Below are 57,671 nucleotides of genomic sequence, written 5' to 3'. Positions count from 1 at the left end.
TGGCATACCTGTTGACATACCGCCTTCTAAGCCACCAAGTCGATTTGTTGCACGTGTATACCCTTCTTCTTCTGACCAAATAATTTCGTCATGGACTTCTGAACCTTTGCGACGAGCCATTTCAAAACCAATACCAAATTCAACACCTTTAAAGGCATTAATTGATAACATAGCTGCCGCTAATTTCGCATCAAGCTTGCGATCGTAATGCACATAAGAGCCAATACCAGCTGGCATGCCCTCAACAATTACTTCAACAACACCACCGATAGAGTCACCTGCTTTTTTCGCTTCATCGATTGCCTCCACCATTTTTGCAGAAGCCACAGGGTCTACACAGTAACATGGATCTGCTTCAACAATCGTACGAATTTCTGCTACTGATTTCCCTTCAATTACAGAAGTGTCTGCCTTAATGCCTACGATTTCTGTAACATGTGACACAATTGATATACCAAGCTCATTTAATAATGCTTTAGCAACGGCACCAACAGCTACGCGGACAGTTGTTTCACGCGCAGAAGAACGCTCTAAAACATTGCGTAAATCGCGATGCCCATATTTCATGCCGCCTACTAAATCTGCATGACCCGGACGCGGACGTGAAATCTGACGTTTTATATCTTCTGGATTAATATCCTCTGCTAATGGTTCGGCCCCCATAATTTTTGTCCAATGCTTCCAGTCATCATTTGTGACAACAAGCGCAACAGGAGAACCAAGCGTTTGTCCGTGGCGCACACCACCTACTATTTCTACTGTATCCGTCTCAATTTGCATACGGCGACCGCGGCCATGTCCTCCTTGACGACGTTTTAAATCATGATTAATTTTCTCTGCTGTAATTGGTAAAAGTGACGGTAAACCCTCAATTATCGTTGTTAATTGCGGTCCGTGTGATTCACCTGCTGTTAAGTAACGCATAAACGCTTTCTCCCTTCAACTCGCTAAAGTATGTATTTTTCACTATAACATATATTCTCTAAAAAAACAGTCCTTTTACAAATGTCATACCACCTTGCCATTAATACGTTCAAATAGATAGCACAGTATTATATGCGAATATTCTGAACGATTCATTTAAAAAAAGAAGGTTTTCTAGTAACACATCCAACTATTCTAACGCAACACATTCTACTGGAAATTATCGGCAGCGAAATGGTGAACTTAATAAAAAAATACGCTTTTTGCTTATGACAAGCGAAAAGCGTACGATCATCTATGTCTAGTGTCTTGGCAATTTTATGTACGTGACAGTCATCTTGTTCACTGTACGAATGCTTTTCATCATATAGTTTGCTATTTTTTTCGATAGAAGAATGTATCCTCTACCTCAAATTCATAACGCGAAGGATTAAATATTTGCTCCGTTGAGCCGACAAATAAAATGCCATCTTGTCGTAATGCTTTACTGAAGTTTGCATAGATTTGATCCTTTGCTTCTTCGGTAAAATAAATCATCACATTGCGGCACACGATCAGATCATAATTGGCATCATAATGATCGTTAAGCAAATTATGCTTTTTAAATGTCACACAACGTTTAATTTCATCTTTCACTCGGTAGAAGCTTCCCTCTTGCTCAAAATACTTCGCCTGAATATCTTTTGGAACCTCTGCTAAAGAACGCTCTGGATAGACGCCCAATTTAGCTTTTTGAATGACATTTTCATCTAAATCTGTGGCGATTATTTGAATTTGCGATAACGGTACTAATTGTGATAATACCATTGCTAATGAATAAGGTTCTTCCCCAGTAGAACAGGCAGCACTCCAAATTTTCAAACGCTTGTTGGATTGCAATAACTTTGGAAAAATTTTCTTTTGCAATACTTCCCAGCGCTTTCCATTTCGATAAAACTCCGAAACATTAATGGTCATTCGATCTAGAAATTCATTCATTAAATCGCGATCTTGTTCAAGAGCCTTTAAAAAATCAACAAAATTACGATATCCCTTTTTCTCATAGAGTGAAGTTAATCGTCTTTTCATTTGCGCTTCTTTATATAACGCTAAATCAATACCAGTTTTGCGCTTAATACCTTCTACAAATTGTTCATAATCTGACATACGGTCATCTTCCCCTCTAGCGTCGTATTTCCATTATAGCGGAAAAATGCCTTTACTGAAATAGTCTTTCCTGTGTATTCAAGGTTACCTCGTTGTATTTTTCTTCTCTTCTAATAGTAGCACTTTCGAATGTTCCAATTCTAGTCGCAGTTTTTCGGTTTCTTTTGTATATGATTCCAATCTTAGCTTCTCTAATTCCACTTCTTGTTCGATTGTCTTTAATTTAAGTTTTTGTCCCTTCGTACGCGCATCAGTAAATATCCCAGCCAAAGCGACCATAATGCCGCCAATAATAGCAACAATAGCAATTTCCATAATTTCTCTTCCCCCTATCTATAAAGATTATACGATATAACAAGAAAATAGTTTCTTTTTTTAAGTGTACTCCATCCATTTTCTAATTAATCAACAATGAAAAACTAATTCGAGGAACAACACACGCCTTTTGTTATAGACATAAACTTTTTCGCTCAACATAGCGTCCAATGCAATAAAAGGCATCAAAAGAGAAAAAGTGTTAGATTGACTGCAATCAATCTAACACTTTTTTGCTATGCCGTTGTTGTCCGCTACTGCGGTGCTTTCCTTGGGCACACTGTAAGCCGCAGGAGTCACCGCCTTCGCTACCAACAACTAGTGAACACTTCTAATTTTTTTATTACAAAAGCAAGAATAGTTAAGTTCTCCATATAGCAAAAAATTATGAACACCTTTCGTCTGTTTCTTAAATTTTTTGAGTTATGTCCCAGCTCCAGTCTATTACCATAGTAATATAACTGTTATATTTTCACACGATAATCTTTTAAATTTTCCCTTAACTTAGCTTTCATAAATTTGCCAACGGATGTTTTCGGCACTTCATCTAAAAAAACAACATCATCGGGAATCCACGTTTTATGGAACTGTGTACGCAAACTATCGAGCAGTTCCTCCTTCGTAATGGAATCTTTATATTCAGGCTTAGGAACGACACATGCCAGCGGACGTTCCAACCATTTCTCATGTGGAATGGCCACCACGGCCGCTTCAAACACTTTCGGATGTGTCATTAATGCATTTTCAAGCTCCACAGATGAAATCCATTCCCCACCACTCTTAATCAAGTCTTTTGTACGATCTGTAATTTTAATATAGCCATCAGGGGTCATCACCGCAATATCTCCAGTATATAGCCACCCATCTTTAAAAGCTTCTGCCGTGCGCTCATCTTTATAATATTCACTAGCAATCCAGGGGCCTCTTATTGTGATTTCTCCCATCGTCTTGCCGTCCCATGGTACCTCACCATGTTCATTAACGATTCGCATATCAAGAAGCGGCATCGTGATCCCTTGCGTTGTGCGAACGTGCATTTTTTCGTCTGCCGTATAGTTTTCCATATGTGATAAGTAGGTCGATAAGCTAACAAGTGGTGATGTCTCGGTCATACCGTAGCCCGTAAAATACGGAATTTTTTGTTCTTCTTCAAAACCGCGCACAAGACCGATGGGCGATGCAGAGCCACCACAAATAATCGAACGTAACGACGATAAATCACGTGGTTGTTGACGTTGCGCTTGTAACACACCAAGCCAAATCGTTGGAACGCCCGCTGTTAATGTTACTTTGTACTGTTCAATTAAATCGGCTAATAGCTGTGGTGTAAACATCGGTCCAGGTAGTACTTGAGTAGCCCCAAATAACACGCTAGCAAACGGTAAGCCCCAAGCATTGGCATGAAACATTGGGACGACCGGTAACACGACATCACGTTCACATATCGCGATGCTATCAGACAGCCCAGCTGTAATGCTATGAAGAACAATGCTTCGATGTGTATAGACAACACCCTTTGGCATACCTGTTGTTGCACTTGTATAGCACATGCCAGCAGGTGCATTCTCCTCTATATCGTCTGGAAATTCAAAATCACCACTTGCCTCTGCAAGTAGTTCTTCATAAGACAGCGCATTGGGTAATGGCGAGTTTTGCAATTCCACTGCATCCCCCATAACAATAAAATACTTCACTGTTTTAAGCTGGGACACGATTGGTGCAATGACAGGAACTAGATTTTCATCAATAAGTAAAATTTCATCTTCTGCATGATTTATCACATACACGATATGCTCAGGCGCCAAGCGAATATTAATCATATGCAGTACTGCACCAGCACACGGTACGGCAAAATATGCCTCTAAGTGACGATGATGATTCCAAGCAAAAGTACCCACTTTTATACCTCGGTCCATGCCAAGTGTTGTTAAAGCATCCGCTAATTTACGAGTACGAATAGCAAACTCTTTATAAGTAAACTCATGAATCGTTGTAGGGCTTGTACGCGAATAGATTTTCTTCGCATGAAAGAATCGTTCTGCCCGACTAAAAAAACTTGTCAGTAGTAAAGGTGTATCCATCATATGCATAACATCGCTCCCTTTCATTATCCTGACGTTTATCACGCCCTAATTAAACCGAAGCTGACCGCTGCTACAAAACATTCGTTTTTATCGACGACTATTCTTTTACATCATAAGTACTTAAATTTTATTATTTCGGTTGCATTCGTATCGCACCATCAAGGCGAATGACCTCGCCATTAAGCATAACATTATGAATAATACTTTCTACAAGCAATGCATATTCGGATGGTTTGCCAAGACGTTTTGGAAACGGTGTCATAGTTGCTAGTGCTGTTCGAGCTGGTTCAGCTAGCGATGCAAACATCGGCGTTTCAATTAGCCCAGGCGCGATAGTCATTACTCGTATTCCTAACTCTGCAAGCTCGCGCGCAATCGGCAATGTCATCGCCGCTACTCCACCCTTTGAGGCACTATAAGCCGCTTGTCCAATTTGACCATCAAATGCAGCCACAGATGCTGTATTAATCATAACGCCTCGCTGCCCATCTTCATCAGGCTTATTATGCTGCATTTGTTCGGCTGCAAGACGAATAACGTTAAATGTGCCAATTAAATTGACAGCTATCACTTTCGAAAATAACTCAAGTGCATGGACACCACGTTTTGAAATGACTTTACTCGCATCCGCAATCCCTGCACAGTTAACAGCTACATTAATCAGTCCAAATGTTGCTATCGCATGTTCAATGCCCGCTGCCACATCCGCTTCCTGTGTCACATCAACACGGACATAGCTGACATCTTCACCTAATTCTTGCACGAGTGTCTGCCCTCTCTCATCATTGACATCAAAAATAACAGCTTTGCCACCTTGTCCAACAATTTTCCGGACAGTTGCCTCCCCTAAACCTGATGCACCACCTGTTACAATGGCTACAACTTCATGACATTTCATCCCACACAACCCCTTTACATTTTTTCAATAATTGTGGCATTTGCCATACCCATACCCTCACATATAGCAATGAGGCCATAGCGTAAATTTTCACGTTGCATCCGATATAACATCGTCGTTAACAACTTTGTACCCGTTGCTCCTAATGGATGCCCTAAAGCAATAGCACCACCATCTGGATTTAGCTTTGCTGGGTCTGCACCGATGTCATGTAACCAAGCAAGTGGCACCGGAGCAAAGGCTTCGTTAACTTCATACGTATCTATCTCTTCAATTGTCAGTCCTGCACGTTTCAAGGCTTGTCTTGTAGCTTCAATTGGACCCGTAAGCATAAGCGTCGGATCGGAGCCTACCACAACGCGTGTAACAATTTTTGCAAGCGGTTGAATGCCAAGCTCTTGTGCTTTTTCTAACGACATCAGCACGACAGCCGATGCCCCATCACTCATTTGGCTTGCATTACCGGCTGTAATAACCCCTTGCTCTTGAAAGACGGTTTTTAAGTTATTTAATCGTTCCATAGTTGTATCTGCTCGAGGCCCTTCATCGACTTCAAATATGGTAACCGTTCCATCTTCTTGTGTTATATGGACAGGCATAATTTCCTGTTGAAAATGACCTGCCTCAATGGCTGCTAAAGCTCGTCTATGACTTTCATAAGCAAAATGATTTAAATGGTCTTTTGAAAATTGCCATTTTGCCGCCATTTTCTCAGCTGATAGCCCTTGATGAATAATCGTATAATTTTCTTGTAAGCGTTTGCCTTTATGAGCACTCTGCATATTTGAAAACATTGGCACCCTTGTCATACTTTCTACACCACCAGCAATGACAATATCCATATCACCTGCTAAGATAGCTTGTGCGCCAAAATGCACAGCTTGCTGGCTAGAACCGCATTGACGATCAATCGTGACGCCAGGAACTTTCTCAGGGAAGCCTGCCATTAATAACGCTGTGCGGGCAATATTTGCACCTTGCTCACCAGATTGCGTCACACAGCCGAAAATAACATCCTCCACTTGCCCTTTGTCAATCCCTGCACGGTTTACAACTTCTTGTAGTACATCTGCTGCTAAATCATCTGCACGTACATCCTTTAAAGCGCCTTTACTACGTCCAACTGCGGTACGCACAGCTGCTACTATTACTACTTCTCTCATATCACTACCCCTTTTCTAAAACGTTTCTGTCATTCCCCTTAATACATTACGTTTAAGTTTATTTGCTTGCTAGAAAATATATACCACTTTATGAAACTATTTACTAGCAACAAATTATCTGAATATTATAGCATTTATTTTACATGACTTAGAAGTTATGTACAATTTTTTATATAGGTAGATAGAAATTAGTGATATGTATCCCGTAGTTATTTCAACTTCTCGTTCAAGGGAATCTGCTATTGCCTATTTGACGAAAAGCTTTGCTGTTACTTTATGTCATGATCATTTGATGATTAATGTTTTAAGCAATAAAAAAAGCACCAACCAAACATCCTATTAAAATGACTCTGCTGTTCCCCTATCCCCCATAGACTGTTAAATGTAGATAGAATTATAATTACCGATTGAACAAATGCCAAAATAGTGTAAAATTATACCATCAGAGATACTTTAATGGATAAATTGAGCAAATAGTTAGTAGCTTCAATTTTACTCCGAATAATAGGGTATCTTCATTTTTCAATAAGCGAAACAAAGCCTATCATACATTAATCTAGGACGTGTGTATTATAACTGATTATTCTGTTATTAAAAAAAGGAAGAAACATTAAAGAGAGGTGACTACGATGAATAAACAAAAGATATTAACAACAATTAGTACCCTAATCGCTGTTATTGTCATTGCTATGCCAATAGGTTTAATATATGTACTAAATAACGGAAATCCATATACAAAATACATTGCTAATAAGTATGTTCCAAAATATTTAGAAGAGCAGGGATATACAGACGAAGAAATTGAAGAATCACATTTTGTTGAGCCCAAGCACTTAATAAATAAAGATTTTTATCACGGACATTATATGGTTATTTTTAAAGATGAACCTAATACAACCTATTATTATGGAATAACTAAAAAGGGAAAACAAGTTCAGCAATTTTGTGAAAAAGACAGACTTTCAAATGGTGTTACCGATATATTTGAAGGTGAGACAAAATATAGTGAAAAAGAATGTAAAAATTCTCTTGATAATAGAGATTAATTTGCTTTGGACATATAATGATAGTCCAAAGCAAACCATCTAAATAAAATTTTGAATAATTAGATAACCGGAACAATAACAATTATTGGTTTAGCCTTCCAGCTAAGGGACTTGCGTGTATGATTGAGTCCTAATAGATATGCAGTCCTTTTTATTCCCCCTTAACCTCTCCTGTCCTCTATATATAGCGTGACAGCTCCCTTTAGACAACTTCCTCTGCTTCACTTTCACCACATATAGACCCGTTAAACTCTCCTAAGACTTTACTAGTATTGTTCATGTAAACTAACCCAAAGATGATTTATAGTGTACCATATTTCCGAATATTGGTGCGTAGAAGTGCTAGATTATAAAGCAAATTATGATGGGATTGCGGTAGCATATCATTAAGTTGGTGTGCTTTTTCTATATGAATAAGATTAATGAATAAATATAAGAAGCGACAAAGCAAACACAAGCTCTTGGTTGTAATAAGGAGTGTGACAAAGTTCTATTCTTTCAACTTTGAGTCAGCCAGCTTACAACAACAATCAGAGAAGCTTACAGAGCCATTTAACGAGCTTGTAAGAGTTGATAGATTTTGCTTGGGCTTGTTTCAATGGACTTTAGGAAGCTTACCTATTTCAATAAAAAAGTAAAGATCCAACAATCACTATTTACAAACTTTTCACAGAATTAAAATTAAACAATATATGTTTGGCTATCATTTATTATTGGGTGATGTTAAATTAAGGAAGAAATGACTATTACCCCTATCTCAAATATTGGGTTTATGATAACATATATTTGAATCTTTTAACTTTAAATAATATGAAAGGAAGTGTAATAATCACATATGAAAAAGATATTGAAACCATTGATTAGTGTTATTGCCATTGGTACCCTCTCTCTATCTATCAACATAGATAAAAATGTATTAGCTAATAATATTGCAAATACATGTGCGTATGATTCGGCATCCAAAGTAAATCCTGATTATTCCACAATGAACTGTTTGTTAACCGAAACAGCACTGAATTATGATGTTCCTCCTGAAATTGTGAAGGCAATAGCGGAAGGTGAAAGTGGAAATTGGCGTCATTTTGATAAGAATGGTGAAGCAATTGTGACAGCTGATAATGGAATAGGCATTATGCAAATTACAAATCAAGCAGGCTACAATCAAGATAGACTAAAAAGTGATATTGTCTATAATATTCAAGCTGGTGTAGAGACTCTAGATAATATGTTTAAGCGAAAGGATTTACCTAGCATCAACGGTGGAGAAAGAGATGTACTGGAACATTGGTACTTCGCTATCATGGCTTATAACGGTACTAAGCCAGTAAATAGTCCAATTGTTCAAGCAACTGGTGAAAGAAATACCAATGCCTATCAAGAAAGAATTCTCCGTATTATTAATAAATTGGAATTAATAGACTTAACAGAGCTGCCTTTTTCACGTGAACATTTTCAATATGACACTAACAGCAGGGAAAATATTAAATTTTCAACGTTGCACTATGATTTTGATTTACCATTAACAAAATCTAAGTATTTTTTTGAAACAAATCAAAAAGTTAGTGCAATAACGAATGTAACAATTAGGACAAGACCTACTACGGATAGTCCTTCTTTGGGTACTTTACGTGAAGGTGAAATTGTTACCATTACAGGTCCTTTTGAATATGAAAAAGTATCAACGAAGAAAAACCATTTTGTGTGGTATCCTGTGAAAAGAAGTGACGGGACAGAGGGCTATGTAGCATCAAGTTATTTAAACTACTCAGCTTCAACATCAACGCCAACACCTCCAGTAACACCGCCCACAACGGGCAACGTTGATGTATCAAAGTTTGCTGATTACAATGCAAACCAATACTGGGCTGAGGATTTTAAGTGGGCAGTCAACATCGGTATCATCAGTGGATACCCAAACGTGAAAAACCCATCAACAGGTAAGTACGAAAACTTACTTAAACCGTACACGAACTTAACGGAAAACCAAATGTTATCTATCCTATTCCGTTACTTTAAACCATCAGAACTAGCTTCAACGAAAGCTAATACTTCATGGTATGGAGACGTAAACTACCAACTGGCTACAAAATACTCTCTACCAGTCCTAGGTGCAAACACAGCATCCAAACAAGCCATTGCAGGAAAGGATATCACACGAGGTAACTTCGCTCGTATCTTAGCTTCAATGCATTATGGTAAGACTGTATCTCAGTCAGAGGCTATTAAATTCCTTCGTGATAATGGTTTAACAACTACTAAAACAAATGAAGAGTTTAAACCAAATGATGCTCTAGCAAGAGCGCACACAGTGGCATTCTTCCACCGTTACGAACAAATATTCAATAACTAAATTGCTACTTACAAGTGAAAAGATGACTATAAAAGTCATCTTTTCTTTTTTATGTATAATAAATCCTTTCTTGACACTCCTCGAACCTTTCACAACTAAATTTCCACAAAGATGAATTTGTTGTATTTGCACGCCATGAAAATATGAAAGATGAATTGAGGGAATCTTTGTTCATATGTTTAAATACTGAAAAAATTATTTACCAGGTTGATAACGATAATAATGTTTTAATAAAAAAGATGTTGACCATGCAGTTACACGTTGTTCATAAAAATGGAGTAATGCTTTTCATATTCAACCCCCATGGTTGATTTACCCAAAGGCAATAACAATAATGCTAACTCTTTTTCTGTAGCAGCTTCCTTAACGCTTGTATTTACTTTTATTTTGATGTTTGTCCAAAACTTTGAGTTATTACCAGCCATTATCGTGACACTTGCTTAAAAGGGCTTTAAACGACCATATAAAGAAGTGTCCTTCACATATTCAAAACTTGATAAATATTGATAAATTTTTCATTATTAATTTTATGTAGATATTCAACTTCGGTAACCTCAACAAATCGCTTAAAAATATAGTTATAACTATCAATTGTCCTTAGTCTTAATCCGTTTAGTCGCCATTGTTGATTTAAAATTTGTATGGCGTGTTTAACAGTTATATTTCTGTTGTCCAATTCATCAAAAGTATCCATTTTAACTATTGAGTTATTGATTTTTTTCACCATTTTTCTTTGGTTGTTTTTCAGTTTTGCTAGTCAAAAAGCTTAAATCAATGTTTGCGTTCACTTTATTGAGCGATTTTGACAAACAAAAAACCCCCTAACATTTTTTGTTAGAAGGTAAAAGTCACATCGGAAAAATAGATGATTTTTTTATTGAGTTCTATTCGTAGTTTTTTTCGCTACGCTTCTTAGAAGTGCGAATTAAACTAAATCTTCACCGAAGAATAAACCGATTTCGCGCTCTGCAGATGCAAGAGAGTCAGAACCGTGGATGATGTTGTGAGATACAGTTGTAGCGTAGTCACCACGGATTGTACCTGGGTTAGATTCTTCTGGTTTCGTAGCACCCATCATTGTACGTGCAAGTTTAATTACGTTTTCGCCTTCCCATACCATAGCGAATACTGGACCAGAAGTGATGAAGTCTACTAATTCACCGAAGAATGGACGTTCAGCATGCTCAGCATAGTGTTTTTCAGCTAATTCTTGAGGAATTACCATTAATTTAGCGCCTTTTAATACAAAACCGCGACGTTCAAAACGGTCAACGATGTCACCTACTACTTGTCGTTCTACGCCATCAGGCTTAACCATTAAAAAAGTTTTTTCGATTGCCATGTTTAAAACACTCCTTAAATTCGTCTAACAGGTTTTACACCTACCGATAAATATTAACAAAAAATCAGCTTTAGCACAACAAAAAGCTAGAATTTACGCTTGCCCATAAACAAAGCGATGTCACGAAGCTTTTTCTTAATTGGATGTTTTGGTAAAGCATCTATTTCTTGTAAAGCTTTTTTCAAATACTTATCACTCATTTTATTAGCTTGTGTAATTGCGTCAGATTTACGCACATATTGCAGCATATTTTGGCGCTCAAGCTCCGTTAATGTCCCTGCAAACACCTTTGCTAAGTAAGGTTGCATTTGTGGATCATCTTTTAATAACAAAATCGGCAAGGTAATATTACCTTGCAATAAGTCACTACCTGCTGGCTTCCCTAATTCTTTATCTGTCGCCATAATATCTAATACATCATCGATTATTTGAAAGCTCATACCAACAAAGTAGCCAAAGCGTTTCAAATGGCTTACTGTTTTTGCATCAACACCTGCTGCCACTGCACCAATCTCACAGCTTGAAGAAATAAGTAATGCCGTTTTTCGTTTAATACGTCTGAAGTAATCCTTTAAGCCTTGATCCAATCTAAACTTGTCCTCAATTTGTATCACTTCGCCATTACAAATTTCTACCATTGTACGTGCCAAAATTTGATGAACAAGTGGATCCTCTAGCTTTGTGATGTACTCAAGTGCACGTGCAAAAATAAAATCGCCCGTGTACATTGCTACTCTGTTATTCCATTGGGATTTGACAGTTGGACGTCCTCGTCGCATATCGGAATCATCAATCACATCATCATGCACTAGCGACGCCATGTGAATGAGCTCTAAAGGCACAGCCACATTTTTCATCTTTTCGATATCATAATTGCCAAATTTTGCGCCAAGCAACACAAAGATTGGTCGGATTCGTTTGCCACCAGCTTGTAATAAATGGAGAGAAGCATCGTTAATTAAATGCGAAGACGAATTCACCGCTTTTTCTAATTCTTGTTCGATGATATCAATATCTGACTTCAAATCGGAATAGAGTAGTTTTAACTTCATCTTTTCCACGCTTGAAAACCTTCCCCCATTAACGTACCTTTTTAAAGCCCATATGCATTGCCGCAGCACCGCCACTGTATGCTTTGTACGTTACTTTTTCTAAACCTGCCTGTTCAAACATTGCCGCTAGCTTCTTCATACCTGGGAAATCATTTGCAGATTCCTGTAACCAAGAATACTCTTTATAACTTTTCGCAAAAATTTTACCAAATATCGGCATAATATATTTAAAATAAAAACGGAATAGTTGTCGATAGCCAGGTATTTCTGATTGAGATGTTTCTAAACATACAACCATGCCCCCCGGTTTTACAACACGATTCATTTCTTTTAACACTTGTAAATAATCAGGAACATTGCGTAGACCAAAACCAATCGTCACATAATCAAATGTATTGTCTGGAAATGGTAATTCCATTGCATTTCCTTGTATCAGTTCAATTTGTGGGTAAGGCGTTATTTTTTTTTCGCCCACTTGCAGCATGTTATGACTGAAATCCAGTCCCTTAACTTCGCCACTTTCTCCAACTGCCTCAGCTAGTGCAATTGTCCAGTCAGCTGTGCCACAACAAACATCTAGCGCTTTCGATCCAGGCTTGACAGCCATGCGCTTCATCGTATCGTTGCGCCAGCCTACATGCATTTGGAAGCTAATTACACCATTCATTTTGTCATAGCTTTCAGAAATACTTTCAAATACTTCGTGAACGTGCTCTTCTTTTGATTTAGCCATTTTAGAAAAACCTCTCTTATCCGTTTGTAGAAGCAATCGATGCATCTACACGTGCTTGTAGAGCTTGTTTCACATCACTTTGTAAAAATGATGCTTGTGCTATTACTTGCAACAGCTCTGTTTTTAAGCGGGCAATTTTATCTTGTAAGACGCTATTGAAGGTCGCGCCTGTCTGTAATGCACTTTGTTCCAGCACTTTACTCATCAATGATTTTTGTCCACGTTGATACATAGCCCACTCTCTTTCTAATCGTAAGATCAATAAGCTCTTCTCCATTATTGGAATATAATGATGCAATGCATAAAGCTCAAAAAATTTCGCAATTAAACCTGACTCGATATTGCTAATTGAAGAACACCATTGTTCCACTGTACGCTGTTTTGCCTCATACACTTTTATTTGATGCTCGCAACGTGACACGATACCTTGTGATAAATTCCGAATTAATGCGACATTTCCCGACATTGCTAAAATTTCATAATACCGGCCACTATAAAAATCCCCAGCTAAAACGGTTAGCTGCTGTTCCTTTGAAGTGGCATCTAATTCTTTTATATGATCATGTGCCGCTAACGCTGCATATACAATTCCAACAGTTATTGCAGCTTCCCTTTGCTCTTGTTGCCACTCTTCTCCATTCAAGAAGGGCACTAACAAGTAAAACAGTTGATTTTCATCGAGCACAGGCGCTCCTGTGTATTTTTGCAAAGTTCTATGACGAACATCCATGAAAATCTCTGTTTTTAACTGTGCAATTGAATTTTGAATGTATGTTGCATTCATAGACCTTACTCCATTTCACTTTCAAATACGTTCATCATCAACATGACTTAACGCTTGCTTACTGAGTCATTATAGCATAAGCATCGATTCGGAATAAAAAGTTTTTGCTTTCACCAACACGAACGGGCAGTAGAACCCTACCACGGAAAGTACAAGAAAAAAATGGTAGGAAATCTACTTGCCCGTAAAAGCCAGTTTTACCAACACATATTACTTTTTTTATATGCATTTGGCACATCTGCAGATTATAACTAACCAGTCATCAGCACTGTATGTTGACTCTACCGACGGAAGCTAACTTACATGACTATGCTACTTTTTACCTTCACTTTGAATAACACCATGTGCTGTATGGATTTGTGCTTTGCCACGAATTTTCATGGCAGAAGTATGCTCAGTAAATTGAGCAATCATTACTTCCCCTGCATCTAATTTTTCAGAATGATGGAATTTCGTATCCGTACCACGAGTTAACCCAATTACATGTACACCATCTTCTTCTGCCTGTATTACTATATAATCTTGCGCCATTGTCTGTACACTCCTTAAATCCGACAAATTCTTAGTCCATCATAACATAATTAGACATGCAGTTTAAGACATTTGAATAAATGACAAGACTTCTCTACGTTTTACCTCATCTTGTTCATAAATGCCACGTGCCACTGACGTAACCGTTTTAGATCCAGGCTTTTTCAGTCCACGCATAGTCATACACATATGTTCTGCTTCAATAACGACATAAACACCTTTAGGAGATAGCATTTCCATAATCGTGTCGGCTACTGATGATGTAATCCGTTCTTGTAATTGCGGACGACGTGCAATCGTTTCCACCGCGCGACCTAATTTACTTAGCCCCGCTACAATGCCGTCGTTTGGTATGTAAGCTACATGTGCTTTGCCGTAAAATGGCACTAGATGATGCTCACACATTGAGTAAAATGGGATATCCTTTACAAGCACTAGTTCTTCATGATCCTCATGGAAAACCGTTTTAAAATAATCTTTTGCATCTTCATGTAAGCCACTAAACATTTCAGCATACATTTTAGCAACGCGTTTTGGTGTATCGAGTAATCCTTCACGATTCACATCTTCGCCCACAGCTTCTAAAATCATTTTCACTGCTTGTTCTATTTTCAATAAATCTACATTCGACATTCGTAAAAACCCTCCTGCGTATCAAAGCATTACACATTTCCCTATGCATCGTAGCATATCCAAAAGTTAAGCGCAAAACGACTTACTTGAATTAAAAGAAATTCAACATAACTTCTGTAATTAGGCATTAACTGCCGTCTTTGTTTCCAGATTTTATATTCAAGTTTGCTCAAAAAGCTCCTCTTAAAATCTATGCTATCCTTCTAGAGCATTTAACATAAATCAATCTTTGATGGAATGCTTGCTCTAATCAGTTCCTATTTGGCATTTATCCTTACTTTTAGTAATAAGGGACTTCTGGTGAAGCAAGTTATAGTTGTCGTTCATTATGCTATGTATACAAATCTTAGTAAAAAAAGATTTCATGTGTTACTGCTATAAGTCATTTTATAAATTAAGTTAAAAAGAGCAGCCCTCATGCTCGTTTACATGAAGACTGCTCTATGTAACTACTAGACGTGTATTATTTTACAGCATCTTTAAGCGCTTTACCTGGTTTGAAAGCAGGTACCTTGCTAGCAGCGATTTCGATTTCTTTACCAGTTTGTGGGTTACGACCTTTACGAGCCGCACGTTCACGTACTTCAAAGTTACCAAAACCAATTAATTGTACTTTGTCACCCTTTGCAAGAGCATCTTGAATTGTATCAAATACAGCTTCAACTGCTTTAGAAGCGTCTTTTTTAGAAAGACCTGCAGCTTCAGCAACAGAGTTTACTAATTCTGTTTTATTCACACCATTCACCTCCTCTCAAAGGGTCATGAACCAATTCTGTAAAAAGAGTAACACATAGAAAACCGCTACGCAACTGTATTCATTCATGATTATAACCAAAAAATGCGTTTTTCACGCAAAAAACAAAAATAACAGGACTTTTCGCATAAAAACGAATAGTCCTGCACTATTTTTTTGCTCAGTATTTTCCATTTTATCTCTATAAAATAAATGTCACTAATCCTCTATCACCTTCATTCACCATACGCTCAATGGTTTGACGCATACGTTTTTTAGCTGTAGGTGGTACTGCATTCATTTTATAACGTATGCCCTCTTTTAACACTTCATGCAATGGCGTACCGAAAAGTTGTGTTTGCCAAAGCGCATCACGATCATGTAAATAAGCATGGTTTAAATCTTTTAATAACTGCTGACTGTGGAATTCAGAACCAATAAGTGGCGCAAATTCTGATTCCATATCAACACGAATAATATGATAGGATGGCGCTTTTGCTTTCATCCGTACGCCGTAGAAATTATTTTGCTTAATTAGTTCTGGAGCAGTTGGTTCGAATTCTTGCATCATTGGCAATGTTACGCCATAACCACTATTATCTGCTTCAGTAATGGCATCTTTAAAGCGTTTTTGGGCTTCTTTTGCTTCAGCAGCCTCTTTAATAAATAGCAACCAATCGCGCTTTGTTTCAATCGGCTCTTCCAACCATTCATTACAAACTGCTTTATATAATTCACCTTGTAAAGATACACGAATAACTGCTGTACCGATTCCAGAATCGACATGCACCACTTCACTTTGATCGATAAAATCAATCGCTTTAAAGGCATCCGAAGCTTGTTGCACGTCTCTAATTTTCATCACAGACGAAAGCACTTCTTCCATCGAATCAATTAATGCCACGTTTAGTGGGTGAGTAGCATCAAGGACATCGAGCCAATCTGGTTTTTCAACCTCAATCGTCCGAATCGGAAACTCAAATAGTGCCTCTTGTAAAATATATTGAATATCAGAAGCACGCATTTGATCGATTGAAATCGCAATTACCGGAACATTATAACGTTCAAATAGCTCATTTCGAAGCTGTACCGTCTCTTCTCTTGCTGGCATTTGACAATTTAACACAATAACAAAAGGCTTGCCAATTTCGGTTAATTGCGCAACAATCTCTTCTTCCGCTTTTTCAGCTGCACGACGGCTGATGCCATTTACTGTTCCATCTGTTGTCACAACAATCCCGATATTCGCATGGTCACGAATCACTTTATCTGTGCCAATTTTTGCTGCTTCTTGGAAAGGAATTGGCTCTGTATGCCAAGGCGTATGCACGTATTTCGGACCATTTTCATCCTCATAGCCCTTTGTACCTTCAATCACATAACCAACGCAATCTGCTAAACGAATTTGGAATGTCATTTCATCTTCGCCAACCGCAATACGAGTCGCTTGAGCAGGCACAAACTTCGGCTCAGCAGTCATGATAACTGGGCCTGGCGAGCTTTGTGGCAGCTCGTCCTGTGCTCGCATTCTTTCTGTATCATCCACAATATTCGGCAATACTACAGCTTCCATTACTTTTTTTACAAATGTTGATTTACCTACCCGAACTGGACCAACAACACCAATATAAACATCGCCATTTGTGCGCTCTGCAATTTCTTTAAATACTGCTTCACTCAAGGTTTCTGCCTCCTTTATCTACGCTTTTTCACTATATGCGCCCATGCAGATAAATATGAAAATGTATGAGAATTGTTTGAGTGACTGGCACATAAAAAAAATCCCAATCATTAGACCAACATCTAATGATTGGGGTGAAAAACTTATTTTGAATCCTTAGCTTTGCTTTCTTCTTCTTGCGCTGCTTTAGCTTCTTCCTTAGCTTTTTTGACATCCGCTTTATAAGCATCCATCATATAAGTTGGCTCTCCATTTTCATCCACAGTATATGGCACTGAATAAGCTGGAACAACAGGATACTTTTCGATAAGTAATTGACGAATATCATCACCTGGTTTCACATCTGGCTTGTCTTCTTTTAAAAGTTGGCCTAAATCAATAGAATAATCCACATGCATTTCGCCATCACCAGTCATAAAAATTGGTAATTCAGCACCTGAATATGGACTTTTCACCGTCACTTCTGATTTATAGCCTAATTTTTCAAAGTTAATTTGATACACATTATCGGCAATTGCCCTCTTTGTCGGGATATATTGTGTACCCAATTTTCGAATATTAATCTCTCGCATACGCTCAGCAGAGTTTAAGTCTACTAATTTAACTTCGGCACTGTTTTCCGGATCCCAAATAATGTATTGATAAATACCGCCCTTTTCATAGGCATTTCCAGGAATTTGAGCGATATATTTTGGCATAAGCTTTTCAAAATCGATTAAATATTTTATATAAATATCTGTATCCATTTCACTGTTTTTAATTGGCACAAGGCCACCAGTCGCTTCACGATATTCATTGACAGCACGTTGTACGGCTGCTAACTGGTCGACATCTGGCACTTGGTTTGCGGCTTTTTCTTCCTCAGGATATGCACAGCCACCTAACAAGACGGCAATTGCCACTGTTAAAAGAAAAGCATTTAGTTTTTTCATAACACGTTCTTCCTCCTTTTAAGGCCATGTGGCAATAATAAGTACCATTAAAAATGTTCCAAGTCCAAACAGTATGTATGCTAATAAATTTACGATTGTACGTAAAAAACCATTTGAAATTTTATTGCGGCCTAAATAAATTAAACCAACCGACAAAATCATAAAGCCGATACAATAAAAAGATACCCACATGACATCTAGTGCAGGCATATGTGCTAACGGACCCATTTTCGTCTACCACCTTTCTTCAATGACACGAGACAATCAACGTTTATTATACTATGGGCAACTTCAAAAAAGAAATGGCGCTGAAGCAAAAAAGAAAATAGCCTAACGACTTTAGTGAAAATACTATTTTTTTGATATACTTATAAAATTTAAGAAATGTACTATAGAATAAGAAGATAGCTATAATCAATTATATACCCATGGAAATTATAACATATATTTACTAAATAGAGAGAGAATTATGAACGTTCAAAGGACTATTTACATAGTTAAGTTATGAGTAAAGTGCTAAAATTATATTTCCCTTTTGGCATTCAAATTAAAAAAGGTATCTCACAGTGTGTCTGAGATACCTTTTTGTGTCCATTTCATGACAAATTCTTGCTGTTTAATAAATTGAAAGTTACGGTAATTTAGTGCATCATTTCGTCAATTTCACGCTTTTTCATACGCATCATCAATGCATCAACCGCCACTTTTGGCTCTACATCGTTAAACAATACACCATAAAGTTCTGTTGAAATAGGCATTGCAACATTATATTTTTCTGCCAATTGATAGGCTGCCTTCGTTGTTCGTACGCCTTCCACTACCATTCCCATTTGATCGAGTACTTCTGGCAATTTCATGCCCTTACCTAACATATTTCCAGCACGCCAATTACGAGAATGCACGCTTGTACATGTTACGATTAAATCACCCATACCTGTCAGCCCCGCGAATGTAAATGGATTTCCGCCCATTTTGACACCTAAGCGCGTAATTTCAGCGAGTCCGCGTGTAATTAGTGCCGCTTTTGCATTATCACCATAATTTAGACCGTCTGTAATGCCTGCCGCTAACGCTATCACGTTTTTTAAAGCCCCACCCATTTCTACGCCTATAACATCCTCATTTGTATAAACGCGGAAAAATTGATTCATAAACAAATCTTGTACTTTTTCAGCTGCTTCGATATTGGCACAAGCTGCCGTAATCGTTGTCGGATGATGTAATACGACTTCCTCTGCATGACTTGGCCCTGAGAGTACTACAATGTCTTCGATAAATTCAGTTGGCAAGCTTTCAGCCAAAATTTCTGATATACGTTTTAATGAATCAGGCTCAATTCCCTTTGATACATGGACAAATAATACTTTTTGGTCTAATGTAGCAGTCATCTTTTCACAAACTTCTCGAATAGCCTTCGTTGGCACTGCTACTATTATTGTATTTGAGTGTGCTACTGCCTTTGCAATATCATTCGTTGCATGTAAATTCTCCGGTAATAGCGTTTCAGGTAAATACTTTTTATTTGTATGCTGCGTATTCATTTCTTCAGCCTGATCTGCTCTATGCGTCCATACAAGCGTATCATGTCCATTTTCCGCAAGTACCATTGCTAGTGCCGATCCCCATGAGCCTGCTCCTAGTACACAAACTCGTTCCATTGTTATTCCCCCTTTTAATTTCTACAGGTTAATCGCTAAAGGTCCATATGCATGCTAGACATATTTTAACCAATTAGTGATTTAGCCTAGTCCTTTGAAAAAAGACGCCACCCAACAACAATTGTCGGGTTGGCGTACTGAATGTGTAATATTTTAAATTATGCACGTGCACGTGTAATTAAACGAATTGGCGTCCCTTCAAAATCAAATGTTTCACGAATTCTATTTTCTAAAAATCGCTCATAAGAGAAGTGCATTAATTCTGTTTCGTTGACGAATACCACAAACGTTGGTGGTTGAATCGCCACTTGTGTTGCATAGTAAATACGTAAACGGCGACCTTTGTCAGTTGGCGCTGGGTTACGTGCCACAGCATCTTCAATCACTTCATTCAGAATAGATGATTGAATACGCATTGCATGATTTTCACTTACACGCTGCACAATCGGTAAAATTTGATGTACTCGTTGTTTTGTATTGGCTGATACGAAAATAATTGGTGCATAGTCTAAGAATAAAAAGTGCTCACGGATTTGCTGCGTAAAAACATTCATTGTTTTTTCGTCTTTTTCAATCGCATCCCATTTGTTAACGACAATAACAATTGCTTTACCAGCCTCATGTGCATAGCCTGCAATTTTTTTATCCTGTTCCTGAATACCCTCTTCAGCATTCAGAACAACTAATACAACGTCAGAGCGTTCAATGGCACGTAGCGCACGTAACACAGAATATTTTTCTGTCGTTTCGTACACTTTTCCTTTTTTACGCATGCCGGCCGTATCAATAATGACATATTCATGCCCATCATATTCGTAAGGTGTATCAATTGCATCTCGCGTTGTACCTGCAATATTGCTGACAATAACGCGTTCTTGACCTAAAAAGGCATTGACTAGTGATGATTTCCCGACATTTGGACGACCAATTAAAGAGAATTTAATTACATCATCGCCATATTGGTTTTCATCCTCTTGAGGGAAGTGTTTTGCACACTCATCCAATAAGTCCCCTAAGCCTAAGCCATGGGAGCCTGAAATTGGCCAAGGTTCACCAAAGCCAAGTGCATAAAAATCATAAATCATTTCACGCATGTCCGGATTATCAATTTTGTTGACAGCTAGAACGACAGGCTTTTTTGTTTTGTATAAAATTTTTGCAACTTGTTCATCTGCTGCTGTTACGCCTTCACGGCCATTCGTCATAAATATAATAACGTCTGCTTCTTCAATAGCGATTTCTGCTTGTTGACGAATTTGTTCTAAAAACGGCTCGTCTCCAATTTCGATACCACCTGTATCAATAATATTAAAATCATGTGTTAACCACTCTGCCGAACTATAAATACGGTCACGTGTTACTCCCGGAATATCTTCTACAATCGAGACACGTTCTCCAACGATACGATTAAAAATCGTCGACTTACCTACGTTCGGACGACCTACGATGGCTACTACTGGTTTCGTCATCTGTACTTCATCCTTCCAACTTCTTATCTTTCGCTATTATACACGAAAAATGCCATTATATCATAACATATCCATCGAGGAGAGTACTTTTTACCTTTCTGCTCGACATAATTGTTGTTTTTTGTAGCAGCGTGCTTTTTATTCCCCGTATCATTCATCTATTTTAAGCATTGTCTTATTTTCTTTTGCGCACGTGCAATTCCGCTTAGTATCACCAAATCGGCAAATTAACATGTAAACAAAGTAAGCCCCACCAAATAGGCTTCTGTAGGCAGCGAACTAGACATGGCTTCACTCATTTATTAGGCAAATGCCATGGATAGAAGCTCTTACTCGCCCACTAAAAGCGCAGTGATGGGGCTTGCATAGTTACATTGCTATGCAGCTTAATTAGCATATGTCGACAGACGAAAGCGAGGATACAACATCATATCCTCGCATGTCATGATTATTTAAAGTTTTTCAGTTGATCGCCGATGACATCACCAAGAGAGAAACCTGTGTTTTCTTCTGGTAATTCATAATCGATTACTTCTTCAGCCTCTGGATTTTCCAATAAATCTTTTATACTTAATGCCAGACGACCTTCGTCAACGTTAACATCCAGCACCTTTACCTGCACCTCTTGCGCTTCTTTTAACGCTTCATGAGGTGTATTAATATGTTTGTGCGCAATTTGCGATATATGCACTAAGCCTTCCACACCTGGGAACACTTCTACAAAAGCACCAAAGGACGTAAGGCGTTTGACTTTCCCTACAAGTACTGTGCCTTTCGCTGCACGCTCTTCAATATTCGACCAAGGTCCAGGAATTGTTTCCTTAATGGATAATGAGATACGCTCATTCTCTGGATCTACCGACAGAACTTTTACCTTCACTTCTTGTCCTTCTGATAAAACCTCACTGACATCACTTACATGCTCATGTGATACTTGTGAAATATGGACAAGGCCATCGATACCACCAAGGTCAATAAATGCACCAAACGATGCTATACGTTGCACTTTACCGTCTAATACATCACCAGCTTTAATTTGGTTAATGACATTTTTCTTCTGAGAAGCTTTCTCAGATTCAACTACAGCTCGATGTGATAAAATTAAGCGATTTTTTTCTTTATCTAGCTCAACAATTTTAAAGCTTAATACTTTCCCTTTATAATCTTCAAAATCATCAACAAAATAATCTTCTACTAAGGATGCCGGAACGAAGCCACGAACTCCTAAATCAACAACAAGACCACCTTTAACAATATCCTTTACTTCCGCTTCGAAAACTTCCTCAGCAGCAAATTGTTGTTCTAGTGTATCCCATGCTTTTAAGGCATCTACTTTACGTTTTGATAATACATAGTTTCCTTCTTCAACTTTTGTAATCATCAATTCTAACTCATCCCCAACGGAGATTGCGTCAGACGCTTTTTCAATGTGTAAGCTCGATAATTCACTTATTGGTACGATACCGTCAAACGGTGCACCTGGAATTGAAACAGTTACCGCTTTTTCATCAACCTGCTCTGCAATACCTTTGACGATATCACCTTCGTTAAACGTTTGTTCTGCATAGTTCATTTCTTCAGACATATGTAACCCTCCTTCGCATCTTCCCTTACTATTTTATTCGATATTCAAGACAAAGACAAAAATAAATCCTTTAAATTCAAAAAATGTCTGAAATTTTAGGATTTATACCATTTTTTCTTGTGCTAATTTTAAAATGGCCTGTGCTGCGGCATCAATTGATAGCTCCGTTGTGTCTAAAAATATAGCATCGGCTGCTTGAATCAGTGGTGATGCTTCGCGTTCACTGTCCATTTTGTCGCGCAAAGCAATCTCCTCTTGAAGCTTTTCTATTGAAGACGCTATCCCTCTTTTTTCATTGTCAATAAAACGACGTCTTGCACGTTCTTCTACAGTAGCAGACATGAAGATTTTGAGTTCAGCATTTTTTAACACATGCGTCGCAATATCCCGTCCATCCATCACAACACCACCATTTGCAGCAAGTTTTTGCTGCTGTGCGACCAACAATTCACGTACTTTGGCATGTGCTGCTACTTGTGAAACAGATGATGTAACTTCGTTAGAGCGTATTGCATCTGATACGTTTTCGCCGTCTAAAAAAACAAGTTGACCTTGAGGAGATGGCTTTAATTCAATTGAGCTAACGGCTAACATTTCTGCTAATTTTGCTTCATCATCTAAATGTATGTTTTGTTGCATCGCTTTATACGTAACTGCTCGATACATTGCACCCGTATCGATATACGTGAATCCTAGTGATTCTGCAACGATTTTCGCGATTGTACTTTTCCCAGCTCCTGCAGGTCCATCAATCGCAATTTGAATGTTTTTGTTCATTATGCTTCCCTACTTTCTTTCACACCATATTGTATCATACTAACAAAAAAAAGCCCTCTATTTGCAAGAGGGCTTCAGTGATTTTAATCATCGAAAGGATTTAATTCTTTACGGCGATTTACTAGCTGACGTTCGAAGCAGAAACGTACGATATGTTGTTGATCGATATCATCCGTATCTGTTAACTGGATGGTAGCAATTGTCTTATCTTCTTTTTCAAATATCTTAACAACAGTAGCTTCTGTTACGACATAAATGACATCTCCATTGGCAAATGGTAAGACAATCGTTAATTTAACATCATCACCGTCTTTGAAAGCTACATCACCTTTCAAAATTAGTGCAATACCACCCGCACTGATATCCGCTGTGACTAATTGATACTTAAATTCATTAAATTGAACTGCCACATCAACAGGTGTTTCAACACGAACATATTCACGACGTTGAATTTTAATAAAATCATCTTCTTGAGGGCAATGCAACATAATCATCGGTATATTGCCCGCCTTGCGTCCTATTACTTCTGTATTGAATGCATAGGAAAGCTTATCCTCTGTTCGAAAGGTTGCCCTAAATTCTGAACCATCTATTAAAAAAGCGGTTTTCTTTGTTACTACATTTGTTGGATAGTCAATATAAAGAATATTGTCTTTTTGTTCAACTACTTTACAGCGGAATTTCTCTATACGTTCTGTATAAGTAGGTTCTAGTTGTAATAGTGTTCCAATTTTTATTTCCATGAGCATCTCCCCGAACAATATATATACCTCCATTATCGCATGGGATGTAAATTTTGGCTATATGAACTGGGAGCTTTTTCTTTATCTTAGGTTAAATATTCTACTTTTAAAACATTGTGATTTTCAGCATCAATGACAATACGGAATGTTTCTTGCGTCTGTTCATCTCGAACGGCTATCACTTCATAGCAAAGGCGTTGCTCGAATTGTCCATTATCCGTATAAATATTTTTCACTTCTTCAACGCGCACATTATTATCAAAGAAAGATTTCCAATCAATTGGATTGGCCTTTTGAGGTTTGATTGATTCTTCTTGGATATATTCCATTGCATTGGCACCTAGTAATTCCCCAGTATCTTTTGCAATTTTTAACTGAACACCATCCGCATAGATTAATGCATTATCACCAGGATGAACGCGTGCAAATGTAACATGCCATGCTAAATGATTTTCACGTGCTTCAACATAAGCAACATCTTTCATTTCCAATCGCTTTAAATGTTCTTCAGCTTTTTTAATTATTTCATCTTGGGAAAGTTTTGCTTCATCCACAGGACGTTCCACTAAATAGGACAGTAAATGTCCTCCTTTTTCAGTTAAATCTACATAGCCTAAGCGAATTCCTTGGTGGAACTGTATGTGATAAAACGGATACGGTGCGGTATCACTACTTTTGGTCACAGTAAATGTAGCATCTTTAATAAGCGGGAATAAATATTTCACTTTTTCCAATGCTTCTTTTTCCGTAATAACTGAATCTTGTAACGCTTTTAATTCTATTTTCTTTTGCCAATCTGCTTCACTTAAAGTAAGCGGGAAATCACTTTCACCATAATCTTTTAGTGTCTTTTGTATATTATCGAAAGAGGTATTAGGATTTTTATTGTCTACTTGACGCATCCAAACATCCATTTTTCCATCTTGCTTGTAGTAATCAACCGTTGCTGTCGTCCACTCGTCAGATAAAGCTTGTAAATTCGTAGAAATTTGTGGCATTTTTTCTCGCCATGCTTCATAATCCCCCGATTTTGCTGTTTTCTTTGCTTCATCTCCTAGTTTTCCCAAATAACCTAGCCACTGATTAGAAAGTTCTTGCCCAATTGGAATATTCGCAATAGAAGAGCGTACTTCAGAGCTTAGTCGCCAAATAGAATCTAACTCACTATCGATCGCCTTTTCATCCTTAAATAATAAGGATTGTGAAACGGCTCTTTGTAAGTATGATAATTTTTCAGAAGCGTCCGTTAATTTTTCTGTATACTGCGCATGTACAGTACGTTGTAAACTTTCTTTATCGCCATGTAAATCAATGCTATAGGCACCCAAACCAATTACTGCTATTGTTAAAATAACGAGCATTGTTCTCAATTGTTTTCCTCCTTTCTATGAACAGAAAATATGCTCACCTATTTGTTTTATTTGAGGACGAGTCCAAATCCACTTACTTGTTGCTGTTTTTGGATTAAAGTAATAAAGGGCATTTTCCGATGGATCCCAGCCATTCATAGCATCAATAACCGCTTCCTTTGCACGTTGGTTCGGCTCTAGCCAAATTTGTCCATCTGCTACTGCTGTAAATGCCAATGGTTGGAAGATAATACCTGATATTGTATTAGGGAAATCAGGGCTTTCTAGTCGATTTAAAATAACTGCTGCTACAGCAACTTGCCCCTCATAAGGTTCTCCCCTCGCTTCTCCGTAAACGGCATTAGCGATTAGCTGTAAATCTCGCTCTGTATACTTTGGTGGAATTTGTGTATCGGTACCATTACTATTGCTGCTACCACTGCTATCACCACTATTTGCTGTACTGCCTCCACCACTATTTTTCACCTGTTGATCAAGAGGCACACCACCATAATAGGTAAATTGATTGCCTGCTTTTAATTGCGCTTTCACCCAATTCTCATCATAATCTGAATAGCCAGCTAACGCTTTTTTCGTCTTTGCCCCCGCTATTCCATCAATCGGCAATCCATATTTTTCTTGGAAATTTCGCAGTGCCCAATACGTGTTGTAGCCAAATTTCCCATCAATTTTACTTTTATAAAATCCTAAGTATTGTAGTCTAGCTTGCAGCTCAATCACGTCATCTCCATAAGCACCACGAGCAATCTGTTGATCGCTAAACGCTATGGCGTCATTTTGCGGTATCGAGACTATACTAATCGCAAATAGGAAAGCAAAAAGTATGCTTAATAAACGCACAATCATCACTCCTTTTTTTTATAGCTTGAAACAAACGACACTTTTTATACATTGATAAACAAGAAAAAAACGTAGAAATCGTTATTAGATTTCTACGTTTTTATATTTTTTTATGCATATGCAAATGTTGGACAAGATGATAGTGTGCTAGCTTTACTTTACGTAAGCCAAACCACCATAAAAATAACATAAACGGTATCATTAAATATACCCAATGCCCTTTAAATGATAATATTGTATTGTATAAAATGTGTAATACTACCGGTGCGCAAATGGCCATTGCAATCATTTCTTTCGTCTTTGCATTTTTTGAAAATTTAGCACGTCCATAGTAATAGCCCATTACTACACCGAACAGAGCATGACTGGATACGGGTAATAACGCGCGCATAAAGGCCGTGTTCAAACCAAAAGAAAATAAATATAATATATTTTCTATCGTAGCAAATCCAAGAGATATACTTGCACCGTACAATATACCATCATAAGGATCATCAAATTCCACATGATTGTAAATAGCTATTAACAGAACAAACCATTTAAAAAACTCTTCAATGACACTTGAAAAAAGGACATCTTGTAAATAAAGATATCGAAAAACTCCCTCCTCCGTTAATACATATTGTAAAAACAAGATAGGGAAAGTTAGAAAAGCACCATACAAAAACGTTTGAAGTAAAGTTCTTCTTGGCTCCGTTGCCATTTGATTGCGCAAATAGAAGTAACTAAAAAGCGCTAGACCGGGAGCAATGGCAGCTGATAAAAGAATGATCATGTTGCCGGCTCCTTTCAACAATAGACTGATATCATTATACCATGTAATGACAAAAAAACTTTTTAAAAGGAGATATATTTTTTATGAAAAAAACAATTTTATTAATTCATACAGGTGGCACAATTTCCATGGCAATGAGTGATGAAGGTGCAGTTATGCCTAACAAGGAAAATCCATTAATAAAAGAGAGTAAAAAACTTAATACACTGGCATCTATAAAAGAATTGGAGGCGTTTAATCTTCCTTCACCACATATAACACCAAAAGAAATGCTTCATTTACGTAACTTAATTATGGAAAAAACTTCAACAGAACATTTTGATGGTGTGGTCATTACACACGGCACAGATACATTAGAAGAAACAGCCTATTTTTTAGAATTAACAACCAATCTATCCATTCCAATTGTCTTAACAGGTGCAATGCGCTCCTCTAATGAGCTAGGTGCTGACGGCATATACAATTTAGTGGAAGCTGTTCGTGTAGCGATAGATGCTGAAGCAAAAGACAAAGGTGTGTTAGTTGTGATGAACGACGAAGTCCATTTGGCTGTCAACACAACAAAAACGAGCACGAGCTCAGTCAATACATTTCAATCCCCACAATACGGCCCAATCGGACTTATTACAAAAACACGTATTCTGTTTCATCATGCCCCGATTCGCCGCCAATATGTAGATGTACAAGGCTTAACAAAACGAGTAGCGATGCTGAAAGTATATGCGGGAATGGAAGTTGATTTACTCGATGTTGTCCTTGCCTGCCAATATGACGGTGTTGTACTTGAAGGACTTGGACAAGGCAATGTACCACCAACAGTTGTAAAAGGCATTGAAAGTCTATTGGAACGAGGTATTCCGGTCGTTCTAGTTTCTAGATGCTTCAATGGCATCGCAGAAGGCGTATATGGCTACGTTGGTGGTGGTAAAATGCTTGAAGACTTAGGCGCAATTTTCGCCACAGGCATTAACGGACAAAAAGCACGCTTAAAGTTACTAATCGGTCTAAATACAGCAGGAAATCCTTTAGACTTAAAAGAGTTTTTCCAGTAATACTACTGCCTCAATTGTTAGAGACCACCTAACAATTGGGGCAGTTTAAAGTTATGTGAGATGTCACTTATAAATCAACTGTTTGCTTATAGAAAGTTAACAAATTTTGCAAGCGACTATAGGCTAACTCAAAATCAGGTTGAATCACCGATAACTGTATGAAATTTCGATGTTTTAAATAGTTACTATCTGCATGCACAAATAACCCGTTTAATTTTAAATCTGTTGCTAGCTTGGTTAAGCCATTTGGACATTGTATAGTGATAATCATTGGATACGCTGTGATTGGTAAACGATAATGCATAAAAGGCAACTGCAACAATGCATCATAGCGCTGCTGTAGTTGATGATAACGTGCTGGATAGGCTTGTAAGGCTTCCACTACATTCCCAACAAGTGCTGCTGGTAGTGTATAGGGAATTGTTCCATGTTGATAATTGGTTAAATCCAAATAGGCAGGCAACGATGTTACAGGCTCTACAAGTTCTTGAGAAAACACAAAGGCCAAGCCACTCAGTGCCCCAATAGCTTTACCACTCACCGCTGTCGCTAAATAACAATCGTCCAATAAAATCGGCATAGCACCAAAAGAGCTAATACAATCAACACAAAGTTTTATGTTATAGCGCTTAGCCAACTGTTTCATCCCGTGTAAATCATTGCATGCACCTGTTGACGTTTCTCCGTGCACCATAAGTAACCACTGATAAGCCCCCGTTTGTAATAAATCCTCCAATGCCTGCATGTCAAATGCGCTTCCCCACGCTTGCGTAACAACATCAAAATCCAATAACCAACGTTCTGCCTGCTTCTGAAGACGCTCTCCAAATTCCCCATTTGTTAAAATAAGTCCATGCCCCGCTTGTTGAGCCTTAAGTTGCCCAAGCATCACTTCATTTGCTAGCGTCCCTGATCCAACGATTGTAGCAACTTGTTTAGCCCCAGATAATTCAAGCAACTTGCTGCGCATTCGTACATAGAGCGATTGAAAGGCTTGTGACCTGTGCGACATATCAGAATACACAATTGCTCCCTGCTGTTTCACTGGTCCTGGGTAAAATGTATAACTTTCCTGCGCAAGCTTTTGTTGCAACGACTGTTCAAATTGTTGCCTTGTTAAGACCATTGGTAAAAACATTGCTTCGTTTGTTCCTACCGCAGGTGCGAATTGGCTAAAGCCCATTTGTTGATACATCTTTTCCTCACGTGTAGTACCTGAGATAACAGCTGCTGAGTACCCCTTTTCATACGCAAATGCATTTAATGCTTGTGTTAATCTGATTAGTACTCGACCTGAGCGGTAAGGCTTTTTCACTGCAAGTAAGCGAATTTCACAAAGCTTTGTACAAATCTCCTTTGGTAAAAATTGCTCCACTTCGCCAATTTTTTCATCGATTGAAAACGGTCGCTGATCTCGAAAGGCTAACATACCGATAAGCTCAGTACCTTTATACACCACTAAATACGTATTTTCATGATGGAAACGATCGACTTTTCTTTTCAGCTCATTTGGTTCATGTTGTGGAATTTCCTCAACAAAAGTTTCATAATTCAACTGCGCGATTGCATCAAATTCCTTTTCTGTCTGTGCGACTTTACACCAGTACATAATTTCACTTCCCTCTTCTCAATGACTCCTTTATATTGGATGAATGCTTCAATAGCATACACATAATGGCAACAAGTATCGGTATGTATAACTGTAAATGTCCTGTCAGTACAATTGCGCCAATGTAAAATACAAAGCCACCTAACATGCCGAGTGTTAAACTTCTTGTTACACCAAGTACAATAGCTGTACCGACAATCATCATTGAAAATAAAGATGGAGATAGGGCAAGTCCAACACCAATAAACGTTGCAACCCCCTTACCACCATTAAATTTTAGCCAAATCGGATATAAATGACCGAGAATCACGAAACAGGCTCCAGCCATAATAACCCACTGTTCCAAATGCCAGAAATAGCCTAATGTTACAACAAGTACACCTTTTAATGCATCCCCTAAAAATGTCCACATAAATGCAGCCTTGCCAATTACACTCCCTGCATTTCTGGCTCCTAGATTTTTACTACGTTCTTGTTGTAAATTGACACCATACATTTTTCCAACGAAATAAGCCGTCAAAAAGTTTCCAACACTATAACTAAATAGCCAATAAAGCCAAGTCATTATTCCCCTCCTTCTACAGTCTAAAGAAGCTGTATAAGCAGTGCATGCCTATACAGCTTCCTTTTCTTTTATAGCTTTCTTTCCGCAATAGCTTGAGCAATACAATCCCCATGGAAGCGGCCATTTTCTATAAAAATTTCATTGGCATTATTCCCTGCTGCAATAACCCCAGCAATAAATAATCCAGCTACATTGGTTTCCATTGTTTCTGGATGACAAAATGGTCGACCAGTTTCTTCGTCAATTGTAACTCCCATCGCACGGATAAATGAATGGTCTGGATGATAGCCTGTCATAGCAAAGACAAAGTCGTTTTTTATCATTACTTCACGACCATCAATATTGATGATGACTTCATGTTCACGGATTTCCTTCACAATTGTATTAAAATGCATTGTGACTTCTCCATTGCGCACAACACCTTCAAATTCTGGTAAGACCCATGGCTTAATGCTTGGTGAATACTCGCTACCTCGATAAACAACTGTGACACGAGCGCCCGCTTTGTTTAATTCTAAAGCTGCATCTACTGCTGAATTTTTGCCACCAATCACAAGGACATCCGTATCAAAAAATTCATGACCTTCTTTAAAATAATGATGAACTTTAGGTAATGCCTCTCCCGGAATATCCATATAGTTAGGATGATCATAGTAACCCGTTGCAATGACCACATAGGGTGTTCCATATACATCCTTATCAGTCGTAACGGTAAAAAGTTCCCCTGATTTGACAACACTTTCGACTTTTTCAAAACGGTTTACTTGAATATTTTTCAAGCGCACTACTTCACGATAATAAACAAGTGCCTGATTTCGCTTTGGCTTCCGTCCTTCAATAATAAATGGTACATCACCAATCGCTAAACGTTCACTCGTACTAAAAAAAGTTTGATGTGTAGGATAATTGTAAATAGCGTTTACGATATTTCCTTTTTCAATTACAATCGGTTGTAAACCAATTTTTTGCAAAGATATTGCTGCTGCTAAACCACAAGGGCCTCCTCCAACAATAATTGCATCAACTTGTTGCATTGTTTGACACTCCTATCAAATTGGCATCAGCATATTAAACACGGATGCTTAACTGTTGCAGATGAACTCCCTATAGGGCATCTACAAAATGATTTCAAAATCAACTATCGTTTCCATTATACGCCTTCTAAACATTTTTGGTTGTTTATTTATCCGAAATATCAATGTCAATAATATGACACTCCGGTTTCGCTCCTAAACGTAATGGCAATAAAGTTGTACCATAGCCATTACTTACGAGTGTCATGACACCTTCTCGTTGTCGGTAGGAGCCTTGTGGATGCACCCCATATGGACCCACTCGTATTTGCCCACCATGTAAATGTCCACCAATCATTAAGTCCGCTCTAAATTTTGCTCTTACTCGGGCAAAGACACCTGGATTATGTGAAATAAAAACGACTAAATCATCCTCACCTACTTTTTCAAAAGCGGCATCAAAACTATATTTCATTGTCGAAGTATCTTCAATAGCACTTATCCAAAAGCGGTTCTTTTTGGGCAATAACACAGCATCATTGGCGATAATCTTTACACCATGCTGTTGTAAAATAGCTCGAAGTCGCTCCTCGCCGACTTCTCTATCATTATTCCCCCATACAAAATAAGTAGGGCCTAACGGTGTCAATAAATCGAGATTTTCATGAATACGCTGAATCGGCGTGCGTCCATCTGCAAAATCTCCACCAATAATAACCGCATCAAATGTATTTTCTAAGCGTTCAATCATTGGGCGATTAATTTTCCGTAAATGCGTATCTGAAATAAAAAATAGCCGAATCTTTTCTGGTTGACCTTTAAGTGATAATTGATGGTGCAACACATTATTTTCGTGCGCGACCTTCCACATGTAGAGTAGGAAGGCGATAACTATTAAAAGAAATAGTCCAATATATAGCATTCCCTCACTTCTCCTTACGATAGCAAAAAGGCGATTCAGTACGCTATAGAATCGCCTTTTTGCTAATTAGACGTTTGCCTCAACCTTATGTTGGTGTTGACGTTTGTCCTTTATTTTATACTAGAAAAACATCGTTGCCAAAGAATGACACCGTTTTTCTTATGGTAGTTTAATGACTTGCCCAACAATTACCGTGTCAGAAGTCATACCGTTCGCAGCTCGAATTTTCGCTAGCGTTGCTTCACTACCATCACCGTAGTGATTCAATGCAATACGATATAGATTTTCATTAGGTTTAACTGTATGTGTTTTTACTTGTGTTGCATTTTGCTTTTCTTGTTCTGCTTTACGAGCTTGTTCAGCTTTACGTGCTTGCTCCGCTTTTTGCGCTTCTTCGGCCTTTTTTGCTGCCTCTGCCTGTTGCTGTGCTTTCTTCGCTTCTTCCGCTTTTTTCGCCTCAGCTTTTTTCGCTTCTTCTGCCTTCTTTGCTTCGTCAGCAGCTTTTTGTTGTGCAGCTAGCTTTTCAGCATCTTTTTGCGCTTGTTCTTTTGCTTGTTCATTTGCTTTATCATCTTTTTCTTTATCTGCTGATGTAGATGCTTCCGCTTTTCCATCAGTCTTATCAATTTCTACAACAGCATCCATCGTATCTTTTTCAGCTTCTTCAATCGTTTTACCAGGATCATAGAATTGCACAAAATAAATTAATATAGTTAATGGAATTAAGATAAATGTAACAAAAAGAATCGTCATTAAAGGAAATTTACGTTGTTTTGTATTTTTCGGCTTTTTGTTATTACTTCCATTTTTATTCATTCTTGAAACTCTAGATAGATTTTGCTGTTCTTGTTGTTCTTCTTCAAATGACTGACGATGTTCTTCGATTTTATCACGATAGTCTTCTTTACTCATTCGACTTTCCTCCAACCTTGCTACGCATTCTTCTATCATTCTATTATGACGAATTTTGCGAAAAAAGTAAATGACCGTAAGTTTAGTCTAGTCGCTTATTAAAAGCTGTTTTAATCGACTTTCCCACGCCATCATTTCTACTTTCTTCTCTTCCTTCATGCGTACTGTATTGATTTCATCATAATGGATTCCACAATTTTCACAACAGTTTTCAGGTTTTTTCTGCAATTTTTGCCCAAAATACCCGACAAGTTGCTCCCGCAAACAATCTTTTGTCTTTATAATTTTTAACATTTCATCCACTGCCTGATATTTTTCAAGTGCAAAATGATGAAGTCGTGCTTTTACTCGTTCTTCAGGTTCCTGATGGAGCCAATAATCTAGCACACGAAAGGCTGTTTCACTCAACTCACCATTTTTTAACATTTGAGAGGGGGCAATACGCTGCAATGCAAGCTCTTGATAGCGATCGACATGACTAGATGACGGTAAATCTCCTGTTACTACAAATTTCGCCAGTTCCTCGTCACCATCGCTGTAAAGTAAAATCGCAAGTGCAGGTTTACCATCACGACCTGCGCGCCCAATTTCTTGCATATAATTCGCGACATTGGCAGGCATTGTCTCATGTATCACCTGTCGAATATCTCCCTTATTGATGCCCATGCCAAACGCATTGGTCGCCACAATCCAATCTAACTCTCCATCGATAAACTGCTGTTGAATAAATTGACGATCCTCCGCACTATAGCCTGCATGATATGCGGCAGCTCGCAAACCCGCTTGCATAAACAGTTCACAATATTGCTCAGCACGCTTGCGTGATGACAAATATAAAATACCTGGTCCAGCTGTTTTTTTTACATGCTCCACTATCCATTTTGCTTTATCGCCCCTATCCTCGAAAAGAACACGTCCGAGGTGAATATTTGGACGATCAACATTATACATAAATTCAAACGGTGCATGCAGTGATAGTGTAGCATGAATATCTTTTACTACTTTTTCAGTTGCAGTCGCAGACAACGCTAATACAGGGGGACGATTACCTTGTGAAAACCAGTCGCCGATGCGCAAATAATCCGGACGAAAATCAAATCCCCACTGCGAGATACAATGTGCTTCATCCACAACGATAAGACTTAACGTCATATTTGCTAACTTCTCCTGTACCTGTTGTTGTAACAACATCTCCGGCGATGTGAAAATAAAGCGATACTGTTCTAAAAAATGGAGAGCATATCGTTTTTCTTCTACTGTTAAAAATGAGTTTAATGCTACTACCCTTTTTTCACCAAATCGCTTCAGTTGCTCTACTTGATCTTGCATTAAAGACAATAGCGGAGACACTATTAACACTGGTTTTTGCAATAAATAAGCCGGCAACTGATAGCACAATGATTTACCCATGCCAGTTGGCAATAACGCAATAACATCTTTTCCGCTAAGAATTGCTTCAATTACCTCTTTTTGCCCTGGTCGAAAGGTGGCATAACCGAAATATTTTGCTAATGTTTGCTCTAGTTCCATTAAACTTCTCCTTTCGCGAGGACAAGTCTGAGCTGGAAATAACTCAAGTCATTGACCACTTCATGCAATGCCTTTAATTTCTTTGTTTGATATTGCTTGGATGCCTGCCAAACTTTTTCCGCTTCCTCATAAGAGACGTACGGACCAATCGAAAAGTTCGGTTCGTTCATTGCTATTTCAACTAAATGATCTTCAATTGTACTTTGTTTCAATTTTCTAATTTGTACAATCTGCTCAATTGAATACCCTTGTTCATATAAATAGGCGGTTTGCTGTGTCGAATCTGTCAACAATGCCTTTACTCGCACTTCTTCTGCTATTTTGCCAAGCAACGGGTAGTTGTTTGTTGCATGCACTTCATTCAATAGTGTATGTAGTAACTCAATAAATGCTAATTGACTATCAAGTACCGTTTCTTTGCGTTCGCTGGAAAGTTGCTGCCATGTCCAACCTGGTAAACTATAGCCACTCAATCGATAAAGGGCAAGTTGCTTATTGCTTTCAGAAACGGCTAGTGTTGCGAACACACGCAAGCATTCGTCCAGTAATTGCTGTTGCAAATGCCCTGATTGATACAGCTGGTCTTGTAAAAAAGCACGTACCCATGATTGTACTTGCGTATCCTTACTTATTGGTGAAAATGACCGAATCCCCTCTTTTTGATAGGACAAACTTTGTACAACTAAGGAAAGCCGTGCAAAAAACACATGTTCATTTCCTCGATAATGCCAACCGTCAAATAAAAAAGTTGGTGTTTGCGCTGCTCGCTGTAAACCTAGCTTTTTCATGGAATAGTGACCTGATTCCTGCATAATTAACCAACTATATTGCAAAAAGGTAGAAACAGCTTCATCAAATGTCGCACGAGGTAACTTTGGGAGTAATCCAAAATAGTTATGTAACTGAAACAGTCCCACATCTTGAATTGTCTGGCCTGAACGCTTTCCTCTAAGGATATGATAAGCCGCTGATACGGTTCGTTCATTATTTAGTTTTTGAAAGATTTGCAATAAAATTTGATAAAACATTGAAGCAAATTCCTCCAATTTAATAGTATTAGGTTGAAATGTCAGTTAAACATCTTTAAAATGAGTATGAAGCTTTGTAGGAACATCGTAAAAGGAGAGAAAGAAATGGCTAAATACACAATTGTTGATAAAGATACATGCATCGCTTGTGGCGCATGCGGAGCCGCAGCACCAGATATTTATGATTATGATGATGAAGGAATTGCCTTCGTTATTTTAGATGATAACATGGGAACTGCTGAAGTTCCAGAAGATCTGCTAGAAGATATGCAAGATGCTTTTGAAGGTTGCCCGACTGATTCTATCAAAGTGGCTGACGAACCTTTTGACGGCGACTCTTTAAAATTCGAATAGTCTATACCTTACTAAAAAGGCATCCAATAAAGGATGCTTTTTTTATGCATTTGTCATTAACAAAATCAATGTTTCCTAGAATTGAAGAGCGCATTGAAATCAATTTTATGCCCTTTTCATCTTATTATTGCAAGCATAATTTATGTATGATAAGATTTTAGTAGTTGGTACTAATAACAGATATTATTTCGTAAAGGGGATTCTTATAAATGATGGATAATTTATTACAATTAAAAGATAAAAATATTGTCGTAATGGGCGTTGCAAACGATCGCAGTATTGCTTGGGGGATTGCTAAACGTTTATTTGATGTAGGGGCAAACGTGATTTTCACGTATCGTCAGGAACGTTCTTTAAAAAAATTACAAAAACAACTTGAAAACTATGGGCATGCAGATGCTCTTGTTGTGCAATGCGATGTGAACAGTGATGAAAGCACAAAATCAGCATTCGATGAAATCGGTTCAAAAGTTGGGGTTATCCACGGTATTGTGCACTCAGTAGCATTTGCCAATGCAGAAGATTTACACAATCGCTTTTTAGAAACAACTCGTGATGGCTATGCATTTGCCCAAGATACAAGTGCCTATTCCCTTATTTCTACAGCAAAAGCAGCACATCCATACATGACAGAAGGCGGCTCTATTGTAACAATGAGTTACCTAGGTGCAGAACGTGTACTTGATGGCTACAACGTAATGGGTGTTGCCAAAGCTGCATTAGAAGCATCTATGCGCTACCTTGCTGCTGATATTGGTCAAGACAATATCCGTGTCAATGCAATATCTGCAGGTGCTATTCGTACACTTGCTGCGAAAGGCGTTCCTTCATTTAATACGATTTTACACAAAATTGAAGAGACAGCACCGTTAAAACGTAATGTTCAACAAGATGAAGTAGCTGATATGACAATCGTGATGTTATCTCACTTATCACGTGGTGTAACAGGCGAAACAATCTATATTGACGCAGGCTATAATATTATGGGTTAACACCTAAAAAGTGTTAGATTGACGACAATCAATCTAACACTTTTTCTTCGCTTGCTTTTATTACTGCCTAGTTGTAACACTAACTTAGCACCTCACGCTAATGCCCAGTAACGAACCGTTGTTTGGCAATAACGCTTTTTAAAACAAATGTTAGCCCACAAGCAATGACTAAAAAGACCGTGATCATTGCGACCACACCAATCCAGCCAAAATGCATCCAAAATATGCCTCCTACCGTTCCACCGACACTAGAGCCAAAATAGTAGAAAAATAAATATAAAGAAGATGCTTGTGCTTTATCATGAGTAGCTCGTTTACTCACCCATCCACTTGCGATTGAATGAGCTGCAAAAAAACCAAAGGTAAACACTGTAATTCCTACTATTTTTAATAAAAGTAGACCTTGTAGAGTAATAATGGCACCAGCAAGCATAATTGCAATGGCTAACAATAACATTTTCTGACGCCCAAAACGATCAGCTAAACTGCCAAACCACGCAGAGCTAAATGTCCCAACTAAATAAATTACAAATATCCAACCGACAATTGTGGCACTCAAATGATAGGGAGGTGCCATTAATTTAAAACCAATATAATTGTAAAGTGTTACAAAGCTTCCCATTAGCACAAAACTAATAGCAAACAAGCACTGCATGGATGGATCCTTTAAATGCTGCATAAGTGATTTGGTTAAAGCTTTTATTTGTAACGGCCGTGCCGAAAAATGCTGCGAGTTCGGCAGCATCCAGACAAATAACACACTAATGATTAAACTAATGATACCAAGTACAATCATACCAACCTGCCAGTTATAAAGGTCTGTTAATGTACCAATAATGACACGTCCACTAAGACCACCTACAGAATTGCCACTTATGTAAAGTCCCATTGCAATACCTAGGCTAGATGGGTTCATTTCCTCTCCTAAATAAGCCATCGCAATTGCTGGTAAGCCTGCAAATACAACACCTTGAATAACACGTAATACTAATATCGTTTCAAAATTTGGTGAAAAAGCGAGTGCTAGCGTCAAAATGGATGCTGCAAATATCGAAATCGTCATTAATGACTTTCTTCCCCACGCCTCAGATAATGAGCCAACAATGATCATACTAATTGACAGTGCCAATGTGGTCACCGATAGTGACAAACTCGCTACTGCTGGCGAGACATGAAATTCCTCTGCAAATGTCGGTAACAATGGCTGCGAAACGTATAAATTCGCAAAGGTAATAAAGCCTGCTAAAAATAAAGCCCAATTTGCTTTGTGGAATGCCTTTGTTCCTTTCTCTATATAGTCCATTTCAATCTCCTTCCATTTACGAGTCCATCTATCTATTATTCTAATACAATATTCTCCAAAATACAGTGTAAATTGTCGAAAAATAGACAAAAATAAAGAGCTTTTTTGTATTTTTTACCATTTTTATTTGACAATTATATAAATGAGTTAATTTCATAAATGCCTCTTCGATTAAAAAATGCGAACAATGCGTTATAAAAATAACTAAAAATAATATATCGTTCGATTTATTTGGTTTTAATCAGGAACCGCGAAACTCAAAGTTCGTGTTTATTAATGGGGAATTGAATTATGAAATTGATTCAAATTACTAAATGATATTATTTCTATTTTTTCCAATTAATATATTTAATAGTAATAATAGTGATTTAATGTTAAATGCATGTTTTTGCTATGTTGAATTCGGCGTTTATATGCTACAGTGAGTAATATAATGACTGTTATTCTACAATTTGGAGGTATTTCATGAAAATAATCGAAGCTTTAGCACAATCAGCGCACTATATCCATCTTGCATTAAAAGAAGAAGCCATTGTAGCTGTCGTTGATAAAGAAAGTGAAACAGTTGTAAAATACTTAGCAGGCAAACGTGTTGACTCAGGTTATGTAGATGGGCAACAAGTAAATGCAAATGATCAAAATGTTTACATCGCCTTTACTGGAAAAAATGCAGATGTCATCATACCCGAGGATGTATATGGCATTGCCATTAACGCCTTTGCATTTCCAATTCGAGAAAATGGCAAAGTGATTGGCGCTCTAGCGTTTGGACTTCCTATCGATAATGAGCTAAAACTCGAACATTATATGAATACAATGGATAGTATCGTCTATAACCTTCAAGATAAAGTACATAACATCGCCTCCCATTCGGAGGAGCTAGCTGCCACTAGTGAGGAAATTAATAAACAGGCACAACATGCCCTTGAAGATTCTGAAAAAACAAATGATGTCACAGATTTAATAAAAAACATTTCTCAACAGACAAATTTACTTGGCTTAAATGCCTCGATTGAAGCTGCGCGTGCGGGTCAGCATGGAGCTGGTTTTAATATCGTAGCACAGGAAGTTAGAAAACTTTCTTTTGAAACGTCAAGTGCCACGGAAAATATTGAAGCTTCTCTGCGCAATATTACTAGTAATCTTGATAATTTAAAGAAAAACATGGGTCAAATCTCCGACGCAACTAATGAACAAGCACAACTTGTCCAAGATTTTAGTGAAATTATCGACGAACTCACAACATTAAGTCAAGAAATGAAGGGCTTCATGCATAATGCTTTGAAATAAACTATCGAATTGGAGTGTACCAAATGCAAATTACTATAAACCCAGAATTAACATTACGAACAATCACTTTAGAAGATGCAGAGGCAATTTTTGCACTAACAGATAATTCGAGAGCATATTTACGTGAGTGGTTACCATGGTTAGATTTTACAAAGGAACTAGCGGATACAAAAAGCTATATAGAAGGCTGTATTGCTGGCTATGAAGCAAAAAGTAGTATGTCCTTTGTTATTTTGTTCCGCGATAAAATTGTAGGCATTGCGGGTTTTAATACGATTAATCATGCTAATAAAATTGCAGCCATTGGCTATTGGCTTAGTGCAGATGCTCAAGGGCACGGCATTATGACGACAACAGTACAAGCGCTATTACAGTATGCTTTTGTCGAGCTCCAGTTAAACAAAGTGGAAATCCGTGTTGCTGTTGGCAATACAAAAAGTCGCGCGATTCCAGAGCGACTTGGTTTTAAAACGGAAGGAACAATTCGCGCGGCAGAATGGCTATACGATCACTATGTCGATCACGTCGTTTACGGCATGCTTGCGAGCGAATGGACATAAGCATCAGTACTATTGGGTAACAGAGATTCGTCGCTAATAGTATTTGGCTTTGCGCCACTAAAACTTAATTAATCGCCATTTGTATCTTACTTTGGGCCACTATTACTTCATCCATCGCCACTAAAAGTTCCACTTAACATAAAAAAGCTACCTAATCCCGAAGTTTTAGGTAGCTTTTCTTACTATTTTATTGTTCGACGGTTTCTTTTACTTGTTCTGTCTTCACAACAGGCTCTGGCTTTTTCACTAGCTCCGTTGCAATACGCTCAAGCTCTGGACGCAATGTATGCTTGCCCGCATAGCTTTCGATTAACTCCTTCATATCAATGCCGGAAGTTTCCTTTAATGTTTCTTGCAAGGTTGACATTAAATTCGTTGCATAAGAAGTGACCTTGTTCGCACCACTGCCTCCTTCTCCACTACCCGTGTCAACAACTGTAATTTTGTCAATATTGCCAAGTGGACTTGCAAGCTCTTTTGCGTACTCAGGCATCATGCGTACAACCATATCCAGGACAGCTGCTTGACCGTAGTATTCAAAGGCTTCCGCAATTTTACGTTTTGCTTCCGCTTCCGCTAGACCACGAAGACGAATAATATCGGCATCTGTTTCACCCTGTGCACGCTCAGCATCTGCTTTCGCAATACCATCTAAACGAATTTTCTCCGCTTCCGCTTTCGCTAACGACTCAATACGATATTTTTCCGCATCTGCCTGTGCAAGCTCACGCATTTTTTCCGCCTCTGCATTTTGCTCAACTGCATAGCGGTCGGCATCTGCCTTTTTCTTCACTTCTGAATCATATTGCTTTTCACGACGTAGAATTTCTTTTTCTTCTAATTCAATTTGCTTTTGACGTTCAATAATGCGAATTTGCATTTCTTGCTCTGTTACTTCCTGCTTCGCACGTGCAGTTTCTAATTCATAAGCTTGGTCGGCACGAGCTTTGGCTATATCTTGCTCACGACGGAATTCCGCCACTTTTAATTGATTTTCTTTTTCCGCTTCCGCAATTTCTGTTGCCCGTTCTAGCTCAGCTTTTTGCGCTTCTTTTGATGCTTCTGCTCGTTTAATGCGCGTTTCTTTTTCTGCCTCGGCAGTTGCAATATCTGCATCACGTTTCACTTGTGCAATTCTTGGCTTCCCTAGTGAATCAAGGTAACCATTTTTATCGCGCACATCTTTAATTGTAAAGGACACAATGACAAGACCCATCTTCGCTAAATCTTGAGAAGCTACACGTTGTACCTCTTGCGAAAATTTATCTCGGTTTTTATAAATTTCCTCAACTGTCATCGATCCTAAAATTGAACGTAAATGTCCTTCTAATACTTCACGTGCTTCCCCTTCACGTTCTGCCTTTTGCTTTCCTAAAAACTGTTCAGCAGCTGTAGCGATTTCTGAAATGGAACCACCAACTTTAATAATCGCTGTACCATCCGCCATTACGGGAACACCTTGCTCTGTATAAACTTCAGGCGTTGTTACTTCTAACTTACTTGATAATAGACTTAATGGTTGTGCTTGCTGAAAAATTGGGAAGACAAATGTACCGCCCCCACGAATAATTTTAATACGGTTTCCTGACTCATCTTTATGTACATTTTTTGAGCCAAGATAGCTACCTGTCACAATCAGTGCCTCATCAGGACCCGCTGTACGATACTTTGTTACATACAGTGCCACTAGTGCGATTAAAATAAATGCTACAATTCCCAAGACAATTAAAATCTCCATTGACATGACTGTATCTCTCCTTTATATAAACTTTTTTTCATAGGCTCTTACAAAAAGAGTGCCTTCCTTTACTTCAACAACAAGGACTGTCGAATCGTAATCAATGACCTCATTGTCATAGCCTGCTGCGCGCTTTGCAATCATACCGCTCGTTGTCTCAATAACAACTTCACCGAAGCCATCTTCTGGTATTGGTACAATCACTTTACCTAACTGCCCCTCAAGAGATTGTTCCGTATAGGCTAATGAAACATCCGCTGATTTAAGTGGAACAAGAATAAATAAATAAAATAGGGCACTTAAAATCACGCCGATGATAGCAGCCATACCTATGTTCCAAACACTAGGGAAAAAGGATAACTTTTCTAATATAAATCCAGCTGCTGACATCAATGTGAAGAATGATAAAATGACACTTGGATTAAAAATTGGTAGACCATCCCCAATGCCCTCGACTACTTCGCCGAAAAACATAAACAAAATCGTTGCAAGTCCCGCGAAAATTAATACCACCAAATAAATTTGTTCGAGTGAATAGCCAAATAGCGTCAAGTTGTTCACCCCTTTTCATCGTATTACCTACTATACGGATGCTCTAAGAAAAAAGTTTCATAATTTTTAAGATTATCAAAATTTTTAAAATTAAGAAGCTAGCATTTATCCCTTGTCATTCTTTTGCGTATTTTTATTTCTTCAACTCAAACCATGTTACAATAGAAAAGAATAAAGGCATCGAAGGAGATATTGCATGAAGCGATCAACAATTATTAATGTTTGTATTTTCATTTTTTTCACTTTACTATTCGTCAATGATTTTTTCCCTGCCACTCCGTTAGCAGAAATATTGTCAAAAAAAATTATTCTTGTTATATTAATTGTCCTTGTAGGTATAAATCTAGTGTCATCAAAAGGTACATATAAAAAGCTATCCAAAAAAGCCTATGCTGGTTTAACACTTTATACAGTTGGTCTTTGGATTGTGCTCACATTATTAGGTGGCGAGTCCGAAATTGGCTTATCTTATAATAGCCCTATTTTCTATCTTATCGTGATTGTACTAGGGTTTGACTTATTACGAGTTTATCGCCAATGGAAGCGTGAAGAAGCAGAAAAAAATAATGCAAAATAAAAGCATGTTGCCAATTAGCAATGAACACTAATTGGCAACATGCCTTTTTTGTATATAGCTAGCTTAAGATTCTAGTACATTTAAAATCGTATCAAGTTCATTGACAGCGTGGTCTAATCGTTCCTTTGCCTCAATGTTTTGTTGCTTTAACTGACTATACTCTAATAAATTTTTTTCATGCTTTAATTTAATAGAAGATAAGCGCTCAATGCGTGCTTCTACTTTGTCAATTGCTTGCTCACAAACGCTAATCCATAATTTTTCTGATTGCTGAATTTCTGTCGTGGATGGATTGTGCTGACGCATAATACGTGCATATATTGCTTCTATTTGCTCAATCATTTCACTATAAAAATGACGCTCAACTCGCGTAGTTTGGAAAGTAGGATGCTCTATATCTTTTGCATATGGCGTAATTTGACGTAATAGCTTTCCAGCATTTTCACCAAAACTATGCGATAAATTCAATACATTCATCAATTGCAATAATAAGCGAACTTCTTCAAGATTAATAAGCTGTGAATCGATATTTTCTTTGACTTTTAGCGACTCCATATAGCGGCGATCGAAATGCTCAATTTCCCCTTTATGTTGCTCTACTAAATGGGCACTCGCATTTTCTTTTAAACTTTTAATATATCGGATTGCATGACTTCTTAGCTCCTCCATAGAAAGCATGTTGTCATTATCTTGTTGTGGTTTTCCTCGTTGAACATACGCAAATGCATCCACTTTTCGGGGCCATTTTGCTTCTTGGTTTTTTTCTGAGACATTGTAGCGTATATAAATTCCGTGCATTCCATATCCTCCAAGTCCATTTAACAAGTATCTCTAAAGACAATAAATCGAATACCACTTTTTTTCAAGTAATTTACCTTCAAAAATTTACGGATACATGTTTATTTTGCAGACCTTATTTCTTGAATTGTTTTCCCTTCTGTAAATGCATGTATTGATTTTATTTTACCAAAAGAATAAAAATTTGCCTTTTCATATACTTTAGCGACTTGCTCATTAATAGGCAATAGCCAAAGATGTTCTAAGTTATTTTTAACAGCTTCTTTTTGAATATGTTGCAATACATAACCAATCCATCCTCTTCCACGATAGCTTTCTAATGTTGCGACACTTTCAATTCGACCTTGACGACCAGATAGAAACAAATTGGCCGTACAGCAAGCAACACCATCTATTTTTAATAAATAGTACGTAAAATGCTGTGAACGGTACATGTTATCGAACGCCCTTTTTATTAAAGCAGGCTCACCAAATGTAGAGATAGTCATTTCTACTTCTAATGCTTCTTGTACATTTGCATCTGTCACACGTTCAATGCGAATCGCTGGATTATGCGGTAATATAACAAATTCGCCATTCCAACACTGGATGTCATCCGTAAAAGACTCGTATTGAAAACCATGTGATGATAATGCCTCCACACAATGATGATTTTCCTCAACATTATATAAATACATTCTCGGAATTAACCCTTTTGATAGATAGAATTGTTTTACATTAGTTAAAAATGTCTCTGCTTGCTCTACCTTCTTCCATATATGTGCATGGTTGGCGTCATAGTACGTAGGCATTTCCTTATTGTAAAAAAATACTCCTTCCGGACACCGTTCCATCTCACTAAACTCATTGATATAGTCAATGTCTAACTGCATAATGTCTTGGAGCTTATGCATGCGTTGTTCCTCCTTCCAACCATTTAACATATAGAGCTTCTAGCTGTTGCTCCAATTTTTGACGTTGCTCTTTAGCAAGTGTTGGTTCTTTTAATTTAAATTCTACCTTTTCAATTTGTTCTTCAATTGGGATTTCTTTATCACTATGTTCATTTGTCTTTGTGCTGCTGTCCACTTTTACCTCAGGCACTTGCTCAACGAGGACATGCTTTGTTCTTGCCCATTCATAATCCCCTTCATATACATAAATCGTTTCTTGCTCAATCCATGCAATTTTTGTAAAGATTTTTTGTAAGAAGTAGCGGTCATGGGATACACCAATGATGGTACCCGCAAAGGATTCAAGGGTGTCTTCTAATACCTCTCTTGCTTCTATATCTAAATGGTTAGTCGGTTCATCTAAAATGAGTAAATTAATATCTTCATGCATTAATTGCGCCAGACGCAGACGCATCTTTTCCCCACCACTTAAGTCCTTCACTTTCTTAAAGACATCGTATCCATAAAACAGAAACTGCGCTAACAAATGACGCGCCTCTGCTTCTGATACGGATACACATTCCCGAAAGGCATCAATTAAACGAATGGCAGGATTTTCATGGTCAAATTGCTGCGATAAATATCCTATTTTTACACTACTACCTACTTTACACTCTCCTTGATTCGGTACAATCTCCCCTAACATCATTTTTAGCAAGGTTGATTTTCCACTTCCATTATTGCCTACAATCGCGAGACGTTCTCCAAAATAGACCGATAGATGACTATCCTTAAATAATGGCTTATCAAACGCATGACTTATCGCTGTCATTTGTATCACTTCTTTGCCACTACGTTCGGCCATCGTTAACGCGAGATTCATTTTCTTTTTTGTGCCAGGTTTTTTAACTCGTTCTATACGATTCAGTGCCTTTTCCATACTTTTAGCACGGCGAAACAATGCGGCATTCGGTGGGTTCGCTTCATTTGCCCACTGTCTTAAACGTTTAATCGCTTCTTGCATCTTCTTAATTTTCTTTTGCTGTTCCTCATATTCGGCAAATTGCTGTTCCACTTTCGCTTCTTTCTGTGCAGTAAAATCGTCATAATTTCCTGCATAGGTAAACGCCTCTCCATCCTCAATTTCAATGATTTTTTGCGCTACTTGATTCATAAATTGACGATCATGCGAAACAGCAATGACAATGCCAGTAAAGTGTTGTACATACTGTTCAAGCCACTCAATTGCCTGCATATCTAAATGATTGGTTGGTTCATCTAAAAGTAAAATAGATGGGTTACTTAACAGCATTTGACCTAGCATTACCTTCGTTTTTTCGCCACCACTTATGCTTGCAAAGGGTAAAGGAAGTAAAGGTGTAATGTTAAGTCCATTTGCAATAGCAGCTAATTGCGCATCGACTTCATAGCCCCCCTGTAGCATAAATTGTTCCTGAACTTGACCATAGTGTTGTAAAACTTTGTCCGTAACATTTACTTGCATTGCCTGTTCCAGTGTGGTCATTTTTGCCTTCAGTTTGTAGATTTCAGTAAATGCTTCCTCCAGTACTTCTTTCACAGTAAGCAAAGGATAGCTTGGAATTTGGTGTAAATAGCCGATAGTTGCTCCTTTACTTTTAATAATACGTCCAGCATCAGGTATATCGAGCCCTGCTAACAATTGCAGTAAAGTGGTTTTTCCACTACCATTGACACCCACAATCGCTACATGTTCCCCTTTATTGACTTCCAGTTGCAATCCTTCAAATAGTACATTGCCACCGATGATTTTTTGTATTTGTTCAGCCTTTATTTTCATTGTTTTTTCCTCCATGAAACGCGCGAAAAAACATTTCTAGACAACAAAAAAGACTGCTCAATTAACAAGCAGTCTTTTTCTTCAATATATGTGAAAAAGAATGGTTAATTCGCTACGTTTAGTATTTGATTTTGCTTAAAAATAGACAGACCTATCCCGTTGTTAGCAAAATCGAAAGTTTGAACACGTGTAAAATAAATAGCTATATCAATTTCTATGTTTACACCTGTTCTCGTAGCGTTTAAATTCATTCCTTTTCACCTCCGTTCGAATTAGTTAGGTATAGCATACCATATTCCATATAATTTGGGAATGTTCAATTTCCACAACTGGAACAACCATCCTTATAAAATTCCACTATTTAGCAATGAAATAATCTAAATGTCACTAATTATATTTAATTTTGAAATATACAAATAGCGTAAGTAATTATATACTAGTAAAAATACAATGTTTTCCTGAAATACATACAATTACAGCAAGTTACTTTGCAACACTTGCTGGCTATTTATGTGGACAAAAACGTGGAGGGAATCTATGAAAAATTTAACGATGCAAATGAAAATGAGCTTGTTGATTGTAACAGTTATTTTATTTGTTTTAATTGCTGTTGGTATTGTCAATATAAGCGAAATGAAAACGACCATTGAAGCAGAAAATAAAGCACGTCTTAGTCAAATCTATGATTTAAGTGTTTATAATTTGAATCAAACATTACCTGGTGAATGGCATTTACAAAATGGGGAGCTTTACAAAGGTGACGCTAAAATAGCAGAGGAAACTGCATTAATTGATAAATTAGGAGAATTATCCCACGCAGCTATTACTATTTTCGCTCAAGATACACGAGTTAACACGAATATACTGGTTGATGGACAACGTGCGATTGGCACAACAGCCGATCCTAAAGTGACAGAAGCAGTGCTTACACAAGGAAACCTTTACAAAGGAGCAGCTGATGTAGTTGGCAAACCTTATTTTACACAGTATGGACCAATTCAAAATGCGAATGGAGAAACGATAGGTATGATTTTCGCTGGTGTTCCCTCCTCTGAAATCAATGCTATCGAACAAAAAATGCTTCTTAAAATGGCGGTTGTTGCCATCATTGCAGCAATTATCGCTGTCATTGCAGGAACATTGCTTGTGCGTAATATTGTTAAGCCTTTAAAGCGTTTAAATAGGCAGTTGGAAACCATTTCTGCTGGAGAAGGCGATTTAACGCAACAGTTAGTTGTAACAACGAAAGATGAAATCGGAGATCTTGCTAAATCCTTTAATGCAATGCTTGCAACACTCCGAAAAATGATGCAACAAGTTGATGAAACAGCCAATGAAGTCTCGGCATCATCTGCTGAGCTTTCTGCAACAGCAGGCTCTACAACAAGAACAACGGAACAACTAACAGCCAATATGCAAGAATTAGCGAGCGGTGCAAGCACCCAAAAACAAAGCGCCAATGAAAATGCAGAAGCCATGCAGGATATTGCAGGCGGTATTCAGCTTGTAACGGAAACAAATATGGAAGTTTCATCGCATGCTTCAGATGCGTTTGACACGGCGAAACATGGCGAGAAAACAGCACATGCCATGCAAACACAAATGCATGCTATGACAGAAGCCGTCTTACAAAGCGTCAATTCAATCGTAGCATTGGATAAACACGCCAATACAATTGGAGACATTGTAGAGGTTATTCATGCCATAGCCGATCAAACAAACTTACTTGCTTTAAATGCATCTATCGAAGCTGCACGTGCTGGAGAGCATGGCAAAGGCTTTGCTGTTGTAGCAGAGGAAGTTCGTAAATTAGCCGAACAATCTAAAACATCTGCCGCTCAAATTACCGAGACTATTCATACAATGCAACAATTAGCAAAAGAAGCAAGCGACTATATGCAACAAAGTGAAAAAGAAGCCGCTTCAAGTGTAGAAATAGTTCGTACAACAAATAGCGCATTTGAGAACATTACAACAAAAGTAGCGGTAGTCACACATAAAATTCAGGAAGTTTCGGGTATTGCAGAGGAGCTATATGCGCGTATTGAACAAGCCAATGCCTCTACCCAAATCATGGCTGAAATTGCGGTTGATGCACGCGAACAATCAAAAGTCGTGACCCAGATTGCCGAGACAAATCTTTACTCTATGGAAGACATAAATAACGCAGCTACAACACTTACAAAAAATGCCGAAACACTCCAAAACTTAATTCATCAGTTTAAATATTGAGGCCAAAAGATTGTTCATCGTTAACGCATGAGCAATCTTTTTTATTCTCTAGTCATGAACTTTCACCTTTTTGACAAACACCTTTACCAATGGGACAAGTAAGACAGATACTATCAATACCCTAAATAGCTGAAAAGCGGTCACAATAGTTACATTTGCATGTACAGAAGCCGCTATAATGCCCATTTGATCGAGTCCTCCTGGTACAATACTTAAAAATCCTGTACGGAAATCAAGGCTATACAAATGTTTCATCACAAAAGATAAAACATAAGCAGAACCGATAAAAAGACTTGCTGACGCAAAAGCATAAAATATGTGCTTCTTTGATAAATGTAAGTCTTCCTTTTTCAATAAAAGACCAATATAAATACCGATTACTAGCTGTGCTATATGCAGCAATGATAATGGCATCTTTGGCACAGCAACTTCTGCTATATTCAACCCCATTAATAAAAATACCGGTCCTAACATATAGCCTGTTGGAATTTTCACCTTTTGAGCAAGCCACCCTGCTAAGCCGCAAATAAGTAGTAAAGTTAGCAACTGCCAAGAAAAGACTCCATCTACCGTGACAAGATTTTCACCAGTGCCTGTCACCATTAATGGCACAAAGCCAACGATTAAAAGGACTCGCAATACCTGATAAAACGTAATGACAGCCATATTCATATTGCCTTGCTCCTCGGCAAATGCAATAATTTGTGTCATGCCTCCTGGTACACAGCATGTGAGCGCAGTGGAAAAATCTAAATCCGTACGCCTTGCAACTAAAAAACTGATGGCAAAAAATAAAATAGTAAAAATTATATTTAGCACAATTATACTGCCTAAAAACTGTTGAATATCCTGAATGGCTTCTTTAGTAAAAGCAAATCCAATGGAGTAGCCCGCCACGACTAATCCAATATTGCGGAAATAACGATGCCATTGCAACTGTATGTTTGTAAATAACTGCACGCAAAGTACAGCGGCAATAGCCCCTAACAACCACGGCATCGGAATATGTAAAAGTTGAAATAAAAGCGCTCCTAACAACCCTATACATAGTGTTAGGAACATCTGCTTATAAAATGTAAACATTGCTAGCAACCCCTCAAGAATGAATAGTTCTATTATGACGTGAACATCCCCTATTTACTACTCTACGTGCCTGTCACTCAAACAATTTTGAATGTTCAAAAAAATAATAAATGCAATGGAAATAATTGATGGTAGTTGCCGTTGTTGTATAAAACAAACCTGTTAGTCATTAATTTTTACCACTTATTAAACAATTTGCCTTCGCTAAAAATTTCTATGCTACATTAATATTAAGCTGATTCAGTACATACTGCCTTTTTCTTTTACCCGAGATCAGGTAATACGATTACCAAAGGAGGCCTCCAATGAAAATTCATTTAACCATTAATAGTGCGCTAGAAGAAACAGAGATTCATATACATGCAAAAGAATACAACGAACAAATTGAAAAATTGATGAAGCAATTACAAGCAGTCCAAACAACCATGCTTGATGGCTATTTACAACAAGAAATTCATCTACTCAAAATCACAGATATTTATTCGATTTATGCTGAAGGGGCAAAAGTTTTTTTGCAGACCGAGGAGCAAGAATTTGAGTCCAAACGCAAGTTATATGAGCTAGAAGCCCAATTAGCAAAAGACTTTGCAAGAGTCAGCAAATCGACGCTCGTCAATATCAATAAAATTTCATCTATTCAGATGGGTAAAATTGGCGCAACAGAGTTACTGCTTGAAAATGATGTATCCATTCATGTTAGCCGAAAATATTTAAAAGAATTAAAACGCCAATTAGGTATAGGGAGGGAATTATAATATGAAAATATTACGCATGATGATAATAGGACTACTGATTTCACTAAGCTCATCCTACATTTTAGTATCAGTAAGTATTATGTCGAATCATTCAACAATAGTAGGAGCAGAACTTTTCGAACAAATAATCATTGCCGCCATACTTGGTGTTGTAATAGGTTCACTATCCCTCATCTTTGAAATAGAACGTTTAACATTTTCTATTCAACTCATTGCACATTTTATTGCTGTGACATGTTGCGTAATGATTGCTGGTTATTTTGGGCGTTGGTTCGAGCACTCGAGCATACTGTATGTGTTTGTAGTGGAAATTATCATTTACTCCATCGTTTGGTGCATTTTATATGTATTGCAAAAAAACGATATTGAAGAAATCAATAAAGAAATCCAAAAAAGAAAGGAATAGACGAATATGACATTTGCCATTCAAGTTGACCACTTACAAAAGCACTATGGCGAGCATTTAGCTGTAAGAGGGATTTCTTTCAAGGTGGAGCAGGGCTCCCTCTTTGCATTTTTAGGTGCTAATGGCGCCGGTAAATCGACGACCATCGAAATTTTATGTACACTACTACAAAAGTCTAGTGGTACCGTTACGATTAACGGTTATACACTTGATGATAAATCACATAATGCAAAAATACGCAAATCTATCGGCGTTGTTTTTCAACAAAGCCTCCTAGATGAACGATTAACTGTTCGAGAAAATATCCTGCACCGCGGCAAAACATATGGCTTATCGAAAGCACAGCTGACAAAAAATTATCAATTCGTCTCGACCTATTTACATTTAGATGATATTGAACTGCAAAAATACGGGACATTATCAGGCGGACAAAAAAGACGCGCGGATATCGCTCGGGCACTTATTCATCGACCACAAATTTTATTTTTAGACGAGCCTACAACTGGTCTCGACCCCCAAACACGCCAATTTGTTTGGCAAGCAATCAAACAACTTCAGGCAGAAACAAATATGACCGTATTTTTAACAACACACTATATGGAAGAAGCTGCAGTGGCGCATCAGGTGATTGTCTTAAAACAAGGTCGTATTGTCGCTGAAGGAACCCCTGATGCTTTAAAAACAAAATATGCCTACGACCAGATGGCACTTGTATTTCATGATCGTTCATTAGGGCTGAAGTGGCTTAAGGAAAATACCTTACCGTACACAGAAAAGCTAGGCATTTTCTATGTTCGAGTTAGCTCTACACTGACAGCACTTACACTTTTAAAAAGTGCCGAGCCCCTATTAGCCTCTTTTGAAGTCATGAAGGGCACGATGGATGATGTCTTTATTCATATCATGGCACAAGGAGATGGTACAAATGGAAGCAATGATTAGCTTAATAAGCGCAATAGTAAAGTTTTTAGAAGAGATAAAACCCAAGTCTTTTTCTCTCTGCTTTCCGTCATTATTGTGATTGTTCTTTACGCAATTTTTCTCCAAAAAATGCAGGTGGATGCGATTGAGCAAGTAACAGAGGCTACTCCTGAGTTGATTACAATGGTCAATGAATGGCTTGTTGCTGGTCTATTATCCATGATGGCTGTTACGACAACCTTAGGTGCATTTGCCATTGCGGTGCGCGATATGGAGTCAAAAGCAACTGCAGATTTTCTCACAGCCCCTATTTCGCGCGCAACGATTCAAATAAGCTATGTATTGAACGCTTTTATCATCGGCTGTCTGTTCTCCCTCGTAGCGCTAATAGGCTGTGAGATTTTCATTGTATCAACTGGCGGAGAGCTACTTAGTTTTAGCGCCTTGATCAAAGTGATTGGCATACTTTTATTATCCGTATTCCTTGCGAGCGTATTTAATATGTTTCTTGTATTATTTGTTAGCACGCAAAATGCCTTTTCTACTTTAAGTACAATCGTTGGTACAGTACTCGGGTTTTTATGTGGCGTTTATGTCCCTGTGGGCGTCCTCCCTGGCTTTGCCCAACAACTAATCATGTATTTTCCAATTAGTCATACTACATTACTATTGCGAAATGCCTTTATGGAAAGCTCGATTGCGAACGTTTTTGGCGGCGTTCCTGCTGAGCATATGGAAAGCTATAAGCTGAACTATGGTATTATTTATGAGCTAAATGGCCATACCGTTAGCCTAACTACAAGTTATATAATTATTTTAATAACTATTGTTCTCCTTGCTCTATTATCAATTATTATTTTCAAAAAGAAAAATCACTAGGTTAATTCAAGGTACACATCGACGATAAATGCGATGTGTATTTTTATTGCTTTTTAACAAACGTTTTGTTATTTTAAATATAAATAAGCAAACAAAATTTAAATAAGTTTGTTTTTCAGAGGAGGTTCCATATGGATCTAAACCAATTATTTTGGCAGGCTTCTATCGAGGACATTAAACAAGGCTACACAGATGAAGATACACACTACACTTGCCTTCTTTGTGGAGAGAAAATTGAAAAAGGGATTATATATCCACATGAAAATGTCCTGTATGAAGCAAAAAAATTTATGCAACATCATATTTCGGCTGCACACCAATCTGTTTTTCACTACTTAAATGGATTAAATAAAAAAATGACAGGCTTAACGGACCATCAAAGCCATATTTTGCGTTTATTTTACGAAGGTAAAACCGATCAGGCCATTAAAGAAGAGCTTGCAATTGGCAGTGCCACAACGATTCGTCACCATCGTTTTGCCTTAAAAGAAAAAGAACGTCAGGCTAAAACATTTCTTGCCATGATGGAACTATTAAAAGAACAAGGTCAAAAGGAAGAACCTTTTGTCCCTATTCACAAAACAGCTACGATGGTGGATGATCGCTATAACATCACCTTGGCCGAAGAACAACAGCTACTTGCTAAATACTTCCCTAATGGTATTGGGCAGGAGCTTGTCCGCTTTCCAAAACGAGAAAAGCATAAAATTGTTGTACTCCGTGCCATTACAAAGCTTCTCGATGAGTCAACACACTATACAGAAAAGGAACTCAATGCAATCATCCAGCCAATGTATGAGGATTATGTACAAATTCGTCGCTATTTAATTCAATATGGATTTATGGATCGTCAGGATGATGGTAGTGCATATTGGGTAAAAAAATAAGAAAGTAGGGTTATGAATGGACCACAAAAAAGAATTAAAAGAACTTTATAAAGAAATGAAAATTGAAGCGGGCGTTTTTACCATGACGAACAAACAAAATGGCAAAGTGTTTGTTGGTAGCTTCAACAACTTAAAGCGCCTAAATGGCTTTCAGTTTATGCTAAAGACAAATACGTATACAAATAAAGCGTTACAAGCAGATTACAATACATTTGGTACGGATGCCTTTCAGCTCGAAGTAGTGGAGTATTTGAAGCAGAAAGAAGAGGGATTTTTTGATGCCAAAAAAGAACTCGAAAAGCTTGAACAAAAATGGCTTGAAAAGCTACAACCTTATGGTGAACAAGGCTATAATTCTTAAAAATTGTATAAGAATTGTTTGAGTGACTGGCACTCAAACACCTATTTCCTTTTGTGCTTTTTTTGTTAGCTTTTCGAATACGAGCTCATAGGAATGCTGAATTAAATTTTCAAGTAACTCGTTCGGAATATTTGCATCTAAATAAATGGAATTCCAGTGAGTTTTGTTCATGTAGTAACCTGGAATAATCCCTTCATAGGTTTCTCTTAATTCTTCTGCACGACTAGGTGCACATTTTAACGTAATAATCGGCTTTCTCGTAGCATCTCCGCCCATCATGGCAAACATTTTGCCACCGATATGATAGCGATCAGCCTGCCATTCGTCCTTGTAATCATGCGTTGTGCCACGAAGCTTTAAACAATAAGTATGGATGATATCTTTTTGCATGTTTACTCCTTTCTTCAAGCTCAAAAATTTAAAAACACACGTTCGATTATAGTATAATCAATTACGTGTGTTTTTAAAATACATTTTTTCCAAAGATTTAACTTTTTATCATTTGGAACCGCGGTCAAACATACCAATCACTTCAGTTGTTTGCAAAATATTCACAAACGCTTTTGCATCTACTTCTTTTATTAGGCTTTTCACTTCAGCCAGCTGATAACGTGTAATGACGGTAATCAGCACTTTTCGCCCTTCTCCTGAATAGCCACCTTTCGCATCCATCATCGTAATCCCGCGATGCAGCCTAGTTAACAGTTGTTGTTTCACATCTTCACCGTTGCTAGTAATAATCATTAGCGTCAGTTTAATATTACTCGTATGGATGGTATCAACAACTTTTCCAGTGGCATAAATCGAAACGAGTGTCAGCAAGGCGGCATCCCAACTAAAAACAAAACCTGAAATCGCTACTACGACCCCGTTCATAGCTGAAATAAGTACCCCCAATGGAAAATCCCTTTTGCGACTCAACAGCATCGCAATAATATCAAAGCCACCTGAGGAGCCAGACGCACGAAAAATCAAACCTACACAAAGACCCACAATAACCCCACCAAATAAGGAAGCTAAAATCGGTTCCTGTGTTGCCTTATAAATCGGAATAATTAACAGGGCGATAGACATCACTGCAACTGAAAGAATGGTATAAGCAATAAAACGTTTCCCTAACTTCATCACACCTAATATAAGCAAGGGCAAGTTTAATAAAAGATTTAACACACCTGTGTTCAACGGCGTAACGATGCCAAGCATAATGGCAATCCCACTTAATCCACCACTTAAAATCTCATGCGGTATTAATAAAAAATTATAAGCAAATGCCATTAAAATGGATGCAAGCGTTATAATAACAATATTGCGCATAAATCCCCTACCATTCTAAAACGAACAAATTTTAATCATCTTATCGTTAGAATACCCAATTTATTCTCCTGAAAAACCTCGGCTCTTGTGGATTATTTTACTTCCATCATTACCTCGTTTTTTTCTGTTCTTCTTTTATCGGCTTTTCTTTGATTGGTTCTTCGGTTTCCGCTACTTTCATAATGCGGTCAAGCATGGTTGGATGCGTATAGCGGAACCATTTCACAAGAAGCGGTGGGTTCACTTCACTCAATCCTGATATGGTAAGCTTTTGGAATGCAGTTACAGCTGCCTGACGATCGTCCATCATTGATATGGCATATTGATCGGCTCGCGTTTCCTGATATCTTGATATAAAATTCGATAAAGGACTCGAAGCAAATAGTAAAAAGGATGTAATAAGTAAAAATAGTGGCAAAGAATGGATGTCACTTATTTTTGTAATTTTTAATGCATGTCCGTAACGGGCTAGTACCCACCGCATAATTTTCGCTGTTAACCAAAGCCCGACTAAGGTCATTAATAAATAACCCGCAATGCCAAAATAAATATGTTTCTCAACATAATGCCCCATCTCATGCGCCATGATAAATAAAATTTCATTATCTGTTAAACGATTTAACGTCGTATCCCACAGCACAATTCTTGAATTACTACCAATTCCCGTCACATAAGCATTTAATGCATTGGTCTTTTGTGCCATATTCACTTCATACACATGCTCTGCCGGAATATCAGCTTGTTCTGCTATTGCTAATATCTTCGTTTCTAGCTCCTTGTTTTTTAGCGGATAAAAATCATTGTATAACGGATCAATCACAACAGGCTGAATAAACATTACAAAAATCGTAAAGGGAATCGTTAATATCCACGCATATAGCCACCATCTCTTGGCACTCTTTTTCATAAGCCAATAAAGAACGGATACGATAATAAAAGTCATGCCAAAGTTAACCCAAAAATCAATGACACCATCACGCATCCAAGACGGAAAAGCTTGAGTGCTAATACCATAGCTTTTACTTAAATAGTAACGATAGTATTCAATTGGGAAAAGGACTACATACAGCAAAAACGATAATAAAAATAAATAGGCAGCATTTTGTAACAGCTTCCTTTTCGTTTGGGACGTCGAAACTTTTTCAAAATAGCGAGAAACACCCATTAACAAAATCACAATATAAGCAAGCCATTCAAATGGTGTTACTACAAAAAATAAGAAATTTCGTATTTTCGAATATTCCAGACTTAAGTTTAGTTCTTTTTCAGACATAAACATAACTGGGTCCGCAACGGAGCCTTGAAACGCTCGCGGTATTGTGCCACCACCACTATGAAATATATACCAATACATGCCCAGAACGTAGGCACCAAATATTAGTAGTGCCACAACTCCCATTTTTTTCGCTATGTTATTTCCCCCTTACTCCACACAAAGTTCGTCCTATAGTAAGTGTAAGCTAAATTAAAAAAGTTAGAACAAAGTTTATAGGTTTTATTTTCACCCTTTGACCAATTCACTCCATAGTCAACACGATATTTATTACCTACTAGGTTGTTCCTTATCCATACTTATTTTAAATCCATAAATTACGAAAAAAAATCCCGTGAACGTATCACGAAATTTTTTTATAATCCGTATTTAACAATTTTATTTCAGGTAAAACCTCTTTCTTCGCGGGTATTTCACCTTGTTCCGCGGGTAAAACCTCTCATTTCGCGGGTATTTCACTTTGTTCCGCGGGTAAAACCTCTTTCTTCGCGGGTATTTCACTTTGTTCCG

General features: G+C 37.8%; 58 protein-coding genes (1 of these 58 running past the window's edge). 15 read left to right on the top strand and 43 right to left on the bottom strand.

Annotated elements, in window-relative coordinates:
- The 6 genes from aroC to C9J37_RS14755 all read right to left on the bottom strand — a co-directional run.
- Window positions 1-924, bottom strand: partial view of a chorismate synthase gene (aroC, locus tag C9J37_RS14780; RefSeq protein ID WP_024364272.1) — the 5' portion only. Its footprint begins 258 nt before the window's first position; the window shows 924 of its 1,182 coding nt (coding positions 1-924); it begins with the start codon at window positions 922-924; its stop codon lies off the left edge, out of view.
- Between the two features lie 375 nt (window positions 925-1,299).
- Window positions 1,300-2,070, bottom strand: coding sequence for a CheR family methyltransferase (locus tag C9J37_RS14775; protein ID WP_107895951.1), 771 nt, complete (start codon window positions 2,068-2,070; stop codon window positions 1,300-1,302).
- Between the two features lie 84 nt (window positions 2,071-2,154).
- The gene (locus C9J37_RS14770; RefSeq protein ID WP_024364274.1) at window positions 2,155-2,385 is read right to left on the bottom strand and encodes a hypothetical protein; all 231 of its coding nucleotides are present in this window, start codon (window positions 2,383-2,385) and stop codon (window positions 2,155-2,157) included.
- 464 nt (window positions 2,386-2,849) lie between these two features.
- Entirely contained in the window at window positions 2,850-4,475 is a 1,626-nt protein-coding gene (locus C9J37_RS14765) for a long-chain fatty acid--CoA ligase (RefSeq protein WP_107895950.1), read from the bottom strand.
- 124 nt (window positions 4,476-4,599) lie between these two features.
- A complete protein-coding gene (locus tag C9J37_RS14760; protein ID WP_107895949.1) occupies window positions 4,600-5,367 on the bottom strand; it encodes a 3-hydroxyacyl-CoA dehydrogenase in 768 nt (255 codons plus the stop codon).
- A gap of 14 nt (window positions 5,368-5,381) precedes the next feature.
- Window positions 5,382-6,530, bottom strand: a complete 1,149-nt coding sequence (locus C9J37_RS14755) for a thiolase family protein (protein WP_107895948.1) — start codon at window positions 6,528-6,530, stop codon at window positions 5,382-5,384.
- A gap of 629 nt (window positions 6,531-7,159) precedes the next feature.
- On the opposite strand from C9J37_RS14755, the gene C9J37_RS14750 reads away from it, so the two are divergent.
- Entirely contained in the window at window positions 7,160-7,576 is a 417-nt protein-coding gene (locus C9J37_RS14750; RefSeq protein WP_107895947.1) for a DUF3139 domain-containing protein, read from the top strand.
- Window positions 7,577-8,411: 835 nt separating this feature from the next.
- Window positions 8,412-9,926 (top strand): SH3 domain-containing protein, encoded by a 1,515-nt coding sequence (locus C9J37_RS14745; protein WP_107895946.1) that lies wholly within the window; start codon window positions 8,412-8,414, stop codon window positions 9,924-9,926.
- A gap of 254 nt (window positions 9,927-10,180) precedes the next feature.
- Here the strand turns inward: C9J37_RS14745 and C9J37_RS28985 are convergent, their stop codons facing one another.
- The 19 genes from C9J37_RS28985 to prsW all read right to left on the bottom strand — a co-directional run bounded on the left by C9J37_RS28985 (window position 10,181) and on the right by prsW (window position 27,564).
- The gene (locus tag C9J37_RS28985; RefSeq protein ID WP_235617124.1) at window positions 10,181-10,351 is read right to left on the bottom strand and encodes a hypothetical protein; all 171 of its coding nucleotides are present in this window, start codon (window positions 10,349-10,351) and stop codon (window positions 10,181-10,183) included.
- A gap of 500 nt (window positions 10,352-10,851) precedes the next feature.
- A complete protein-coding gene (gene ndk, locus C9J37_RS14735; RefSeq protein WP_024364284.1) occupies window positions 10,852-11,268 on the bottom strand; it encodes a nucleoside-diphosphate kinase in 417 nt (138 codons plus the stop codon).
- A gap of 86 nt (window positions 11,269-11,354) precedes the next feature.
- Window positions 11,355-12,329, bottom strand: coding sequence for a heptaprenyl diphosphate synthase component II (hepT, locus tag C9J37_RS14730; RefSeq protein WP_107895945.1), 975 nt, complete (start codon window positions 12,327-12,329; stop codon window positions 11,355-11,357).
- A gap of 19 nt (window positions 12,330-12,348) precedes the next feature.
- Complete coding sequence (locus C9J37_RS14725) at window positions 12,349-13,053, bottom strand: demethylmenaquinone methyltransferase (RefSeq protein WP_024364286.1); 705 nt, start codon at window positions 13,051-13,053, stop codon at window positions 12,349-12,351.
- Window positions 13,054-13,069: 16 nt separating this feature from the next.
- Window positions 13,070-13,837: a heptaprenyl diphosphate synthase component 1 gene (locus tag C9J37_RS14720; protein ID WP_024364287.1), complete on the bottom strand. Its 768-nt coding sequence runs from the start codon at window positions 13,835-13,837 to the stop codon at window positions 13,070-13,072.
- A gap of 312 nt (window positions 13,838-14,149) precedes the next feature.
- On the bottom strand, window positions 14,150-14,368 hold the full coding sequence (gene mtrB, locus C9J37_RS14715) for a trp RNA-binding attenuation protein MtrB (protein WP_010858802.1): 219 nt from the start codon (window positions 14,366-14,368) through the stop codon (window positions 14,150-14,152).
- A gap of 63 nt (window positions 14,369-14,431) precedes the next feature.
- Window positions 14,432-15,001, bottom strand: coding sequence for a GTP cyclohydrolase I FolE (gene folE / locus C9J37_RS14710; protein ID WP_024364288.1), 570 nt, complete (start codon window positions 14,999-15,001; stop codon window positions 14,432-14,434).
- A gap of 463 nt (window positions 15,002-15,464) precedes the next feature.
- On the bottom strand, window positions 15,465-15,737 hold the full coding sequence (locus tag C9J37_RS14705; RefSeq protein WP_004232618.1) for a non-specific DNA-binding protein Hbs: 273 nt from the start codon (window positions 15,735-15,737) through the stop codon (window positions 15,465-15,467).
- Window positions 15,738-15,936: 199 nt separating this feature from the next.
- On the bottom strand, window positions 15,937-17,415 hold the full coding sequence (gene spoIVA / locus C9J37_RS14700; RefSeq protein ID WP_024364289.1) for a stage IV sporulation protein A: 1,479 nt from the start codon (window positions 17,413-17,415) through the stop codon (window positions 15,937-15,939).
- Window positions 17,416-17,558: 143 nt separating this feature from the next.
- A complete protein-coding gene (locus tag C9J37_RS14695; RefSeq protein WP_107895944.1) occupies window positions 17,559-18,347 on the bottom strand; it encodes a YphF family lipoprotein in 789 nt (262 codons plus the stop codon).
- An 18-nt stretch (window positions 18,348-18,365) separates the two neighbouring features.
- Complete coding sequence (locus C9J37_RS14690; RefSeq protein ID WP_024364291.1) at window positions 18,366-18,575, bottom strand: DUF2768 domain-containing protein; 210 nt, start codon at window positions 18,573-18,575, stop codon at window positions 18,366-18,368.
- Window positions 18,576-18,988: 413 nt separating this feature from the next.
- Complete coding sequence (locus C9J37_RS14685) at window positions 18,989-20,005, bottom strand: NAD(P)H-dependent glycerol-3-phosphate dehydrogenase (protein WP_024364292.1); 1,017 nt, start codon at window positions 20,003-20,005, stop codon at window positions 18,989-18,991.
- Window positions 20,006-20,163: 158 nt separating this feature from the next.
- Window positions 20,164-21,474 carry a ribosome biogenesis GTPase Der gene (gene der / locus C9J37_RS14680; protein WP_024364293.1) on the bottom strand — a complete coding sequence of 437 codons (1,311 nt, stop codon included), beginning with the start codon at window positions 21,472-21,474 and terminating at the stop codon, window positions 20,164-20,166.
- Between the two features lie 448 nt (window positions 21,475-21,922).
- Window positions 21,923-23,059 (bottom strand): 30S ribosomal protein S1, encoded by a 1,137-nt coding sequence (gene rpsA, locus C9J37_RS14675; protein ID WP_107895943.1) that lies wholly within the window; start codon window positions 23,057-23,059, stop codon window positions 21,923-21,925.
- 102 nt (window positions 23,060-23,161) lie between these two features.
- The gene (gene cmk, locus C9J37_RS14670) at window positions 23,162-23,836 is read right to left on the bottom strand and encodes a (d)CMP kinase (RefSeq protein ID WP_025219070.1); all 675 of its coding nucleotides are present in this window, start codon (window positions 23,834-23,836) and stop codon (window positions 23,162-23,164) included.
- Between the two features lie 83 nt (window positions 23,837-23,919).
- Window positions 23,920-24,579, bottom strand: a complete 660-nt coding sequence (locus tag C9J37_RS14665; protein WP_107895986.1) for a flagellar brake protein — start codon at window positions 24,577-24,579, stop codon at window positions 23,920-23,922.
- A gap of 86 nt (window positions 24,580-24,665) precedes the next feature.
- Window positions 24,666-25,940: a PepSY1/2 domain-containing protein gene (locus C9J37_RS14660; RefSeq protein WP_235617127.1), complete on the bottom strand. Its 1,275-nt coding sequence runs from the start codon at window positions 25,938-25,940 to the stop codon at window positions 24,666-24,668.
- A gap of 24 nt (window positions 25,941-25,964) precedes the next feature.
- Entirely contained in the window at window positions 25,965-26,789 is an 825-nt protein-coding gene (gene sleB, locus C9J37_RS14655) for a spore cortex-lytic enzyme (protein ID WP_069511802.1), read from the bottom strand.
- 100 nt (window positions 26,790-26,889) lie between these two features.
- Entirely contained in the window at window positions 26,890-27,564 is a 675-nt protein-coding gene (gene prsW / locus C9J37_RS14650) for a glutamic-type intramembrane protease PrsW (protein ID WP_024362348.1), read from the bottom strand.
- Window positions 27,565-27,647: 83 nt separating this feature from the next.
- On the opposite strand from prsW, the gene C9J37_RS14645 reads away from it, so the two are divergent.
- Entirely contained in the window at window positions 27,648-28,616 is a 969-nt protein-coding gene (locus tag C9J37_RS14645; RefSeq protein ID WP_107895941.1) for an asparaginase, read from the top strand.
- A gap of 67 nt (window positions 28,617-28,683) precedes the next feature.
- On the opposite strand, the gene C9J37_RS14640 is transcribed toward C9J37_RS14645, so the two are convergent.
- The 7 genes from C9J37_RS14640 to C9J37_RS14610 form a co-directional block, all read right to left on the bottom strand.
- The gene (locus C9J37_RS14640; RefSeq protein ID WP_107895940.1) at window positions 28,684-30,225 is read right to left on the bottom strand and encodes an aminotransferase class V-fold PLP-dependent enzyme; all 1,542 of its coding nucleotides are present in this window, start codon (window positions 30,223-30,225) and stop codon (window positions 28,684-28,686) included.
- Between the two features lie 4 nt (window positions 30,226-30,229).
- The gene (locus C9J37_RS14635) at window positions 30,230-30,790 is read right to left on the bottom strand and encodes a glycerol-3-phosphate acyltransferase (RefSeq protein WP_025219067.1); all 561 of its coding nucleotides are present in this window, start codon (window positions 30,788-30,790) and stop codon (window positions 30,230-30,232) included.
- 68 nt (window positions 30,791-30,858) lie between these two features.
- The gene (locus C9J37_RS14630; protein WP_107895939.1) at window positions 30,859-31,824 is read right to left on the bottom strand and encodes a YpdA family putative bacillithiol disulfide reductase; all 966 of its coding nucleotides are present in this window, start codon (window positions 31,822-31,824) and stop codon (window positions 30,859-30,861) included.
- A 145-nt stretch (window positions 31,825-31,969) separates the two neighbouring features.
- Window positions 31,970-32,725: a metallophosphoesterase gene (locus C9J37_RS14625; RefSeq protein WP_107895938.1), complete on the bottom strand. Its 756-nt coding sequence runs from the start codon at window positions 32,723-32,725 to the stop codon at window positions 31,970-31,972.
- A gap of 159 nt (window positions 32,726-32,884) precedes the next feature.
- On the bottom strand, window positions 32,885-33,637 hold the full coding sequence (locus C9J37_RS14620; RefSeq protein ID WP_107895937.1) for a LysM peptidoglycan-binding domain-containing protein: 753 nt from the start codon (window positions 33,635-33,637) through the stop codon (window positions 32,885-32,887).
- Between the two features lie 87 nt (window positions 33,638-33,724).
- Window positions 33,725-35,167, bottom strand: a complete 1,443-nt coding sequence (locus C9J37_RS14615) for a RecQ family ATP-dependent DNA helicase (protein ID WP_107895936.1) — start codon at window positions 35,165-35,167, stop codon at window positions 33,725-33,727.
- Window positions 35,167-36,195 carry a YpbB family protein gene (locus C9J37_RS14610; RefSeq protein WP_107895935.1) on the bottom strand — a complete coding sequence of 343 codons (1,029 nt, stop codon included), beginning with the start codon at window positions 36,193-36,195 and terminating at the stop codon, window positions 35,167-35,169. The genes C9J37_RS14615 and C9J37_RS14610 overlap by 1 nt, the downstream gene beginning before the upstream one ends.
- A gap of 105 nt (window positions 36,196-36,300) precedes the next feature.
- Between C9J37_RS14610 and C9J37_RS14605 the strand changes: the two genes are divergently transcribed.
- Both C9J37_RS14605 and C9J37_RS14600 read left to right on the top strand, forming a co-directional pair.
- Window positions 36,301-36,549 (top strand): ferredoxin, encoded by a 249-nt coding sequence (locus tag C9J37_RS14605; RefSeq protein ID WP_024362357.1) that lies wholly within the window; start codon window positions 36,301-36,303, stop codon window positions 36,547-36,549.
- Between the two features lie 209 nt (window positions 36,550-36,758).
- On the top strand, window positions 36,759-37,541 hold the full coding sequence (locus C9J37_RS14600; protein WP_081769866.1) for an enoyl-ACP reductase FabI: 783 nt from the start codon (window positions 36,759-36,761) through the stop codon (window positions 37,539-37,541).
- 97 nt (window positions 37,542-37,638) lie between these two features.
- Here the strand turns inward: C9J37_RS14600 and C9J37_RS14595 are convergent, their stop codons facing one another.
- Complete coding sequence (locus C9J37_RS14595; protein ID WP_107895934.1) at window positions 37,639-38,844, bottom strand: MFS transporter; 1,206 nt, start codon at window positions 38,842-38,844, stop codon at window positions 37,639-37,641.
- 465 nt (window positions 38,845-39,309) lie between these two features.
- On the opposite strand from C9J37_RS14595, the gene C9J37_RS14590 reads away from it, so the two are divergent.
- A complete protein-coding gene (locus C9J37_RS14590) occupies window positions 39,310-40,134 on the top strand; it encodes a methyl-accepting chemotaxis protein (protein ID WP_107895933.1) in 825 nt (274 codons plus the stop codon).
- Between the two features lie 23 nt (window positions 40,135-40,157).
- Entirely contained in the window at window positions 40,158-40,694 is a 537-nt protein-coding gene (locus C9J37_RS14585) for a GNAT family N-acetyltransferase (RefSeq protein ID WP_107895932.1), read from the top strand.
- A gap of 187 nt (window positions 40,695-40,881) precedes the next feature.
- Here C9J37_RS14585 and C9J37_RS14580 read toward each other — a convergent pair whose 3' ends face one another.
- Entirely contained in the window at window positions 40,882-42,438 is a 1,557-nt protein-coding gene (locus C9J37_RS14580; RefSeq protein WP_107895931.1) for a flotillin lipid rafts scaffold protein FloT, read from the bottom strand.
- 15 nt (window positions 42,439-42,453) lie between these two features.
- Window positions 42,454-42,984 carry an NfeD family protein gene (locus tag C9J37_RS14575; protein ID WP_107895930.1) on the bottom strand — a complete coding sequence of 177 codons (531 nt, stop codon included), beginning with the start codon at window positions 42,982-42,984 and terminating at the stop codon, window positions 42,454-42,456.
- Window positions 42,985-43,180: 196 nt separating this feature from the next.
- Between C9J37_RS14575 and C9J37_RS14570 the strand changes: the two genes are divergently transcribed.
- Window positions 43,181-43,561, top strand: a complete 381-nt coding sequence (locus C9J37_RS14570) for a hypothetical protein (RefSeq protein ID WP_024362364.1) — start codon at window positions 43,181-43,183, stop codon at window positions 43,559-43,561.
- A 63-nt stretch (window positions 43,562-43,624) separates the two neighbouring features.
- On the opposite strand, the gene C9J37_RS14565 is transcribed toward C9J37_RS14570, so the two are convergent.
- The 4 genes from C9J37_RS14565 to C9J37_RS28290 all read right to left on the bottom strand — a co-directional run bounded on the left by C9J37_RS14565 (window position 43,625) and on the right by C9J37_RS28290 (window position 47,301).
- On the bottom strand, window positions 43,625-44,359 hold the full coding sequence (locus C9J37_RS14565) for a hypothetical protein (protein ID WP_024362365.1): 735 nt from the start codon (window positions 44,357-44,359) through the stop codon (window positions 43,625-43,627).
- A 101-nt stretch (window positions 44,360-44,460) separates the two neighbouring features.
- Entirely contained in the window at window positions 44,461-45,252 is a 792-nt protein-coding gene (locus C9J37_RS14560; protein ID WP_107895929.1) for a GNAT family N-acetyltransferase, read from the bottom strand.
- Complete coding sequence (abc-f, locus tag C9J37_RS14555; RefSeq protein ID WP_107895928.1) at window positions 45,245-47,050, bottom strand: ribosomal protection-like ABC-F family protein; 1,806 nt, start codon at window positions 47,048-47,050, stop codon at window positions 45,245-45,247. The genes C9J37_RS14560 and abc-f overlap by 8 nt, the downstream gene beginning before the upstream one ends.
- 104 nt (window positions 47,051-47,154) lie before the next feature.
- Window positions 47,155-47,301 carry an RAxF-45 family protein gene (locus tag C9J37_RS28290; RefSeq protein ID WP_167397322.1) on the bottom strand — a complete coding sequence of 49 codons (147 nt, stop codon included), beginning with the start codon at window positions 47,299-47,301 and terminating at the stop codon, window positions 47,155-47,157.
- A 286-nt stretch (window positions 47,302-47,587) separates the two neighbouring features.
- Between C9J37_RS28290 and C9J37_RS14550 the strand changes: the two genes are divergently transcribed.
- Window positions 47,588-49,282 carry a methyl-accepting chemotaxis protein gene (locus C9J37_RS14550; protein ID WP_167397321.1) on the top strand — a complete coding sequence of 565 codons (1,695 nt, stop codon included), beginning with the start codon at window positions 47,588-47,590 and terminating at the stop codon, window positions 49,280-49,282.
- Between the two features lie 48 nt (window positions 49,283-49,330).
- Here the strand turns inward: C9J37_RS14550 and C9J37_RS14545 are convergent, their stop codons facing one another.
- Complete coding sequence (locus tag C9J37_RS14545; protein WP_107895926.1) at window positions 49,331-50,365, bottom strand: AbrB family protein; 1,035 nt, start codon at window positions 50,363-50,365, stop codon at window positions 49,331-49,333.
- A 305-nt stretch (window positions 50,366-50,670) separates the two neighbouring features.
- On the opposite strand from C9J37_RS14545, the gene C9J37_RS14540 reads away from it, so the two are divergent.
- The 6 genes from C9J37_RS14540 to C9J37_RS14515 all read left to right on the top strand — a co-directional run bounded on the left by C9J37_RS14540 (window position 50,671) and on the right by C9J37_RS14515 (window position 54,574).
- Window positions 50,671-51,120 carry a LytTR family DNA-binding domain-containing protein gene (locus C9J37_RS14540; protein ID WP_107895925.1) on the top strand — a complete coding sequence of 150 codons (450 nt, stop codon included), beginning with the start codon at window positions 50,671-50,673 and terminating at the stop codon, window positions 51,118-51,120.
- Between the two features lies 1 nt (window position 51,121).
- Window positions 51,122-51,526 carry a DUF3021 domain-containing protein gene (locus tag C9J37_RS14535; protein ID WP_107895924.1) on the top strand — a complete coding sequence of 135 codons (405 nt, stop codon included), beginning with the start codon at window positions 51,122-51,124 and terminating at the stop codon, window positions 51,524-51,526.
- A 6-nt stretch (window positions 51,527-51,532) separates the two neighbouring features.
- A complete protein-coding gene (locus C9J37_RS14530; RefSeq protein ID WP_107895923.1) occupies window positions 51,533-52,468 on the top strand; it encodes an ABC transporter ATP-binding protein in 936 nt (311 codons plus the stop codon).
- A 57-nt stretch (window positions 52,469-52,525) separates the two neighbouring features.
- Window positions 52,526-53,326, top strand: coding sequence for an ABC transporter permease (locus tag C9J37_RS14525; protein WP_235617126.1), 801 nt, complete (start codon window positions 52,526-52,528; stop codon window positions 53,324-53,326).
- Window positions 53,327-53,457: 131 nt separating this feature from the next.
- On the top strand, window positions 53,458-54,213 hold the full coding sequence (locus tag C9J37_RS14520) for a DUF2087 domain-containing protein (protein WP_107895922.1): 756 nt from the start codon (window positions 53,458-53,460) through the stop codon (window positions 54,211-54,213).
- Between the two features lie 16 nt (window positions 54,214-54,229).
- Entirely contained in the window at window positions 54,230-54,574 is a 345-nt protein-coding gene (locus C9J37_RS14515; RefSeq protein WP_107895921.1) for a GIY-YIG nuclease family protein, read from the top strand.
- Window positions 54,575-54,607: 33 nt separating this feature from the next.
- Here the strand turns inward: C9J37_RS14515 and C9J37_RS14510 are convergent, their stop codons facing one another.
- The 3 genes from C9J37_RS14510 to C9J37_RS14500 form a co-directional block, all read right to left on the bottom strand.
- Complete coding sequence (locus C9J37_RS14510) at window positions 54,608-54,964, bottom strand: MmcQ/YjbR family DNA-binding protein (protein WP_107895920.1); 357 nt, start codon at window positions 54,962-54,964, stop codon at window positions 54,608-54,610.
- Window positions 54,965-55,072: 108 nt separating this feature from the next.
- On the bottom strand, window positions 55,073-55,888 hold the full coding sequence (locus C9J37_RS14505; protein WP_069511846.1) for a YitT family protein: 816 nt from the start codon (window positions 55,886-55,888) through the stop codon (window positions 55,073-55,075).
- A 109-nt stretch (window positions 55,889-55,997) separates the two neighbouring features.
- Window positions 55,998-57,299: a M48 family metallopeptidase gene (locus C9J37_RS14500; RefSeq protein ID WP_107895919.1), complete on the bottom strand. Its 1,302-nt coding sequence runs from the start codon at window positions 57,297-57,299 to the stop codon at window positions 55,998-56,000.
- Window positions 57,300-57,671 lie beyond the last annotated feature (372 nt).

The organism is Lysinibacillus mangiferihumi (assembly GCF_003049665.1).
GTDB lineage: Bacteria > Bacillota > Bacilli > Bacillales_A > Planococcaceae > Lysinibacillus > Lysinibacillus mangiferihumi.
This window is presented reverse-complemented; position numbering and strand designations above follow the sequence as displayed.

Coding starts and splice junctions, on each gene's coding strand:
- C9J37_RS14775 (WP_107895951.1), bottom strand. CDS start 2,070: ATGTCAGATTATGAACAATTTGTAGAAGGTATTAAGCGCAAAACTGGT.
- C9J37_RS14770 (WP_024364274.1), bottom strand. CDS start 2,385: ATGGAAATTGCTATTGTTGCTATTATTGGCGGCATTATGGTCGCTTTG.
- C9J37_RS14765 (WP_107895950.1), bottom strand. CDS start 4,475: ATGCATATGATGGATACACCTTTACTACTGACAAGTTTTTTTAGTCGG.
- C9J37_RS14760 (WP_107895949.1), bottom strand. CDS start 5,367: ATGAAATGTCATGAAGTTGTAGCCATTGTAACAGGTGGTGCATCAGGT.
- C9J37_RS14755 (WP_107895948.1), bottom strand. CDS start 6,530: ATGAGAGAAGTAGTAATAGTAGCAGCTGTGCGTACCGCAGTTGGACGT.
- C9J37_RS14750 (WP_107895947.1), top strand. CDS start 7,160: ATGAATAAACAAAAGATATTAACAACAATTAGTACCCTAATCGCTGTT.
- C9J37_RS14745 (WP_107895946.1), top strand. CDS start 8,412: ATGAAAAAGATATTGAAACCATTGATTAGTGTTATTGCCATTGGTACC.
- C9J37_RS28985 (WP_235617124.1), bottom strand. CDS start 10,351: ATGGCTGGTAATAACTCAAAGTTTTGGACAAACATCAAAATAAAAGTA.
- ndk (WP_024364284.1), bottom strand. CDS start 11,268: ATGGCAATCGAAAAAACTTTTTTAATGGTTAAGCCTGATGGCGTAGAA.
- C9J37_RS14725 (WP_024364286.1), bottom strand. CDS start 13,053: ATGGCTAAATCAAAAGAAGAGCACGTTCACGAAGTATTTGAAAGTATT.
- C9J37_RS14720 (WP_024364287.1), bottom strand. CDS start 13,837: ATGAATGCAACATACATTCAAAATTCAATTGCACAGTTAAAAACAGAG.
- mtrB (WP_010858802.1), bottom strand. CDS start 14,368: ATGGCGCAAGATTATATAGTAATACAGGCAGAAGAAGATGGTGTACAT.
- folE (WP_024364288.1), bottom strand. CDS start 15,001: ATGTCGAATGTAGATTTATTGAAAATAGAACAAGCAGTGAAAATGATT.
- C9J37_RS14695 (WP_107895944.1), bottom strand. CDS start 18,347: ATGAAAAAACTAAATGCTTTTCTTTTAACAGTGGCAATTGCCGTCTTG.
- C9J37_RS14690 (WP_024364291.1), bottom strand. CDS start 18,575: ATGGGTCCGTTAGCACATATGCCTGCACTAGATGTCATGTGGGTATCT.
- C9J37_RS14685 (WP_024364292.1), bottom strand. CDS start 20,005: ATGGAACGAGTTTGTGTACTAGGAGCAGGCTCATGGGGATCGGCACTA.
- der (WP_024364293.1), bottom strand. CDS start 21,474: ATGACGAAACCAGTAGTAGCCATCGTAGGTCGTCCGAACGTAGGTAAG.
- rpsA (WP_107895943.1), bottom strand. CDS start 23,059: ATGTCTGAAGAAATGAACTATGCAGAACAAACGTTTAACGAAGGTGAT.
- cmk (WP_025219070.1), bottom strand. CDS start 23,836: ATGAACAAAAACATTCAAATTGCGATTGATGGACCTGCAGGAGCTGGG.
- C9J37_RS14665 (WP_107895986.1), bottom strand. CDS start 24,579: ATGGAAATAAAAATTGGAACACTATTACAACTAGAACCTACTTATACA.
- C9J37_RS14660 (WP_235617127.1), bottom strand. CDS start 25,940: ATGCTCGTTATTTTAACAATAGCAGTAATTGGTTTGGGTGCCTATAGC.
- prsW (WP_024362348.1), bottom strand. CDS start 27,564: ATGATCATTCTTTTATCAGCTGCCATTGCTCCCGGTCTAGCGCTTTTT.
- C9J37_RS14645 (WP_107895941.1), top strand. CDS start 27,648: ATGAAAAAAACAATTTTATTAATTCATACAGGTGGCACAATTTCCATG.
- C9J37_RS14640 (WP_107895940.1), bottom strand. CDS start 30,225: ATGTACTGGTGTAAAGTCGCACAGACAGAAAAGGAATTTGATGCAATC.
- C9J37_RS14635 (WP_025219067.1), bottom strand. CDS start 30,790: ATGACTTGGCTTTATTGGCTATTTAGTTATAGTGTTGGAAACTTTTTG.
- C9J37_RS14630 (WP_107895939.1), bottom strand. CDS start 31,824: ATGCAACAAGTTGATGCAATTATTGTTGGAGGAGGCCCTTGTGGTTTA.
- C9J37_RS14625 (WP_107895938.1), bottom strand. CDS start 32,725: ATGCTATATATTGGACTATTTCTTTTAATAGTTATCGCCTTCCTACTC.
- C9J37_RS14620 (WP_107895937.1), bottom strand. CDS start 33,637: ATGAGTAAAGAAGACTATCGTGATAAAATCGAAGAACATCGTCAGTCA.
- C9J37_RS14615 (WP_107895936.1), bottom strand. CDS start 35,167: ATGGAACTAGAGCAAACATTAGCAAAATATTTCGGTTATGCCACCTTT.
- C9J37_RS14610 (WP_107895935.1), bottom strand. CDS start 36,195: ATGTTTTATCAAATTTTATTGCAAATCTTTCAAAAACTAAATAATGAA.
- C9J37_RS14605 (WP_024362357.1), top strand. CDS start 36,301: ATGGCTAAATACACAATTGTTGATAAAGATACATGCATCGCTTGTGGC.
- C9J37_RS14600 (WP_081769866.1), top strand. CDS start 36,759: ATGATGGATAATTTATTACAATTAAAAGATAAAAATATTGTCGTAATG.
- C9J37_RS14595 (WP_107895934.1), bottom strand. CDS start 38,844: ATGGACTATATAGAGAAAGGAACAAAGGCATTCCACAAAGCAAATTGG.
- C9J37_RS14590 (WP_107895933.1), top strand. CDS start 39,310: ATGAAAATAATCGAAGCTTTAGCACAATCAGCGCACTATATCCATCTT.
- C9J37_RS14585 (WP_107895932.1), top strand. CDS start 40,158: ATGCAAATTACTATAAACCCAGAATTAACATTACGAACAATCACTTTA.
- C9J37_RS14580 (WP_107895931.1), bottom strand. CDS start 42,438: ATGTCAATGGAGATTTTAATTGTCTTGGGAATTGTAGCATTTATTTTA.
- C9J37_RS14570 (WP_024362364.1), top strand. CDS start 43,181: ATGAAGCGATCAACAATTATTAATGTTTGTATTTTCATTTTTTTCACT.
- C9J37_RS14565 (WP_024362365.1), bottom strand. CDS start 44,359: ATGCACGGAATTTATATACGCTACAATGTCTCAGAAAAAAACCAAGAA.
- C9J37_RS14560 (WP_107895929.1), bottom strand. CDS start 45,252: ATGCATAAGCTCCAAGACATTATGCAGTTAGACATTGACTATATCAAT.
- abc-f (WP_107895928.1), bottom strand. CDS start 47,050: ATGAAAATAAAGGCTGAACAAATACAAAAAATCATCGGTGGCAATGTA.
- C9J37_RS28290 (WP_167397322.1), bottom strand. CDS start 47,301: ATGAATTTAAACGCTACGAGAACAGGTGTAAACATAGAAATTGATATA.
- C9J37_RS14550 (WP_167397321.1), top strand. CDS start 47,588: ATGAAAAATTTAACGATGCAAATGAAAATGAGCTTGTTGATTGTAACA.
- C9J37_RS14545 (WP_107895926.1), bottom strand. CDS start 50,365: ATGTTTACATTTTATAAGCAGATGTTCCTAACACTATGTATAGGGTTG.
- C9J37_RS14540 (WP_107895925.1), top strand. CDS start 50,671: ATGAAAATTCATTTAACCATTAATAGTGCGCTAGAAGAAACAGAGATT.
- C9J37_RS14535 (WP_107895924.1), top strand. CDS start 51,122: ATGAAAATATTACGCATGATGATAATAGGACTACTGATTTCACTAAGC.
- C9J37_RS14530 (WP_107895923.1), top strand. CDS start 51,533: ATGACATTTGCCATTCAAGTTGACCACTTACAAAAGCACTATGGCGAG.
- C9J37_RS14520 (WP_107895922.1), top strand. CDS start 53,458: ATGGATCTAAACCAATTATTTTGGCAGGCTTCTATCGAGGACATTAAA.
- C9J37_RS14515 (WP_107895921.1), top strand. CDS start 54,230: ATGGACCACAAAAAAGAATTAAAAGAACTTTATAAAGAAATGAAAATT.
- C9J37_RS14510 (WP_107895920.1), bottom strand. CDS start 54,964: ATGCAAAAAGATATCATCCATACTTATTGTTTAAAGCTTCGTGGCACA.
- C9J37_RS14505 (WP_069511846.1), bottom strand. CDS start 55,888: ATGCGCAATATTGTTATTATAACGCTTGCATCCATTTTAATGGCATTT.